Annotated in this window: 48 protein-coding genes, 1 pseudogene and 1 riboswitch (1 of these 50 running past the window's edge); of the genes and pseudogenes, 6 read left to right on the top strand and 43 right to left on the bottom strand. The window is 43.3% G+C overall.

Annotated elements, in window-relative coordinates; all coding sequences use genetic code 11:
• Together rpoD and dnaG are read right to left on the bottom strand one after the other, a co-directional pair.
• On the bottom strand, nucleotides 1-416 hold the 5' end (the start) of the coding sequence (rpoD, locus tag ACWI_RS04180) for an RNA polymerase sigma factor RpoD (protein WP_479714946.1). It extends 736 nt beyond the left edge of the window; 416 of the gene's 1,152 nt are visible here — the first part of the coding sequence; the start codon lies at nucleotides 414-416; the stop codon falls past the left edge of the window.
• Between the two features lies 1 nt (nucleotide 417).
• Nucleotides 418-2,196, bottom strand: coding sequence for a DNA primase (gene dnaG / locus ACWI_RS04175; protein ID WP_070370175.1), 1,779 nt, complete (start codon nucleotides 2,194-2,196; stop codon nucleotides 418-420).
• 220 nt (nucleotides 2,197-2,416) lie between these two features.
• Here dnaG and ACWI_RS04170 point away from each other — a divergent pair, with 220 nt between their 5' ends.
• A complete protein-coding gene (locus tag ACWI_RS04170) occupies nucleotides 2,417-2,674 on the top strand; it encodes a hypothetical protein (protein WP_070370174.1) in 258 nt (85 codons plus the stop codon).
• Nucleotides 2,675-2,797: 123 nt separating this feature from the next.
• On the opposite strand, the gene nifJ is transcribed toward ACWI_RS04170, so the two are convergent.
• The 7 genes from nifJ to ACWI_RS04135 form a co-directional block, all read right to left on the bottom strand.
• A complete protein-coding gene (nifJ, locus tag ACWI_RS04165; RefSeq protein ID WP_070370173.1) occupies nucleotides 2,798-6,322 on the bottom strand; it encodes a pyruvate:ferredoxin (flavodoxin) oxidoreductase in 3,525 nt (1,174 codons plus the stop codon).
• Nucleotides 6,323-6,683: 361 nt separating this feature from the next.
• Entirely contained in the window at nucleotides 6,684-8,105 is a 1,422-nt protein-coding gene (locus ACWI_RS04160; protein WP_175440893.1) for an alanine/glycine:cation symporter family protein, read from the bottom strand.
• Between the two features lie 202 nt (nucleotides 8,106-8,307).
• Complete coding sequence (gene ald, locus ACWI_RS04155) at nucleotides 8,308-9,423, bottom strand: alanine dehydrogenase (RefSeq protein WP_070370172.1); 1,116 nt, start codon at nucleotides 9,421-9,423, stop codon at nucleotides 8,308-8,310.
• A 52-nt stretch (nucleotides 9,424-9,475) separates the two neighbouring features.
• Nucleotides 9,476-9,937 (bottom strand): Lrp/AsnC family transcriptional regulator, encoded by a 462-nt coding sequence (locus ACWI_RS04150; protein WP_070370171.1) that lies wholly within the window; start codon nucleotides 9,935-9,937, stop codon nucleotides 9,476-9,478.
• Nucleotides 9,938-10,347: 410 nt separating this feature from the next.
• Nucleotides 10,348-11,829: a polyphosphate:AMP phosphotransferase gene (gene pap / locus ACWI_RS04145; protein WP_070370170.1), complete on the bottom strand. Its 1,482-nt coding sequence runs from the start codon at nucleotides 11,827-11,829 to the stop codon at nucleotides 10,348-10,350.
• A 191-nt stretch (nucleotides 11,830-12,020) separates the two neighbouring features.
• Nucleotides 12,021-13,214, bottom strand: coding sequence for an isocitrate/isopropylmalate family dehydrogenase (locus ACWI_RS04140; RefSeq protein ID WP_070370169.1), 1,194 nt, complete (start codon nucleotides 13,212-13,214; stop codon nucleotides 12,021-12,023).
• A 65-nt stretch (nucleotides 13,215-13,279) separates the two neighbouring features.
• Nucleotides 13,280-13,786, bottom strand: coding sequence for an HD domain-containing protein (locus ACWI_RS04135; protein ID WP_070370168.1), 507 nt, complete (start codon nucleotides 13,784-13,786; stop codon nucleotides 13,280-13,282).
• Between the two features lie 179 nt (nucleotides 13,787-13,965).
• Between ACWI_RS04135 and ACWI_RS04130 the strand changes: the two genes are divergently transcribed.
• The gene (locus ACWI_RS04130; protein WP_070370167.1) at nucleotides 13,966-14,424 is read left to right on the top strand and encodes a LiaF domain-containing protein; all 459 of its coding nucleotides are present in this window, start codon (nucleotides 13,966-13,968) and stop codon (nucleotides 14,422-14,424) included.
• Nucleotides 14,425-14,465: 41 nt separating this feature from the next.
• Here the strand turns inward: ACWI_RS04130 and ACWI_RS04125 are convergent, their stop codons facing one another.
• Nucleotides 14,466-15,974 (bottom strand): putative bifunctional diguanylate cyclase/phosphodiesterase, encoded by a 1,509-nt coding sequence (locus ACWI_RS04125; RefSeq protein ID WP_070370166.1) that lies wholly within the window; start codon nucleotides 15,972-15,974, stop codon nucleotides 14,466-14,468.
• A gap of 24 nt (nucleotides 15,975-15,998) precedes the next feature.
• A riboswitch (cyclic di-GMP riboswitch) is annotated at nucleotides 15,999-16,074 on the bottom strand.
• A gap of 189 nt (nucleotides 16,075-16,263) precedes the next feature.
• Entirely contained in the window at nucleotides 16,264-17,601 is a 1,338-nt protein-coding gene (locus tag ACWI_RS04120; protein WP_070370165.1) for a glucose-6-phosphate isomerase, read from the bottom strand.
• A 197-nt stretch (nucleotides 17,602-17,798) separates the two neighbouring features.
• Between ACWI_RS04120 and ACWI_RS04115 the strand changes: the two genes are divergently transcribed.
• Nucleotides 17,799-18,818, top strand: a complete 1,020-nt coding sequence (locus ACWI_RS04115) for an aldo/keto reductase (protein WP_070370164.1) — start codon at nucleotides 17,799-17,801, stop codon at nucleotides 18,816-18,818.
• 88 nt (nucleotides 18,819-18,906) lie between these two features.
• On the opposite strand, the gene ACWI_RS04110 is transcribed toward ACWI_RS04115, so the two are convergent.
• The 25 genes from ACWI_RS04110 to ACWI_RS03990 all read right to left on the bottom strand — a co-directional run bounded on the left by ACWI_RS04110 (nucleotide 18,907) and on the right by ACWI_RS03990 (nucleotide 47,542).
• A complete protein-coding gene (locus tag ACWI_RS04110) occupies nucleotides 18,907-20,004 on the bottom strand; it encodes a glycerol dehydrogenase (RefSeq protein WP_070370163.1) in 1,098 nt (365 codons plus the stop codon).
• Between the two features lie 238 nt (nucleotides 20,005-20,242).
• Nucleotides 20,243-22,846 carry an ATP-dependent chaperone ClpB gene (gene clpB / locus ACWI_RS04105; RefSeq protein ID WP_070370162.1) on the bottom strand — a complete coding sequence of 868 codons (2,604 nt, stop codon included), beginning with the start codon at nucleotides 22,844-22,846 and terminating at the stop codon, nucleotides 20,243-20,245.
• Between the two features lie 15 nt (nucleotides 22,847-22,861).
• A complete protein-coding gene (locus ACWI_RS04100; RefSeq protein WP_070370161.1) occupies nucleotides 22,862-23,512 on the bottom strand; it encodes a hypothetical protein in 651 nt (216 codons plus the stop codon).
• A gap of 219 nt (nucleotides 23,513-23,731) precedes the next feature.
• Complete coding sequence (locus ACWI_RS04095; protein WP_070370160.1) at nucleotides 23,732-25,711, bottom strand: sodium-translocating pyrophosphatase; 1,980 nt, start codon at nucleotides 25,709-25,711, stop codon at nucleotides 23,732-23,734.
• Nucleotides 25,712-25,760: 49 nt separating this feature from the next.
• Entirely contained in the window at nucleotides 25,761-25,991 is a 231-nt protein-coding gene (gene secG / locus ACWI_RS04090; protein WP_070370159.1) for a preprotein translocase subunit SecG, read from the bottom strand.
• Between the two features lie 125 nt (nucleotides 25,992-26,116).
• Nucleotides 26,117-27,652, bottom strand: coding sequence for a 2,3-bisphosphoglycerate-independent phosphoglycerate mutase (gpmI, locus tag ACWI_RS04085; protein WP_070370158.1), 1,536 nt, complete (start codon nucleotides 27,650-27,652; stop codon nucleotides 26,117-26,119).
• Nucleotides 27,653-27,875: 223 nt separating this feature from the next.
• The gene (gene tpiA, locus ACWI_RS04080) at nucleotides 27,876-28,613 is read right to left on the bottom strand and encodes a triose-phosphate isomerase (RefSeq protein ID WP_070370157.1); all 738 of its coding nucleotides are present in this window, start codon (nucleotides 28,611-28,613) and stop codon (nucleotides 27,876-27,878) included.
• 10 nt (nucleotides 28,614-28,623) lie between these two features.
• Nucleotides 28,624-29,814 carry a phosphoglycerate kinase gene (locus ACWI_RS04075; protein WP_070370156.1) on the bottom strand — a complete coding sequence of 397 codons (1,191 nt, stop codon included), beginning with the start codon at nucleotides 29,812-29,814 and terminating at the stop codon, nucleotides 28,624-28,626.
• Nucleotides 29,815-29,933: 119 nt separating this feature from the next.
• Nucleotides 29,934-30,938, bottom strand: a complete 1,005-nt coding sequence (gene gap / locus ACWI_RS04070) for a type I glyceraldehyde-3-phosphate dehydrogenase (protein ID WP_070370155.1) — start codon at nucleotides 30,936-30,938, stop codon at nucleotides 29,934-29,936.
• Between the two features lie 55 nt (nucleotides 30,939-30,993).
• Nucleotides 30,994-32,055: a sugar-binding transcriptional regulator gene (locus ACWI_RS04065; RefSeq protein WP_084633486.1), complete on the bottom strand. Its 1,062-nt coding sequence runs from the start codon at nucleotides 32,053-32,055 to the stop codon at nucleotides 30,994-30,996.
• A gap of 186 nt (nucleotides 32,056-32,241) precedes the next feature.
• A complete protein-coding gene (gene rpoN / locus ACWI_RS04060) occupies nucleotides 32,242-33,693 on the bottom strand; it encodes an RNA polymerase factor sigma-54 (protein WP_070370154.1) in 1,452 nt (483 codons plus the stop codon).
• Between the two features lie 265 nt (nucleotides 33,694-33,958).
• Nucleotides 33,959-34,876, bottom strand: coding sequence for a thioredoxin-disulfide reductase (gene trxB, locus ACWI_RS04055; RefSeq protein WP_070370153.1), 918 nt, complete (start codon nucleotides 34,874-34,876; stop codon nucleotides 33,959-33,961).
• 35 nt (nucleotides 34,877-34,911) lie between these two features.
• Nucleotides 34,912-35,361, bottom strand: coding sequence for a flagellar FliJ family protein (locus tag ACWI_RS04050; protein WP_070370152.1), 450 nt, complete (start codon nucleotides 35,359-35,361; stop codon nucleotides 34,912-34,914).
• Nucleotides 35,358-36,662 (bottom strand): flagellar protein export ATPase FliI, encoded by a 1,305-nt coding sequence (gene fliI / locus ACWI_RS04045; protein ID WP_070370151.1) that lies wholly within the window; start codon nucleotides 36,660-36,662, stop codon nucleotides 35,358-35,360. The genes ACWI_RS04050 and fliI overlap by 4 nt, the downstream gene beginning before the upstream one ends.
• 12 nt (nucleotides 36,663-36,674) lie before the next feature.
• Nucleotides 36,675-37,457, bottom strand: a complete 783-nt coding sequence (locus tag ACWI_RS04040) for a FliH/SctL family protein (protein ID WP_139142312.1) — start codon at nucleotides 37,455-37,457, stop codon at nucleotides 36,675-36,677.
• Nucleotides 37,450-38,454 carry a flagellar motor switch protein FliG gene (gene fliG, locus ACWI_RS04035; RefSeq protein ID WP_070370149.1) on the bottom strand — a complete coding sequence of 335 codons (1,005 nt, stop codon included), beginning with the start codon at nucleotides 38,452-38,454 and terminating at the stop codon, nucleotides 37,450-37,452. Before fliG ends, ACWI_RS04040 begins: the two co-directional genes overlap by 8 nt.
• A 29-nt stretch (nucleotides 38,455-38,483) precedes the next feature.
• A complete protein-coding gene (gene fliF, locus ACWI_RS04030) occupies nucleotides 38,484-40,079 on the bottom strand; it encodes a flagellar basal-body MS-ring/collar protein FliF (protein WP_070370148.1) in 1,596 nt (531 codons plus the stop codon).
• A gap of 144 nt (nucleotides 40,080-40,223) precedes the next feature.
• On the bottom strand, nucleotides 40,224-40,547 hold the full coding sequence (gene fliE / locus ACWI_RS04025; RefSeq protein WP_084633485.1) for a flagellar hook-basal body complex protein FliE: 324 nt from the start codon (nucleotides 40,545-40,547) through the stop codon (nucleotides 40,224-40,226).
• 12 nt (nucleotides 40,548-40,559) lie between these two features.
• A complete protein-coding gene (flgC, locus tag ACWI_RS04020; RefSeq protein WP_070370147.1) occupies nucleotides 40,560-40,997 on the bottom strand; it encodes a flagellar basal body rod protein FlgC in 438 nt (145 codons plus the stop codon).
• A 2-nt stretch (nucleotides 40,998-40,999) separates the two neighbouring features.
• Entirely contained in the window at nucleotides 41,000-41,404 is a 405-nt protein-coding gene (gene flgB / locus ACWI_RS04015) for a flagellar basal body rod protein FlgB (RefSeq protein WP_084633484.1), read from the bottom strand.
• Nucleotides 41,405-41,758: 354 nt separating this feature from the next.
• The gene (locus ACWI_RS04010; RefSeq protein ID WP_070370145.1) at nucleotides 41,759-42,154 is read right to left on the bottom strand and encodes a flagellar protein FliT; all 396 of its coding nucleotides are present in this window, start codon (nucleotides 42,152-42,154) and stop codon (nucleotides 41,759-41,761) included.
• A 1-nt stretch (nucleotide 42,155) separates the two neighbouring features.
• The gene (locus ACWI_RS04005) at nucleotides 42,156-42,548 is read right to left on the bottom strand and encodes a flagellar export chaperone FliS (protein ID WP_070370144.1); all 393 of its coding nucleotides are present in this window, start codon (nucleotides 42,546-42,548) and stop codon (nucleotides 42,156-42,158) included.
• Nucleotides 42,549-42,570: 22 nt separating this feature from the next.
• Nucleotides 42,571-44,472, bottom strand: coding sequence for a flagellar filament capping protein FliD (fliD, locus tag ACWI_RS04000; protein ID WP_070370143.1), 1,902 nt, complete (start codon nucleotides 44,470-44,472; stop codon nucleotides 42,571-42,573).
• A gap of 93 nt (nucleotides 44,473-44,565) precedes the next feature.
• Nucleotides 44,566-45,378, bottom strand: a complete 813-nt coding sequence (locus ACWI_RS03995; protein WP_070370142.1) for a CheR family methyltransferase — start codon at nucleotides 45,376-45,378, stop codon at nucleotides 44,566-44,568.
• A 31-nt stretch (nucleotides 45,379-45,409) separates the two neighbouring features.
• Nucleotides 45,410-47,542: a chemotaxis protein CheA gene (locus ACWI_RS03990; protein WP_070370141.1), complete on the bottom strand. Its 2,133-nt coding sequence runs from the start codon at nucleotides 47,540-47,542 to the stop codon at nucleotides 45,410-45,412.
• A 376-nt stretch (nucleotides 47,543-47,918) separates the two neighbouring features.
• Between ACWI_RS03990 and ACWI_RS03985 the strand changes: the two genes are divergently transcribed.
• The gene (locus tag ACWI_RS03985; RefSeq protein WP_070370140.1) at nucleotides 47,919-49,481 is read left to right on the top strand and encodes a hypothetical protein; all 1,563 of its coding nucleotides are present in this window, start codon (nucleotides 47,919-47,921) and stop codon (nucleotides 49,479-49,481) included.
• Nucleotides 49,468-49,836 carry an EscU/YscU/HrcU family type III secretion system export apparatus switch protein gene (locus tag ACWI_RS03980; protein ID WP_084633483.1) on the top strand — a complete coding sequence of 123 codons (369 nt, stop codon included), beginning with the start codon at nucleotides 49,468-49,470 and terminating at the stop codon, nucleotides 49,834-49,836. Before ACWI_RS03985 ends, ACWI_RS03980 begins: the two co-directional genes overlap by 14 nt.
• 118 nt (nucleotides 49,837-49,954) lie before the next feature.
• Here ACWI_RS03980 and ACWI_RS03975 read toward each other — a convergent pair whose 3' ends face one another.
• The 7 genes from ACWI_RS03975 to ACWI_RS03945 all read right to left on the bottom strand — a co-directional run bounded on the left by ACWI_RS03975 (nucleotide 49,955) and on the right by ACWI_RS03945 (nucleotide 57,258).
• A complete protein-coding gene (locus ACWI_RS03975; RefSeq protein WP_070370139.1) occupies nucleotides 49,955-51,199 on the bottom strand; it encodes a J domain-containing protein in 1,245 nt (414 codons plus the stop codon).
• An 11-nt stretch (nucleotides 51,200-51,210) separates the two neighbouring features.
• Nucleotides 51,211-53,046: an Hsp70 family protein gene (locus ACWI_RS03970; RefSeq protein WP_070370138.1), complete on the bottom strand. Its 1,836-nt coding sequence runs from the start codon at nucleotides 53,044-53,046 to the stop codon at nucleotides 51,211-51,213.
• Nucleotides 53,047-53,067: 21 nt separating this feature from the next.
• Complete coding sequence (grpE, locus tag ACWI_RS03965) at nucleotides 53,068-53,715, bottom strand: nucleotide exchange factor GrpE (RefSeq protein WP_070370137.1); 648 nt, start codon at nucleotides 53,713-53,715, stop codon at nucleotides 53,068-53,070.
• A 230-nt stretch (nucleotides 53,716-53,945) separates the two neighbouring features.
• Nucleotides 53,946-54,797: a transposase gene (locus ACWI_RS03960; RefSeq protein ID WP_070370136.1), complete on the bottom strand. Its 852-nt coding sequence runs from the start codon at nucleotides 54,795-54,797 to the stop codon at nucleotides 53,946-53,948.
• Nucleotides 54,798-54,818: 21 nt separating this feature from the next.
• Nucleotides 54,819-55,049, bottom strand: coding sequence for a type II toxin-antitoxin system MqsA family antitoxin (locus ACWI_RS03955; protein ID WP_070370135.1), 231 nt, complete (start codon nucleotides 55,047-55,049; stop codon nucleotides 54,819-54,821).
• A 127-nt stretch (nucleotides 55,050-55,176) separates the two neighbouring features.
• Complete coding sequence (locus ACWI_RS03950; protein WP_070370134.1) at nucleotides 55,177-56,343, bottom strand: LegC family aminotransferase; 1,167 nt, start codon at nucleotides 56,341-56,343, stop codon at nucleotides 55,177-55,179.
• A 279-nt stretch (nucleotides 56,344-56,622) separates the two neighbouring features.
• Nucleotides 56,623-57,258: a Fic family protein gene (locus tag ACWI_RS03945; RefSeq protein WP_084633480.1), complete on the bottom strand. Its 636-nt coding sequence runs from the start codon at nucleotides 57,256-57,258 to the stop codon at nucleotides 56,623-56,625.
• A 135-nt stretch (nucleotides 57,259-57,393) separates the two neighbouring features.
• Between ACWI_RS03945 and ACWI_RS18385 the strand changes: the two are divergent.
• A pseudogene (locus tag ACWI_RS18385) lies at nucleotides 57,394-57,671 on the top strand (transposase); the annotation flags it as partial.

Here is a 57,671-nt window from a genome sequence, read left to right as displayed (position 1 = left end):
ATGCGGCGAGCCAGTTCCATTTCTTCATCGCCGGTCAGTAAGGGTACCTTCCCGATTTCTTTTAAGTATAAACGAACCGGATCATTGACACTGACTGAATCTGCCAGTTCAAGTTCTTTCTGGTTCTCTTCCTCAAGTTCCGCCGCTTCCAGAGCTTCCAGTTCGAGATCGGTAAAAGCGATTTCGATCCCTTCTTTTTGCAGATACAAATAGATTGAATCAATTTCTTCGGGGTCAAGATCCGCCTTATCCAAAATTTCTTCAAAATCGTGGTTATTTAAATTTCCTTTTGATTTCCCCCGCTTTAACAGCTGCTGCACCTCCGGCATCAGCTCAATGGCGACTTTTTCGATTTCAATGATGTCGTCGTCAATATCGATGATCACATCGTCGGTTTTTACTTTCTCGAGTTTCATTTTAGTGCCTCCCGTTTTCTTTCATCATTTTCTTAATCTCTATGAGTTGATTGGTGAGCCGTGCCACCTCATCGTCATTACCAGTCGTTGACTCCCGCTTAATTTGTTCGGAAAGTCGGTCGAGTTGAGCTTCATTATAAAATCGATTCATTATTTCCAAAGCATCGTGATAATCTGACCGGGAGACTTCATCCTCGTTCATCATAAACTCAACTAATTTTTTAACTTCTTTGGAATCTTCAAAATGTGACATAATCTGATTAACTTCAATCCGGCTGCCGGTTTTCCGCTTTTCTAAAAGAACGCTGATCAGTTCCTGATAGAACGAGTCGGTCAGAAAGTCAATCGGAACGTCATCGATAATTTCCGGGTTTTTTAAACAGTAGCGAATCACCACTTCCTGAGCATTTTGGTAGGCCCTGGGAATTTTTTGTGGCGTTACCACATTATGGGTCGATTCAACCAGTTGAACTGGATTATCCGGCCGTTTTTTTGAGCGCATGACCTCGCGTCTTATCACTTCCTGATTAATTCCTGTTTCACCAGCCACCATTTTGCTGTAGTAATCAACTTCCAGTGATGTCTCCAGCTGCTTTAGTACATTAATTGCTTCATTGCCATAACGGAGCCGTCCATCGGTTTGAGAAAGATCATTGTGTTTTTTTAGTAATCCCAATTCATATTCAACAATGGTTAAGGCCTTGGTGACCGCATCCAAAAATCCCTGTTGACCAAATTTTTGGACAAAGGAATCTGGATCCTCATTGCTCGGCAAGTTTAATATTTTAACATTTAAGTTGGTCTTTTTCAAGATATTCATGGCTTTTTCTGTTGCCGATTTCCCTGCACTATCGCCATCAAAGGCAATGATTACCTCATTGGCATAACGCTCCAGAATTTTTCCATGAAAGGGGGTAAAGGCCGTTCCCAATGCTGCTACGGTATTTTTGATCCCTTTTTCATATAAAGAGATCACATCCATGTAACCTTCCACAATCACTATCTGCCCATCTTCCAAAAAGTTCTTGCAATGATTGAGATTATAAAGCTCATAACTTTTGGAAAAAATTGGGGTTTCCGGGGAGTTTAGGTATTTGGGCCCATTTTGTCCGGTTGTCATCAGACGACCGCCAAACCCGACAATCTGCCCCCGGGGATTAACAATGGGAAACATAATCCGACTGCGAAAACGATCGTAATGGCGATTTTTTTCTGAAGATAATACCAATCCTGAAGCCAGCATTTCTTCCTGAGAAAATCCGCTGGCCGCCAGAAAATCGGTCAATCGGCCCCAGTCCTCACTGGCATAACCTAGCCCAAATTCTCGGATGGTTTCCTGACTGATGCTACGCTGACTGAGATACTCCCGGGCAGATGGCGCCCTTTTTAAGATTTTATAATAGTAGTTGGCAGCCTGCCGATGCAATTCATAGAGCCGCTTCTTTTTTTCATAGGCCTGATGGTCTTCCTGCTGATTTTGTTTTTCCGGCAAAACCATATTTGCCCGAGTGGCCAGAAATTTGAGGGCATCCATGAACGGCAATTTTTCCATTTCCATAATAAAGGTAATCACATTGCCTCCGGCTCCACAGCCAAAACAATGATACAGCTGTTTTTCCCGGGATACCGTGAAAGACGCTGTTTTTTCATTATGAAACGGACATTTTCCTTTGAATGAATTGCCCACCCTCTTTAAGGTCATGTAACCCGAAGTCACATCCACAATATCATTGGCGTCGATGACAGATTGGATCACTTCTTCGGAATAGTAAGTCGTCATTTGTTTTTTCCTTTTGTAAAATTAAAGTCTTGACTTTTTAAGGGTCTATTATCTCTATTCTAAGTAAAATGCAATTCTCCTTGTTTTAATATCCTTTATTTTTATATTTAAACAAAAATAAAGTTTCATTAATTTTTTAAAAAATTGTTATCGATGGATAATAGTTAAATATTTGGGTAATAAAAAAATAATCACAATAATATTAGAAAGAGGTGTTCTTATGGAAAAGAAACGTATTATCGAAGCCATTCATGAACAAGTAAAAGCTGCCGATTTTGATGATCATGGCAAAGCCGTTCTCAGTATGAAAGATGTCGCAGATGGTCAATTAATCATGGATGTCCTGGAAGAATTAAAATCAGACACAACCTTCGATTTTGATTTTGATCTGGACAAAATGGAACTCACTGTCCATAACCCGGAAGATGATCTGGACGGATTTATCAGACGGCACCCCTCCCCACAAAAGTGCAAATAGTGTTCCTTTTCCGATCGACAATTTGTGGTAAGTCCAATAAAAAAGCTCCCCTGGGATTGCCCACGGGAGCTTTTTTATGATCGACACGAAAAACCCTGCGGGTCTCTCGTGTCAAAAATTTAATTACATTTCTGCTTTTTGTTTGTAACCCAGGTAACGTTCCATTGCTTCTTCTTTTGCTTTATCATAAAGAGTTGCTGAAACTTCCGGGAAGGTCAGTTTTAATGAGGTGTATCGAACTTCTGAATCCAGGAATTCGGTGAATTTATCCATATCCGGTTCTTTGGAATCAAGGATAAATGGATTTTTACCCTCTTCTTTCAGGGTTGGATTGAATCGGTACAGATGCCAGTATCCGGATTCCACAGCAAATGCTTCGTGGGTTTGGGTCCGGCTCATACCACCTTTGATACCATGGTTGATACAAGGCGCATACGCAATGATCAGTGATGGACCATCATAGGCTTCAGCTTCCTGAAGGGCTTTCATAAATTGATTTTTGTCTGCGCCCATGGCTACCTGAGCAACATAAACATAACCGTAGGTTGCCGCCATCATACCAAGGTCTTTTTTCTTGATTCGTTCACCAGCGGAGGCGAATTGTGCCACTGCTGCGGTTGGTGTTGACTTAGAAGCCTGACCACCGGTGTTGGAGTAGATTTCGGTATCCAGTACGAATACGTTGATGTTTTTGCGTGACGCTAAAACATGATCCAATCCGCCGTATCCGATATCGTAAGCCCAGCCATCGCCACCAAAAATCCATTGGGATTTTTTGATCAGGTATGACTGATTGTCCAGAATAAACTTGGCATAGGTTGCCAGTGCTTCGCTTGGTGTATAAGCAGTTAAGACTTCAACCAGTTTAGCTGAGGCAATTTTGGAAGCTTCCGCATCTTTTCTACTGTCAATCCAGGCTTGCGCTGCTGTTTTAACAGCTTCTGGAGCATCGCCAGCAATGATTTCTTTGAGATAGTTTTCAATGGTATCAGCCATTTTTTCAGTTGCCAGCATCATCCCGAAACCATACTCGGCATTGTCTTCAAATAAAGAGTTGGCCCAGGCTGGTCCTTTTCCTGCGGCATTTTTGCAGTAAGGTGTAGAAGGTGACGATGCTCCCCAGATTGATGAACAACCGGTAGCATTGGCAACCAGCATGCGATCCCCAAACAATTGGGTAATGGTTTTAATGTATGGTGTTTCACCACAACCGGCACAGGCTCCGGAGAACTCAAGCAATGGCTGACAGAACTGGCTGCCTTTAACTGTCGCCTTATTCATCAGGTTATCTTTAATCGTAACCGTGGTCGCATAGTTCCACATTGGGATTTGATCTGCCTGTGTATCGATTGGTTCCATTTCCAGGGCTTTGGTTTTAGCCGGACAAGCATCCTGACAGTTACCGCAACCAGTACAATCAAGGGTGCTGACCTGGATTCGGTACTCTAAGCCATCAAATTGTTTTCCGGTCGCTTTAACAGTGGTAAAGCCTTCTGGCGCTGCCGCTTTTTCACCAGCATCCACTAACACCGGACGGATGGCAGCATGTGGGCAGACAAATGAACACTGATTACACTGGATACAGTTTTCAGGAATCCATTTTGGCACATTAACAGCGATACCCCGTTTTTCGTAGGCTGAAGAACCAGACATAAAGGTTCCGTCTTCCACGCCAGTAAAGGTTGATACCGGAATATCATCGCCTTCCAATCGGTTGATCGGACGTAAAATCTTTGTGATGAATTCTGGTACATTTTCTTCAGTTGCTTCGTCAGCTTTAAGCTCTTTCCAGGCAGCCGGAACATCGACTTTAACCAGCGCATCAATCCCCTGATCAACAGCAGCATTGTTCATATCAACAATTTTTTGACCTTTTTTACCGTAAGATTTTTGAATCCCCGCTTTAGAGAAGGCAACCGCATCTTCAATTGGAATAATGTCGGCCAGTTTAAAGAACGCTGATTGCATAATCATGTTGGTACGACGGCCCAGCCCAATTTCTTCCGCAATTTTAGTCGCATTGATGATATAGAAATTAATGTCATTATCAGCGATGTATTTTTTTAATGACGCTGGTAATTTTTCATCCAATTCGGCAACATCCCAGACTGTATTAAGCAGGAAGGTTCCGCCTTTTTTCAATCCTTTTAACAGGTCATATTGGTGAACATAGGCTTGGGTCGAGCAGGAAACAAAGTCAGAATTTACAATTAAGTAAGTTGACTTAATCGGTTTTTTTCCAAACCGCAGGTGAGAAACGGTAACCCCACCGGATTTTTTACTATCATAGGAGAAGTAACCTTGAGCATATAAATCGGTATGATCCCCAATAATTTTAATGGCTGATTTATTGGCCCCAACGGTTCCGTCAGATCCCAGACCCCAGAATTTACATCCTTTGGTGCCTTCGGGAACAGTATGCAGGTTTTCACCCAGTTCCAGATTGGTGTGGGTGACATCATCAACAATCCCGATGGTAAATTTATCTTTGGGCTGTGCCAGTTTTAAATTATCATAAACGGCTTTAATTTGCGCAGGAGTGGTATCTTTTGAGCTGAGTCCATAGCGACCACCAACAATCAGTGGTTGGAATTCTTTGCCATAGAAGACGGTGCAGATATCTTGGTATAAAGGCTCGCCTAATGAACCTGGTTCTTTGGTACGATCCAGTACGGCAATTTTCTTAACGGTTTTTGGCAATACTTTTAGTAAATATTCCGGCGCAAACGGTCTGAATAAACGAACCTTGATCAAGCCGATTTTCTCGCCCTGTTTCAATAAATAATCGATCGTTTCTTCAATCGTATCGGTTACTGAACCCATGGCAACGATGATATTTTCGGCATCGTCAGCACCATAATAATCAAATAAGTGGTATTCCCGACCGGTTTCTGCCGAGATTTTTTCCATATAATCAGCAACAATTTCTGGAACCTTATCATAGAACGGATTACAAGCCTCTCTCGCCTGGAAGAAAATATCCGGATTCTGAGCGGTTCCTCGAGTTACTGGGTGTTCGGGATTTAAGGCCCGGTTTCTGAATTCTTGAATCGCTTCAAAATCGGCCAACTTTTTAAAGACATCATAATCGATCACTTCAATCTTTTGAATCTCATGTGACGTTCTGAAACCATCAAAGAAGTGCATAAATGGCACCCGGCTTTTAATGGCAGCCAGATGAGCAATCGCAGCCAGATCCATTACTTCCTGGACACCACCGGATGCCAACAAGGCAAAACCAGTTTGACGACAAGCCATAACATCGCCATGATCACCAAAAATAGACAAAGCTTGGGCTGCCAACGTACGGGCGGTAACATGAAAAACGCCAGGCAACAATTCGCCAGCAATTTTATACATATTCGGGATCATCAGTAAAAGTCCCTGGGATGCAGTAAAGGTGGTGGTTAAGGCACCAGCTGCCAGCGAACCGTGAACCGCACCAGCGGCACCACCTTCTGATTGCATTTCTGAAACTTTGACAGTTTCACCAAAAATATTTTTTCGTCCCTGAGAAGCCCAAACGTCCGCATATTCGGCCATTGGGGATGAAGGGGTAATTGGAAAAATAGCTGCAACCTCAGTAAACGCATAGGCAACATGAGCAGCTGCTGTATTTCCATCCATTGTCATCATTTTTTTAGGCATGATTTTCCTCCTTGAAATTAAAACAAAGTGTTTTTATTGATGGTTTAAATAGCAAAATTTTATCTATGAAATTATATCATATTAGTTTTTGAGTGTATACACTTTAATACAGGTAATTTTTTGCCGGAATTTTGCAGCGTTTTTTTGTTTATTAGCCCGAAAACGATTAATGTTAACCTTTTTATCGTTTGTATCTCTTTTAAGTGGATAGTATTGTGTATTCGAAAACTTTTATCCTCACAAATTAATTCTTCGCAATAATTGGCTGCGGATGAACTGTTAAAATCTTTATTAACAGTTCATCAACAGTAATTTTTGTGAATTGATAACTTTTTTTAAATTTTTAATTGCTCTTGACTCACTATTTCTTTTTAGCTTCTTTAAAGGCCAATTTCTCTGGTATTAAAAAATCAGTCTGAAACTCAAAACATTCCTTGGCAACCACACTGCTTAAGACGAGCAGACTGATTAAATTGGGAATGGCCATCATGCCGTTCATCGCATCCGATAAATTCCAGACGATTTCCAAGGCCGTCGTGGCTCCAACAAAAACGACCAGGCAATAGAGAACCCGATAAATCGTTACCGCAATTGGTGCTTTGATTAAATACTCCAGCGACTTTTCGCCATAATATTCCCAACCCAATATGGTTGAAAAGGCAAACAGGGTAATGCCAACGGTAACAATATAGCCGCCAATTGGTCCCAATGCCGATTGGAAGGCAGCAATGGTCAGATTGGCACCCATTAGAATTTCACCACTGGCATCCAATGTCCCAAGCACCCCGGATGAAGCAATTACCAGACCGGTAATGGTACAAACCACGATGGTATCAAAAAAAGTTCCGGTCATATTGATATAACCTTGTCGTGAGGGATGATCGGTTTTGGCGGCAGCCGCAGCGATTGGTGCCGACCCTAAACCAGCTTCATTGGAGAAGACACCCCGGGCAACTCCCCAACGCATGGCTGTCAGCATCGTTGCAATAATGGTACCGCCAACACCACCAGCCATTGCTGTCGGTGAAAAGGCCATGGTAAAGATTTCAGTAATTCCGGCTGGCAAATTCTCAAAATTGATGATAATAACTACAATTGACGCCATCACATAAAAGACGGCCATAAATGGGACAATGACCCCGGATACCCGACCGATGCTCTTAATCCCGCCGAGAATAACCATAAATGCCAATGCCATCAAAATCAGGCCGGTGATCCAGGTTGGTACCCCAAAGGTTCCATTGACGGCTCCGGCAATGGAATTGGCCTGAGTCATATTACCGATTCCAAAGGATGCCACCGTGGCAAACAAGGAAAACAAAAAGGCCAGGGTTAAACCAATTTTTTTGTTCTTAAAACCATTTTTCATGGCGTACATCGGACCGCCAGCCATTTCACCTTTGGCATTGGTTTCCCGGTACTTAACCGCCAGAACACTTTCAGCATATTTAGTCGATAATCCAAACAAGGCTGAAATCCACATCCACACCAGAGCGCCTGGCCCCCCCAGTACCATTGCCGTAGCCACCCCAACAATATTCCCGGTACCGATAGTGGCTGCCAGCGCCGTCATCAGCGATTGAAACGGTGAAATATCGCCCGAGTCATCACTATGGGTCTTGTCTTGTTTGGCAAAAACCGATTTTAGTGCATAACCCAGGTTGAGCCATGGCTTAAACTTTAAACGCACCGTTAAAAAAATACCGGTTCCCATTAGCAGTGCCAGCATAACGGGTCCCCACACAAAATTATTTACAGCTGAAATGATATCCGAAAAACTCATATTGCCCCCTTAAAATTTATAAGCTTGTTATCGATTACATCGTATCTGGAATTTTCTTAAATAAGGGCTTCACCATTACCAGTAACAGTGTCACCCTTATTGTCTGTTCCAATGAGCTAAATTTTATGTCATGTTTTTTCGTTTTATTTCTGATGCCAAAATTGATATTGCCGTTATTTAAGTCTAAAGCGGCTATCCCGTTCTACAGTAAATCTTCGGCTGGTACGTATTCTTTATTTAAACCTTCGGCGACACCCTTACAGGTAACGTGTCCCTTGTAGGTGTTTAAGCCTAACAACAAGGCCTGGTCTTCTTTCATGGCCGCTTCTGGTCCTTTGTTGACAATATCCAGTAAATAAGGTAGCGTCGAACCGGTCAGAGCATAAGTCGATGTTCGGGGAACAGCGCCAGGCATGTTAGCAACGGAGTAATGGATCACGCCATGTTTTTCAAAACAAGGATTATCATGGGTGGTGCTGTGGTCAATGGTTTCGACTGATCCGCCCTGATCAATGGCGACATCAACAATTACCGAGCCCTTTTTCATGTTTTTTACCATCTCTTCAGTAACCAGTTTAGGTGCTTTTTCTCCAGCAACCAGAACCCCACTGATGAGCAAATCTGATTTTTTGGTCAGTTCCGCCATGTTGTAAGGATTGCTGATTAATGTGGAAACACGACCATTAAAAACATCATCCACATAGGTTAATCTGGGTTTGCTGATATCAATAACGGTCACATGAGCGCCCAGACCAACGGCCATTTTGGCTGCATTCATCCCGACAGTACCGGCTCCAATAATCATGACTTCGGCGGGTAATACGCCAGTAACACCACCTAACAACATCCCCACGCCACCGTGATAGCGCTGCAGCATGGTAGCGCCAACTTGAACTGACATTCTGCCAGCCACTTCACTCATGGGAATCAGTAAAGGCAGGGAGCGATCCGGTAATTGAACGGTTTCATAGGCAATCCCGGTAATTTTTTTCTTCATTAGTATATCGGTTAAAGGCAGGTTTGGAGCAAGATGTAGATAGGTAAATAGGGTCTGTCCTTCTTTCATCAGTTCATATTCAGACTCGATCGGTTCTTTTACTTTTACAATGATATCGGATTGATCAAATACTTCTTTGGCCTGTTGCAGAATGACGGCCCCTTCAGCTGCATATTCGCTATCAGTGATGCCGCTTTCATAGCCAGCATTGGTTTCAACAAGCACCTTATGGCCACTTTTAACCAAAGCATGAACACCTGCCGGTGTGACGGATACACGAGACTCATTGTTCTTAATTTCCTTTGGAATACCTACAATCATGATAAAAACCTCCTGTTTTTTATAAAAATTTGTGATCTGTTTTTTTTAATCGTTACACATCCATATCTTCAGTCGGAAGAATGGAGTATGTATTCTTAACAGTTGATAGGGTTACAATCGTTTTTGTCTTTTGTACCCCGGGAACTGTTTTAATGCGATTGAGCACCGCTTCCAGACTTTGGGTATCTTTGGTAATAATTTTAATTAAATAATCGTAATCTCCGGCCAGATAATCACATTCGATAATTTCATGTTCCTTTTTCACCAATTCGATAAATCCCTCAATATAGTTGGGATGCTTAAGCGATATGAACATATAGGCAACCAGGTTTTTGTTCATTCGCTGGGTTGAAATAATAATGGTGTACTGTTGAATGATGCCGGAAGAATCTAATTTTTTGATGCGTTCGCTGACTGCCGGAACGGACAGGCTGACTTCATTCGCTATATCTGAAGCCGTTACTCTGGCATTTTTTTGCAGTAGCTTGAGGATTTCAATATCAATTGAATCCATCTAAAACTCCTTTCCACTAAAATTATTGAGGTCATTATATCCGAATTTTCAAGTAAATTAAACGTTTTCAATGAATAGCAATAGATCCTTTTGTCATAAGAATAAATTACTTTAAATGATTAATAAAAGCTGGTTGCAAAACGTTCCCGCACTTAAATTTTTTAATTATTTCTAGCATCCCATTGAAAAACTGAGGTAAAATTTAAAAAAACTTAAAAAACTATTTCCAAGGCCCGGATAATTTTAGTATGAATATCCAAATAGTCGTATAAATAATTGTTTTGTTCATTATTTTTTTATTTCATGTCACAATTTTGTCACGCCTGTCCAGCGATCACCATGGAGAGGCGTGACGGGGTTGAGGTTTTATCATTTATTGTGGTTATGCTCTTGCTATTTTAGGTACTCTTCTAATCATTCAAGCGTTTTTCGATGGCGGCAATGGTTTCATTGAGCACCTTAATCCGGGCGTAATACTTATTCTGGGCTTCAACGATAATCCAGGGTGCATTGACCGTTGATGTTTTTAACAGCATTTCATCCACCGCTATTTTATACACCTCCCATTTATCACGGTTGCGCCAATCCTCATCTGTTATTTTCCACTCTTTATCAGGGTTTTCTTCACGGCCGGTGAAACGCCTTAATTGCTCATCCTGATCAATCTGCAACCAGAATTTAATGACAATCGCTCCCCAATCGGAGAGCTGTTTTTCAAATTCATTGATTTCCCGATAACTCCGGTCAAATTCCTCCTGGGTACAAAATCCTTCAATTGGCTCCACCATCACCCGGCCATACCAGGTTCGATCCCATACCCCCAAATGACCGTTTTTGGGGATATCCCGCCAGAAACGCCAGAGATAATGATGCTTTCGTTCCAGATCACTGGGGCTGGCAGTGGGATACACCGTATACCCCCGGGGATCAAGGTTCCTGGTCAGTCGTTTAATGCAACCGCCTTTGCCACCGGCATCCCAGCCTTCAAACCCGACAATCAGCGGAATCCGCCGCCGATAGAGCTCGAATTGAAGCAAGCGGATTTTTTTCTGAGCTTCTTTAATCTGGCGCTGATATTCTTCTTCGCTGATGACCTGATCAAGAACAATGCCATCGAGAATCTTTGACTGAAACGGCATATCACCTTCATGAATCAACGGTTTAAGTTCAATTGCCGGGGCCTTATTGACCGTTTCGATGGCTTTTTCCAGCCGTTTTTCCATGACACTGAAAACCTTGATCAGAGCATAGTCTTTTTGTTCGCCTTCGATAATCACCCAGGGAGCACAGTCGTTGTCGGTCAGCTCCAGTCCCCGGTTGACCTTTTCATAGAGCTTATCATAATGCTTGTTTTCTTTTTTATCCCGAGGGGTTACCCGCCAGGCTGTGGCATCATTTCCCAGCAACTTGTTAAAGCGTCTTTTTTGTTCCTTTTTGCTGATGTGAACAAAGAACTTAAAAATAATCATCCCATCATCCGAAAGCGCCTGCTCGAATTCATTGGCCTGTTTCATCAGCCCCTGCATATTTAAGGCATCAATTGATTTGCGGTAGACCAGGTCGCTGTAATAACTGCGGTTAAAAATAGCGATCTGACCTTTCTCCGGCGTTTTGGTCCAGTAACGCCATAAAAACGGACGAAAAATCTCGTCCTCACTCTCCTGCTTTTTGAAATTATGGACCCGAAAAGACCGTGGATCCATGGGCATCAGCAATTCGTTGATCAGGGTTCCCTTGCCAGCTGCATCCCAGCCTTCAAACAGAATTAAGACAGGAATACCCATATCGTGCAGGGTTCGCTGCAGTTCACCTAACCGTACCGTCAGTCGTTCTTTTTCCTGGCGGTAGGTTTCTTTGTCGATTGTTACACCTAAATCAATTTTTTCCAGCATGATAGCCTCCTAAATAAATATGATTTTGTATGAGATAACATTTCAAACACAAGCGCCCCGTGACAGGCGCTTATGGAAGTAGCAGACAATGGTATCAGTTTTTCTGGAGTGTTTTTTAAGTGCTCGCAGCGCTGTTGATCCAACTGATCGTTGCCGCAAAAAAAGGGCGTCTCAAAAGACGCCCTCATCAGTTATATAAATTTTTCATAAATTGCGTCCAGGTTGGGATTGGACAAAGTTTCCATGACATAGTCGGCATACTCTGAACCCGTGGCGCCTGTTTCCCGTCCGGTGAGCACCAGTTTTTTCTCGTACAGTCCGCAAATGTCCAAAGCTTTTTGAAGCTGCTCAGCTTTTTCATTGTAACCAATATGCACCAGCAACATCCCGGCGGCCCGAATAATGCTACAGGGATCGGCATATTGCCCCCGACCCTCTTCCACCATTCGTGGCGCTGATCCATGAATCGCTTCGAACATGGCATATTGTTTGCCGATATTGGCTGATCCAGCCGTACCGACACCACCCTGAAACTCAGCCGCTTCATCAGTTAAGATATCACCATAGAGGTTTGGTAAAACCATCACCTTAAACTGACTACGTCGTTTTTCATCCACCAGTTTGGCGGTCATGATATCGATGTACCAGTCATCCATTTCAACAGTGGGATAGTTTTTGGCAATCGCTTTAGCCGTATCTAAAAATTTACCATCGGTGGTTTTGATAACGTTGGCTTTCGTCACTACGGTCACTTTATTTTTACCGGATTTTTCCGCAAAATCAAAGGCGGCCTTGATGATTCGCTCTGAACCTTCCTGGGTCGTGACGGTGAAATCAATGGCAAGATCATCATTGACATGGATGCCCTTGCTGCCAACAGCATAAGCTCCTTCAGTGTTTTCCCGATAGAAGGTCCAGTCAATATTCTTTTCCGGTACCGATACGGGTCGAACGTTGGCAAATAAATCCAATTCTCGACGCATCGCCACGTTGGCACTTTCGATATTTGGCCAGGGGTCACCCTCCCGGGGGGTAGTTGTTGGTCCTTTTAAGATTACATCACAGGTTTTGAGTTCTGCTAAAACCTCATCCGGAATCGCTTTGCCGCAGACGGCCCGATTTTCAATGGTCAAACCGTCGATGATTTTAAAGACAATTCTGCCCGTTTTAACGTCATCGGCCAATAAAAATTCCAATACCCGTTGGGCTTCAGCTGTAATAAATGGCCCAATGCCATCACCACCGACAACACCGATGATAATCTGTTCTTTTGTTGTAAAATCAGTAAAATCCTTTTGAATCGCCATTTTTTCGATGCGGGTCAGTTGTTCTTTAATCAGCTCTCCAAAATGGGCTTTTGCTCGTTCAATTTGTTCTTCGATCAAGTTCTATCCTCCGTCAAATCAATTTATTAGGGTCATATATCATTCTTAAGGCACTATCTATTGCCTTAAGCTTTGGACATCATACTTTTAAGCCGTTTGATGGGCTGGGTGTTTTTAAAAACCAGTTCATGAGTAGCCACAAATTTATCCACTGCCGTCACAACCCAGCTGCCTAAATTTGCTGGTGGAACAGGCGTCAGTGGAAACATGTGCTTGACGATCATGTCGGCCTGACGTTCATCAATATCAAAATATTTTTCGGCATTTTCCAGGGCTGTTTTAGGATGCGAAAAGCCATGCATCTCTTTGATTCGATCCAAGCCCTTTCCGGTTTTCACCTTTCCCTGCCAGGACTCCAGAAAAAAATCATGGAGGGTTGCGCCCCGGGCAATGGAGGCATAATCCATACCTAAAAATCTGGCTACGCGATAGGAGTAATATCCAACTGCGACTGAATGTTCATACAAACCATTGCCATGGTGATCAATTTCTCTTAATTTTTGGAATTCACTGTGTGTTATAATATCGCCAACAATGGTTTCAAACTCATCATAATACTTTTTTGTTTCCATTGAGACCTTTCATTTGCTCTTATTTATTCAGCAATGCTGAACAGATGCTTCGAATATTATAGCATAATACCTTTATTTTTAGTTAAAATTATCGGAGATGTTCTTTAAAAAAACAAAAAAAGATACGGTTCTTCTTAAAATCATGGTAAACTGATTAAAAAGAACAGGAAGGATCAATCATGAAGATAAAAAACATACTCATCGGAACCAGTGTTATTTTGGCCACCAGCGTGGCGCTTTATCACGCCGGTGTGATAAAAAAGGCCAAAACATTTGAAGACAGTCTGGATAAGAGTCCCAAATCGCTGGATGAAGCCGTTCTCTATGGCGGAAAAATGAAAGATTACCAAAAGCAAATGATGCAGGACATAAAAATCGGCGCCTTCTTTGGGGGCATGCAGCTTGATTTTTCAGAGGTGATCACCGAAAAAGATGCGTATCGCATGGATATCAACATCGTTAATGGTGGCCTAAACATCATTGTTCCTGACAACTTCCGGCTAAAAATTGTTGATACCTGTAAATTTGGCGGAATTGCCGATCACACGGTTTGTATCGATCCCGATCATTCAGTGGCCCTCTCGGTTTTTGCCGACATTACCTGTGGTGGTCTGAATTTTGAAAATCCTTCAGAATAATCATCGCCTGCGATAAACACTTAAAAAAACTGAAATCCAGCCTAAGCTGATTTCAGTTTTTCTTTAACAAGATCTTCAAATTCAAACACATTCATGGGCTTGGCATAGAAAAATCCCTGAGCAATGTCGCACCCCTTCTCTTTAAGAAACTCCACCTGTTCCCGGGTTTCCACCCCTTCAGCCACGGTAATCAGATCCAGATCCTTGGCCATGTTCAACATACTGGTAATGATCTTCTCTCCCCGGGCATTATCCGTCGATTCGCTGAAAAAAGCCTTGTCCAATTTTAAAATATCCGCTGGTAGGTTTTTTAAGGTGTTGAGAGATGAATAGGCCCGACCAAAATCATCAATGGAAATATGAAATCCAAAATCTTTTAAATGATTCATAATCTCAACCATCTGGACATCATTATTAAAAATCGTACCTTCGGTCAGCTCAATTTCGATCATTTTAGGATCGATCTGATAACGATTGGTAATAGCCAGCAATTCTTCCGGTAACAGCATATTTTCCAGATGAAGCCGGGAAAAATTAACCGAAATAATCATATTGGTCAGTTGATCCATTTCTTTTTGCCATTTGGCCAGTAGCTTGCACACCGCTTCAAACATATAGGTATCAATTTTTTTGACAAACCCATTTTTTTCAAACAAGGGAATAAATTCATTGGGTGGCAGCATCCCCCGCTCGGGATCATTCCAGCGCACCAGCGCCTCGGCACCAATAATCTGTTCGTCCGAAAACAGATATTTGGGCTGAAGATAAACTTCAAATTCGCCACTTGCCAATGCTTTTTCCATTCTGTTTTCAATTTCATTTTCAAGAATCAGTGCAACCCGCATGGACTCTTCATAAAATGCATAGCTAATCTGGGAATTATCTTTGATCGACCGTTTCGCCATATTGGCACGATCACTAAGCGCATTGATATCCAACTCCGTTTCGCCAATCAGATAGATACCCATAGAGATGCTGACGATAAATTTCTGAGAGTAACTATTGATTTTGCGAATTAAATTTTCCAGCCTCTGAGAAAACTCTCCATAGCCCTCATAGTTCATTAAAATACAAAAATTATCGGTGGCCATTCGGGCAAAAAGCTCTTCTTCATTGAGATACTTTTCTAATATTTTTGCGATAGCAGTGAGGATTTCATTACCGGTCTGGTGCCCGTATAAGTCATTGATGGCCTTAAACTTATCGATATCAAAGATAACCATCGCATAATCATGGCTATTATCTGTGTCCAGGATTCGTTCACATTCTTTTTTAAACGTGATCCAGTTGGGGCAACCCGTTAAAAAATCAAAATCCTGGAGCTGTTTAAGCCGCTGGATTTCTTTTTTAAAGGTACCGATGGCAAGATTACTGCTTAAACTGATCACAAAGAGACCCATAAACGCCAGACCATAGAGAAGCGTCCCCAGAATTATCTCGTAAGACTCCTGTGTTAAAGCCACAAAATTAATGAAGCCCATCATCATGACCAAAAAAAACAACGCAAAGCTGAGGATTAAAAACTTTTTTTCGTCATATTTCTTCACCATTACCTCCTAAATCGTTAAATCTATTTGAGTAACTGGCTGACTTAAGAAAGTCCCTTTAGCTTTGCGTCACTATTTCACAACAGTTTTGCCCTGTAATTCAGTATTTTTTATGCCGAAGAACCATATTTTTTGGCGTTTTTTCAGGAACGTTAATCGACAATTTGTATTATTTTTTTTAATATTGTATCACAATTGTAACGATCTGTCGTGTGCTAAATATTCAATTTTTCATTCTTTCGTTGCCACTATCGCAAAGAATAGCCGATTCTTTTGTGGACGCTGTGATTGTCTATAGCCGTTCTTCCAATTCGGCAGTCAGATCTTCATAACCAGGCTTATGCAGCAAGGCAAACATATTCTTTTTATAGGCTTCCACTCCGGGCTGATCAAAAGGATTAACCCCCAGTAAATAACCATTTAAGCCACAGGCTTTTTCGAAAAAATAAATCAGTTTGCCAATATGGAAGGCATCCAGTTTTTTAAGTCGGATGATCCCATTGGGGACTCCGCCATCAACATGAGCCAGCAGGGTGCCCATAAAGGCTTTTTCATTGACGGCATCGATTTCCCAGCCGGTGAGGTAGTTAAGTCCTTCCAGATTCTTTTCGTCCCGGAAAACTTTGAGATCCGATTGATCTTCTTCGATGACAATTACGGTTTCAAAATGGTTTTTGGGACCATCCTGAATCATCTGCCCCAGCGAATGGAGATCGGTGGAAAAATGCGCCGAAGCCGGAAAAAGACCCTTGCCATCTTTGCCGTCACTTTCGCCAAATAATTGTTTCCACCACTCCGCCAGATACTCCAGCGAGGGATCATAATCCACTAAAATCTCAATATTCTTGCTGCGGCTGTAAAGGACATTCCGATATAATGCATATTGGAAACAGGGGTTTTTTTCAAACTCCGGTTTGTTATACTCCTCATAGCCAGATTTTCCGCCGTCCATCAGCGCATCAATATCAATCCCCGCTGCTGCAATGGGCAGCAAACCGACGGCGGTATAAACGGAGTAACGACCGCCAATATCATCGGGAATCACGAAGGTTTCGTAGCCTTCTTCATCAGCCATAAACTTTAAGGCTCCCCGGGCGGCATCCGTTGTCACAAAGATCCGCTCCTGTGCCCCCGCTTTGCCATACTTATCTTCCAAAAACTGTTTGAAAAACCGAAAGGCGATGGCCGGTTCCGTGGTTGTCCCGGATTTCGAAATAACATTGACACAGACATCCTGATCCGCAAGCAGTGCCAGCAACTTTTCCAGATATTTTCCACTGATATTCTGACCGGCAAAATATATTTTAGGGGCTTTTCGTACTGCTCGGGGTTCTTCATTGTAAAAAGGGCTGGTCAGGGCTGTAATGACTGCTTTTGCGCCTAAATAGGAACCACCGATACCAATCACCACCAACGCATCGCAACGCTCTTTAATTTTTTCGGCAGCCTCTTTAATCCGGACAAATTCATCCTGATCATATTTGATCGGATAGTCCACCCAGCCCAGAAAATCATTGCCCACCCCAGTTTTATTGTTCAAGTCATCATTGGCTTGAGCCAACTGTTGATAGCGGCTTTCAAACTCACTGGAATCTATATTTGCATAAGAGAGATCGAAACGAATACTCATAATTCTTACCTTCTTTCTTAACTATTAACATATTTTCATTTTACACCATCAGCGATTGGAGTGTCAATTAATGTTCATCTACCAACCTGAAAGAAAGTTGAAATGCAACGGATCTTTGAGCCAATTCCCGCATAACAGATGACTTTTGTGATTTGATATGATAAAATGGGCAAAACCAAGAAAAGAAGAGGTGTAAAATGGAAACGCGAGTACTGGGACAAACCGGATTAGAAGTATCCCTTATTGGCTTTGGTGGCATTCCAATCCAACGCTGTAACCAATGGGAAGTTGACGAAATTGTTGAAAACCTTATTGAAGAAGGCGTTAATTTTATTGACACTGCCAGAGCTTACACCAACAGTGAAGAAATGATCGGGGAAGCATTGAAACAATGGGGTCGGGAACATTTTTACCTGGCTACAAAAACCCCAAAACTCAGCTATGATGAGGTAATGGCTGATGTTAAAACCAGTCTGGCCGAGTTACAAACCGATACCATCGATTTGTATCAGTTCCATAATGCCAAAACGATGACCGATTATGAAACTATTATGAGCCCCGGGGGTGGATATGATGCGCTGGTCGACTGTAAAAAACAGGGGCTGATTAAACATATCGGCATTACCTCCCACTCTTATGAAGTTCTCGATCGTGCTCTGGATGAGGATAAATTTGAGACCATTCAGTTTCCTTATAATATTGTCGAAAACCGTGGAGCACCGCTCTTTGAAAAAGCCAAATCAAAAAATGTCGGGGTCATTATTATGAAACCACTGGCTGGCGGCGCTTTTATCCACGCTAATTACGCCCTGCGCTGGGTAGCTGAAAATCCCAATATTTCAGTATTGATACCCGGTATGGATTCAGTCAAACAGGTTCTAAAAAATACCCGAGTCGGCAACGATTTTGTGCCGCTGACCGATGACGAACGAGAAACCCTTGAAGCCGATGCCAAGGCACTGGGAAAAACCTTCTGTCGCCGTTGCGGTTATTGCGCCCCCTGTCCCCAGGGCATTGACATCCCAATGCAGTTTATTGTTGAAGGTTATTACCGCCGCTACGATCTTGAGGAATGGGCCCTGGATCGTTATCGCAGCTTTGTTGCCAATGCGTCAGACTGTATCCAGTGCGGCGAATGCGAACCCCGGTGTCCCTATGATCTGCCCATCCGGGATATGCTCAAAAAAACCCGAGACCTGTTTGACCCGCTGCTCTAGTGTCTCCATCCCGCAACGCTGTTAAAAAGGCCACAATCCCCCAACTGGTGAGATTGTGACCTTTTTTATTTTCATATATTTTGCTTTCTTAGTCACACAGGTATAAGCGACCCAAGGCATCGGCTGCCATAATCGCAGCGTATACGGTGTCGGCATCGACATCAAAAGGCATATTATGAATCGTTTCGGCAGGATCTGCCGCTGCAACTGCCACTGCCATGATTTTTTCCGGGGTTGGTTCGGTGCACCCGAGTTCACCCAGCGTAATTGGCAAGCCAACAGATAAACAGAAATCAATCACTTCTTCAATATCTTCCATGGAGCGGTTTTCCATCACCAATTGAACCAGGGTTCCGAAGGCAACTTTTTCACCATGATACATATGGTGGCACTCCGGTAATACGGTTAAACCGTTATGTATGGCATGACAAGCAGCCAGGCCGCCACTTTCAAACCCAACCCCGCTGAGGTAGGTATTGGCTTCAATAACATTTTCCACCGCCGGAGTACAGCTTGCTGCTTCAACCGCCAGCTTTGCTTTTAAGCCGTCTTCAATTAAAATATCATAGCATAATTTTGCCAAAGCCAGTGCCGATTTGGTCGGATGTGCGCCTGACATGGTGGTTCCGTTGGAATCCACGGTGGCCTGGGCTTCAAAATAGGTAGCCAATGCGTCTCCCATCCCAGCGACAAAAAGTCGGGCTGGAGCCGCTTTGATGATGTCAGTATCCATCACGACAATCTCAGGGTTTTTAGGTAGAACCAGATATTCATCAAACACGCCGTCTTCAGTATAAATAACGGATAAAGCTGAACAGGGCGCATCAGTGGAAGCAATGGATGGTGCAATCACGACTGGCAGTTTTTCATAATGGGCTGTCGCTTTGGCTGTATCCAGGGTTTTTCCGCCACCAATACCAACAACCACATCACAACCTTGGGCTTTGACGATTTCCTGGAGACGGGCAATTTCAACGTTTGAACACTCACCGTTAAACTTTTCGGGTGTGAATTTAATTCCCGCTGCTTCGAAACTGGCTTTCAATTCCTCCGCTTTGGTTCGCATCATGGTTCCGCTCATTAAAACAAGCGCAGATGTTCCAAATTTTCCAACATGTTCCGGCAATTTACCAACTTCTCCGGCACCTTGAACATAACGGCTGGGAGACATAATAATCTTTTGCATTTTCTACCTCCGAAAATTTTTTTCGTTATTATTATATCAAATAATTCCAGCTATGAATTCGTTATCATCTAAAAAAAACAGGCCAGCGCTGATACTATTTCTGGTCTGATTTTATTTTTTTAACCGGTTCTTAATGCAATTGGTAATTTTTTGTTTCCAGCTATAACTATTTCAATCAAGCATCCTGCACCAAAAAAAGACCAACCAACCCGAAGCGGGTCAGTTGATCTCTTTTACTTTAGGCCATATAGAATTCCCCGTTGGGATCGACATCGATGGTAATAGCCTGACCTTCGTGGACATTGCCCTTGATAATTTCTTTACCAACCATGGTTTCGATGTGTTTTTGCAGGTAGCGTTTCAGCGGTCGGGCCCCATAGGCCGGGTCAAAACCCATGTCGATAACGGCATCGATCGCTTCCTTAGTCAGCGTAACCGTGATGCGGCGTTCTTCCAGTCGTTTTTGCAAATCGTTTAAAAGCAGGGTGACAATCTGGCTGATCGCTTTCTTGTTGAGTGGTTTGTAAAGCACAATTTCATCAATTCGATTTAAAAACTCCGGTCGGAAATAGCTCTTTAATAATTCCATCACAGCCGCCTCTGTTTCTTCGGTAATTTCACCAGACGTATTGATCCCTTCCAGTAAATATTCCGAACCGATGTTGGAGGTCATGATGATGATGGTGTTTTTAAAATCGACGGTGCGCCCCTGGGAATCAGTAATCCGGCCATCATCGAGGATCTGTAGCAGGATATTAAAAACATCTTTATGGGCTTTTTCAATCTCATCCAGCAAAATTACACTATAGGGTTTGCGACGAACTGCTTCGGTGAGCTGTCCACCTTCTTCATAACCAACATATCCCGGAGGTGCCCCGATTAGGCGGGATACCGAAAATTTTTCCATGTACTCACTCATGTCAATCCGGATCATATTTTCTTCGCTGTCAAAGAGGGTGGCGGCAACCGCCTTGGCCAGCTCGGTTTTCCCGACCCCGGTGGGGCCCAGAAACAGAAAGCTGCCAATCGGGCTGTTGGGGTTTTTAATCCCGGCCCGGGAACGGATAATGGCATCAACCACTTTCAGGATTGGTTCTTCCTGACCAATAACCCGTTGTTTTAAGGTATCTTCCAAAGCCAGTAGTTTTTCCCGCTCGCCTGAGACCAGCTTACTAAGGGGGATATTGGTCCAATCGGAGATGATTTCAGCGATTTCTTCCTCGGTAACTTTTTCACGCTTGAGACTGTCTTCATCGCCTTTTTCATCAGCTTTTCGTTTGATCTCCTCAATTTTAGCGGCTTTTTCGGGAATTAAGCCATATTCCAATTCGGAGGCTTTGCGGTAGTCCCCTTCGCGAATGGCTTTTTCCCGCTCGTAGGTGAGCTGATTGAGTTCTTCCTGGAGGGCTTTTAGCGTATCGGCTGACTGCTTTTCGTTTTCCCATTGCATACTCATGGTGTTAAAGCGCTCTTTATATTCCACCAGTTCTTTTTGGAGTCGTTCCAGCCGTTCTTTGCTGAGTGTATCTTTTTCTTTTTTGAGGGCCACTTCTTCAATTTCCAACTGCATCATTTTGCGGCGCACCTCGTCCATTTCCTCCGGCATGGAGTCCATTTCGGTGCGGATCTTGGCGCAGGCTTCATCAATCAGATCGATGGCTTTATCCGGTAAAAATCGATCCGAGATATAGCGGTTGGACAGGGTGGCGGCGGCCACCAAAGCGGTGTCGAGAATCTGAACGCCATGGTAACGTTCGTAGGTATCTTTTAAACCTCTAAGAATTGAAATAGTGTCTTCGACGGTTGGTTCATCCACCAGAACTGGTTGGAAGCGGCGTTCCAGCGCCGGATCTTTCTCAATATACTGACGGTATTCGTCCAGGGTGGTGGCCCCAATACAATGGAGTTCCCCCCGGGCCAGCATTGGCTTTAGCATATTGCCAGCATCCATGGCGCCTTCAGTTTTACCGGCACCAACAATATTATGAAGCTCGTCAATAAACAGGACGATTTCGCCGTTGCTGTCGACCACCTCTTTTAAAACCGCTTTAAGCCGTTCTTCAAATTCACCGCGGTATTTGGCTCCGGCCACTAGAGCCCCCAGATCCAGGGCAATAATTCGTTTGTCTTTGAGACCTTCCGGTACATCGCCAGCAACGATTCGCATCGCCAGACCTTCGACGATAGCGGTTTTACCAACCCCCGGTTCCCCAATCAATACCGGATTGTTCTTGGTTTTACGGCTTAAGATCCGAATCGCATGGCGAATTTCAGCATCCCGGCCAATAACCGGATCAAGTTTGTTATCAATGGCATCCTGTACCAGATCGTGCCCATATTGGCTGAGGGCTTCATAGGTAACCTCAGGATGATCGTTAACCACCCGCTGGCCGCCTCGTACTTCTTTTAGAATATTTTCGACTTCTTTCTTGGTAATGCCATAACGTTCCAGTATTTCCACAGCCTTGGATTTTTTACCGATACTGTATAGCGCCAGTAGGATACACTCCACAGAAATATACTGGTCATCGAGTTTTTTGGCTTCTTTGTACGATTCGTTTAAGACCTTATCGGTGTCACTGCTGATGTAGACCTTTCCCTGTTCCCGACCGGGGCCGGAAACACTGGGCATTTTGCCGATTTCCCGACGCAGTTCTTCGGCAATGGTGTGGGAATTCTTACCCAGCCGGTCAAAGATCCGTCCGACCACTCCGTTTTCCTGAGTGATCAACCCCATCAGCAGATGTTCCGGCTCGATTTCCATGTGGTTGTATTCTCCGGCGATCAGTTCTGCCGTTTTGATTGCTTCTAATGATTTTTGGGTGAATAAATTCATATCCATAATTGTACCTCTTTTTTATTGGTTATTTTTTTTATAATCTTCACGATATATGTTCTCCAGAAGATTGGTGAGATCCTTAACCCCGGCTTCATCAACCTTCGAAAAATAGACGTTCATCGCCCGGTCGATCATTTTTAGATAACGGGTCAGGTTATCAGTGACTGTTTCAATATCCTGGGTCAACTCCGCCTCATCCTCAAACGCCCGAATAAACTTATGATTTGTCAAATTTTCTACTAAATCCCGATGATCTCCCTGCTGCGCTTTTTCAATGTCAGCAATCAGCTTGAAAAACTCGTCAAAATGATCATTTAAATTTTCAGATTTGGTTCGGGAGCTGATTTTCAGTACTGCATACTTGCCCCGCTTACTGCTGATAAATTCATAACTGTAACGAACCTTGGGGCGATACTTATATTTCAGACTTTTGCCGAATTGGATACTGGAGTTTTTATTAATTTGGCTCACTGACAGGGTATCACTGAAGTTTTCATCCAGCTGTTCCAGGATTTTCTGGATTTTTTGTTCCGGGGTCACCAGTCCGATTTTTTCGGCCAGGATATCATTGATCAGTTGGGAGCGGTTGGTATTATTTTCATAGGCGATTTGATCTATCTTCTCAACTATTTCATCGAATAGCATTAAACTGTATACACTTTTTATCATATCATCACTCATTTTAAATAAATTATAGTATTATAAATTTAATTCGTCAATCTATTTATGTATTTCAGATTACATTTTTTTGTTTTGCTCAGCTTTATTTAAGTTTATTTCTATTACTGCATACCCAATTATTTTACCCTTAACCTCAGCCCCAACCCAAAAAGAACCTGAATGCCGTCTGGCATTCAGGTTCTTTTTTTACGGAAAGATTATTTTTTATTAGATTAGGAATAATGGAGCAAATACTAATGATACGATGGTCATCAATTTGATTAAGATATTGATCGATGGTCCTGAAGTATCTTTAAACGGATCACCTACGGTATCGCCAACAACAGCGGCTTTATGAGCATCACTGCCTTTTCCACCATGAGCGCCGCCTTCGATGAATTTCTTGGCATTATCCCAAGCGCCACCGGCATTCGCCATAAAGATAGCCATTAATACCCCGGTAACCAATGCACCGGCTAATAAACCGCCTAAAGCGTCCGCACCCAGGATCAGACCCATTGCCAAAGGAGCAGCCACTGCCATTAAACCTGGTACGATCATTTGTTTTAAGGCTGCAGCAGTTGAAATATCAACGCATCTGGCATAATCCGGTTTTTCAGTACCAGCCATAATGCCCGGGAATTCCCGGAACTGACGACGCACTTCTTCGATCATTTCGTTGGCAGCAGAACCAACCGCTTCCATGGTTAAGGCTGAGAACAAAAATGGCAGCATCCCACCGATAAACATCCCGATGATAACATTGGGGTTTAAGATATCAATGCTCTCTAAACCAACGGTTTGAGCATAGGATGCAAACAGCGCCAAGGCTGTCAGAGCAGCTGAACCAATGGCAAAACCTTTACCGATGGCGGCAGTCGTGTTACCAACGGCATCAAGTTTGTCGGTGATCTGTCGCACTTCTTTAGGCATTTCGGCCATTTCGGCAATCCCACCGGCATTATCGGCAATGGGGCCATACGCATCAACAGCAATGGTCATGCCGCAAGTAGAAAGCATTCCGACTGCTGCTAACGCAATCCCAAACAGACCTGCAGCAGTATAAGCAACGAAAATACCAACGGCCATCGCTAAGATCGGGAACATGGTGGATTTCATCCCCACTGACAGACCACTGATAATGGTAGTAGCTGGACCGGTTTCTGATTGCTGGGCAATGTGTTGTACCGGTTTATAATGATCCGAAGTATAATACTCAGTTAATTTACCTATAACAATCCCGACCACTAAGCCAGCAACGATCGCAATAAATGATTTGTCATACTCAGTTCCTTGTGTAAAATAATTCGACAGGAAGTAAGACGCAATCACCACCAGAATCCCACTGACATAGGTTCCCATGTCCAGGGCACGCTGCGGGTTCGAACCTTCTTTACCGCGAACAAAGAAAGAACCAATAATTGAAGCAAAAATACCAACGGCGGCTAACAGCATTGGGAATAAGATCCCATCATAACCATCAAGTGCTAACGCACCTAAAGTGATGGCCGAGATAATTGAACCGACATATGATTCAAATAAATCTGATCCCATCCCAGCGACGTCACCAACGTTGTCACCGACGTTATCAGCGATAACTGCCGGGTTACGCGGGTCATCTTCCGGAATACCAGCTTCAACCTTACCAACTAGATCCGCACCAACGTCAGCTGCTTTGGTATAGATACCACCGCCAACACGACCGAATAATGCAATTGAAGAAGCACCCAGACCAAAACCGGTTACAATAGTAACATCGCCAAATAGTAAGTAGAGTGCACTAACACCCAGAAGGCCCAGACCAACTACACACATACCCATAACCGCACCACCGGAAAAAGCCACTGAAAGGGCTTTATTCATCCCGCTGGTTTTAGCAGCATTGGCAGTTCTGACATTGGCTTTAGTGGCTACCTGCATTCCGAAGAATCCGGCCAGGATTGAAAAAATAGCCCCAACCAGGAAACAGACTGCAGTCATAATCCCCAAACCAGGTGTAACGGTTAAAATAATAAATAAGACAGCGATAAAAATTGCGATCATTTTATATTCACGTTTTAAAAATGCCATCGCACCTTCGTGGATATAACCAGCGATCTCTTTCATTCTGTCTGTACCGGCGTCAACTGCAGTTACGCGTTTTGCAAAAATAAGCGCAACAAGCAACGCCACGACTCCAATGGCTGGAGCCAGAAACAATAATTCCATTCTCAATTTCCCCCTGTAAGTTTTTGCATCCCTCTAATTCAGATGCCTGTTATGATACGATTGAATAAACGAATGCCGACAACATGAATAAAACACCTGAGATTTTGGTTGCTTTTTCTAAAACACCCTCAAATCCCTTGGCTTTTTTCTTTCCAAATAAGGTCTCAGCACCACCTGCGATGGCTCCTGACATCCCGGCTGTTTTTCCTGGCGACAACAGTATTGCTGCAATCAGAACCAAGCTGGAAATCAGTAAAACGACCAGTAAAGCTTCTTTCATTAGTATCACCTCCGTAAATAATCGTGCACGTTATAATATCATAACCAAAAAACATTTTCAATCATAAAAAAAGTCCCAATCGAGACTTTTCCTATGTAAACGGTCACAGTTTTTGCATTTTTGCTTTATTTTTCCTTAATCAGGGTTTCTCCGGTCATTTGGGCCGGTTTAGCCAGCCCCATCAGATCCAGTAGCGTCGGGGCCACATCTGCCAGACGACCGTCGTCTCGCAAGGCAACATCGCCATCACCCAGTAGAATACACTTAACCTGGTTGGAGGTATGGGCCGTAAACGGCATGTGGGTTTCGTAGTCGATCATTTTTTCGGCATTGCCGTGATCGGCAGTGACGATCACCTTCCCCCCTTTTGCCAGAATCGCATCGATGACTTTTTTGGCACAGGCATCCACCACTTCCACTGCCTTTTCGGCCGCTTCAAAAATGCCAGTATGTCCGACCATGTCGGCATTGGCAAAGTTAAGAATCATCAACTGATACTTCTCGCTTTCAACGGCCGCTACAGCTTTATCGGCTACCTCATAGGCACTCATCTCCGGCTGCAGATCATAGGTGGCTACGTGCGGGGACGGTACCAGAATCCGGTCTTCCAGCGGATATTGTTTTTCCAGACCGCCATTGAAGAAATAGGTGACATGGGCGTATTTTTCGGTTTCGGCAATACGCAGTTGGGAAATACCCAGATTACTGAGATATTCGCCGAGGGTATTGTCAATCGTCACCGGTTTATAAGCAATTGCGACATTTTCAAAAGACTTATCGTATTGGGTCATAGTCACATAATAAAGCCCCAGATAGCCGGTTTTACGCTCAAATTCCTTAAACTCCGGATCGATGAAAGCCCGGGTCAATTCTCTGGCCCGGTCAGGGCGGAAATTAAAGAAGATGATGTTATCATTGGCCTTAATGGTTTTATCTTCGGCCGTGTCAATAATCGTCGGCAGCACAAACTCGTCAGTTATCTTGGCAGCATAGGTTTCTTCCATGACTTGGACAGCTGAGGCGGCATGGTTGCCAGTACCCACGGTCATGGCATCATAGGCTTTTTCGACCCGATCCCAGCGATTGTCCCGATCCATGGCATAGTAACGACCCATGATGGTGGCAATTTTGCCGACTCCCAATTCAGCCATCTTGGCTTCCAATGACTTGACATGGCCCAGGCCACTGTCAGGAGCCGTATCCCGGCCATCCATCAGACAGTGAACATAAACCCGATCTAATCCCTGTTTTTTGGCCAGATTCAATAAGGCGTAGAGATGACATTCATGACTGTGCACCCCACCATCAGACAACAGGCCCATCAGGTGTAGGGCTCCACCCTTTTGTTTGGCCGATTTAATCCCGGCCAGAAACGCTTCATTGGTAAAAAAATCGCCATCTTCGATGGACTTGGTAATCCGAGTCAATTCCTGATACACGATCCGGCCAGCACCCAGGTTTAAATGACCGACTTCAGAATTACCCATCTGACCTTCGGGCAGACCAACGCCAAGGCCACTGGCAGTGATGAGGGTATGCGGGCAGTCCCGGGAGATAGTGTCAAGAAACGGAGTTTGGGCCTGTTCAACAGCATTGCCCTCGGTACATCTGGTAAAACCGTAGCCATCCAGAATAATCAGGGCCGTTAAATTTTTATTCATATGATCACACCTTTCGGTTGAAATATTTTATCTCCATAAAAAACTGACATCAAAGCGATCATTGTTCACTTCCGTTCGTTTGAAATTTCATCGACGTTTCGGGCGATCAATGATCGCCCCTACGAAATAATGCATGACGTTTGAGTATCAGTTAAGCATCGCAATAAATTTTTAGTTAGTCGAGGCGATTAGTAATCGCCCGCACCACGCAATTGATTTAAAACTAAAACTTCACAATCTCCGAGAAAGTCGGTTTAAGGGAGGCACCGCCAACCAGAGCGCCGTCGATGTTGTCCATGGCCATCAAGTCTTTGATGTTTTCGGGATTAACGGAACCGCCGTACTGAATCCGGACTTTTTGGGCAGCGTCTTCGCCAAACATTTTGGCAATCGTCTTTCGAACCCATCCGCAGGCTTCGTTAGCTTCTTCCTTGCTGGCTGTTTTACCGGTGCCGATGGCCCAGATTGGTTCATAGGCAACTACCACCTTGGTGATGTCGTCAATGCCTTTGAGTCCGGCTTCCATCTGACCGACCACCTTGGCTTCCGCTTTGCCGCTCTCCCGTTCTTCCAGGGTTTCACCACAGCAGACAATTGGGGTAATCCCCAGGCTCAGAGCTTTAATGGCTTTTTTATTAACGGTTTCGTCCGTTTCGTTAAAATATTCCCGCCGTTCTGAGTGGCCAATCAAAACATATTTAACGCCGATGGCCTTTAGCATCTCACCAGAAACTTCCCCCGTATAAGCACCACTTTTTTCAAAGTGCATGTTTTGAGCGCCAATGCCAACGTTGGAATCCTTAGCCAGTTCCACCGCTTTTTGCAGACCCAGATAGGTGGGACAAAAAACCACCTCCGCTTCGGCCCCGGCCACCAATGGCAACAGGGTATTCATCAATTTTTCGGTTTCGAAACTATCATTATTCATTTTCCAGTTTCCGGCAATAATTGGTTTTCGCATTTTAGTCTCCTTATTTATCCTGTAAGATTTCAATTCCGGGCAGTTTTTTACCTTCCAGGAATTCCAGTGAAGCACCACCCCCGGTAGAAATATGGCTCATGCCCTCTTCATAGCCAAGGATTTTTACTGCTGCTGCGGAATCACCACCGCCGATAATGGTAATCGCATCAGAATCAGACATCGCTTTGGCAACAGCTTCGGTTCCTTTGGCAAAGGCCGCCATTTCAAATACCCCCATGGGGCCGTTCCAGATCACAGTTTTAGCGCCCAGAATTGCTTTTGTAAAGCTAGCCGCCGTTACCGGGCCAATATCCAGTCCCATCGAACCGGCCGGGATGGCATTGATATCCACTACCACAAAAGGCGCATCAGCCGCAAAGGCTTCAGCTGCGACCACATCCACCGGCAGTAACAGGTTGACGCCTTTGGCTTTGGCTTTTGCCACCAACTCGTTTGCCAGCTCCAACTTATCTTCTTCCAGCAGCGACTTGCCAATTTCATAGCCTTGAGCTTTCAGGAAGGTAAAGGCCATGCCGCCACCAATAATCAGGGTATCAACCTTTTCCAGCAGATTGTTAATGACTCCGATTTTGTCAGAAACCTTTGACCCACCAAGAATCGCCACAAAGGGCCGTTCCGGGTTTTCCAGAGCTTTTCCCATAAAATCCAGTTCTTTCTGAATCAGAAAACCCGAAACGCCCGGTAAAAACTCTGCGATCCCAACTGTTGAAGCATGCGCCCGGTGAGCCGTTCCGAAGGCATCATTGACAAAGACATCCCCCAGGTCGGCCAGTTCTTTAGAGAAGCCCTGATCGTTCTTCTCTTCTTCTGCTCGGAAACGGGTATTTTGCAGCAATAACACCTCACCGGGTTTCAGTCCCGCTGCGGCGGCAACCGTTACCGAACCGGTTACTGCGCCGTCATCATTGAAGATAACCGGTTTTTTTAGTAATTCCGACAGTTTCTTAGCAACCGGTTCCAACGAATATTTGGGATTTGGCTGATTTTTGGGGCGACCCATGTGAGACATTAAAATCAATGAAGCACCCTGTTCCAAAATATAATTAATCGTAGGTAAGGCGGCAGTGATCCGGGTTTCATCAGTGATGATGCCGTTTTCATCCAATGGCACATTGAAGTCCGCCCGCATTAGTACTTTTTTTCCTTTTAAATCGATATCAGATACGGTTTTTTTACTCATCTTTTTATCCTCTCGGTTTTTCATTTGCTTTATAAACAATTTCAGAAGCAGTTGCAATGGTTTTGCAAAAGCTTCTGAAAAGTTTTTCGAATGATATTTTTTATACTCAGTTCAGCTGATTAGAATTTTGTGGCAACATATTCTGCCAAACGGATTAACTGGGCAGTATAAGACATTTCATTATCGTACCAGGCAATGATCTTAACCTGTTGTTTTCCACCTTCGACATTCATTACCCGGGTTAAGGTTGCATCAAAAAGAGAACCATATGACATTCCGATAATGTCAGTAGAAACCACTTGTTCTTCGTTATAACCCATGGTTTCATTGGCGGCTGCCTTGACTGCCGCGTTAATTTCATCGGCGGTCACGTCTTTTTCCAGCACACAGGTCAGGTCAACCAGCGAGCCAGTGATGACTGGTACCCGTAATGCAAATCCATCCAGTTTGCCGTTTAAGGCTGGTAATACCTTGCCAACTGCGGCTGCAGCTCCAGTGGAAGTTGGAACGATATTTTGCGCAGCGGTACGGCCACGTCGTAAATCTTTATGTGGTGCATCCAGGGTTGCCTGGTCATTGGTATAGGCATGAACAGTGGTCATTAAACCGCTAACTAAACCAAAACTGTCATTTAATACCTTGGCTACCGGTGCTAAACAGTTGGTGGTACAGGAAGCCCCACTGATTACTGTTTCGGTACCATCGAGAATATTTTCATTAACATTGAAAACAATGGTTTTAACATCGCCTTTGGCTGGTGCAGAAATAATGACTTTTTTAGCGCCAGCTTTGATGTGTTTGCCAGCTCCATCTTTATCGGTGAAGAAGCCAGTTGATTCGATGACAACATCGACACCAATGGTGCCCCATGGTAAGTTTTCAGGATCTCTTTCAGCAAAGATTTTGATGACTTTTCCATCAACCACCATGGTATCATCTTTTACTTCGATGGCATCCTGCTTGAATTTTCCCTGGGCGCTATCATATTTTAATAGGTACGCTAAGGTTTTTGCGTCGGTTAAATCATTGATAGCCACAACATCAAACGCCGGGTTATCTGCCATTAATCGGAATGCTAAACGACCAATTCTTCCAAAACCATTAATTGCTACTTTTACAGACATTTTATCTGCCTCCTTAAAATAATGTTTACTGAATATATACTCAGTCAGACACCCGCTATTTTGTATCTGACATGGTTTGCAGTTTTCTTAAAATCTCTCTGGCTGCGCTTTCATCCGTGATCAGAACCATGTTTTCCCGAATCCGACTGACTGCAATAATCGCCTCGGCCTTGGTGACCCCACCGGCTACCGCAATGGCATGGGGTATTTTTTTAAAATTATCGGTGCCAATGCCAATGGTGCTGGATGGCGAAATAACCTGACCGTTAATGTCAAAGTAGTGACCAAAAGCTTCAGCTACAGCGCCCTGTTCCAGAATTTTTCGTTTTTCTGCTGTTGACAAATTTCGCCAGTCAGCCAGAACATCTGCACGTCCCAAACCAAAGATGAAAATATCAATGTTATCCATCTTATTAAATACCCTTTTTATTTCCGGATAATCTTTTAATGCTTCCAGTAATCGCTGGTCGATGTTATCCGGCAAATGAAGCAGCTCGTAATTGGAATGTAATTTGAGGCCCATTTCAGCCACCACATTATTTGCCTGGGTGGAGTGGCTTTTTCCGATCCCACCCCGAGCTGGGATGACATATACATCAGGATAAAAGGCTTCCCGCATTTCATCAGCTACCGCCGCTGTACAGCTGCCGCCAGTTAATGCCAGGGTGTCTTTGTACTTCATCACCGATAACACATATTTTGCCCCGGACCGTCCCATAAATCGCAACACTTCATAGTTCATATCCATATCGCCGGGACAAATAATCACCCGTTTGAGATGGAGTCGATCCATTAGTTCCTTTTCCAGCTGTTCCAGACCATTATAGGTATAAAGCAGGCACTTCAGCTGGATCAAGGCTTCGTTGCCAGCATCAGTGATGACAACACCCTGTCGTTCCACCGAAACCAGCTTCTGGGTTTGGAAAAAATCGATCTCATTACGAACCTGACGCTCACTCATATCCAGAACAAATGCAAGATTTCTCCGTCCGATGGGCTGCTCACTGCTAATGGTTGACAAAATATTGTAACGCATTTCAATGAGACGATTCACTTCCGGAGCGACCAACTGTTGAAGTTCAATGACTTCCTTACTGATTTTTAATTGATTTGACACAGAATCACCCTTCTTTCGGATACATGCTCACTTTTGTCCCACTGGGACAAAATCATTATACCCCATTTTAAATTTAAAAACAAGTTAAAAAAAACCAAAAACTAAAAAGATAATCCCAAACCCAATTTTACGAAAACTGCAGGCATTTGTTAGTGATTTATCGGTAATTAGTTTTTGGTTATCAATCTACCGGTATTCTTTTCGTTTGGAGGATGGTTGGATCAAAAGCGCTTCCCGATATTTGGCAACGGTTCGCCTGGCCACATCCAGGTTTTTAGCCTGTAGTAATTCTGATATTCGCTGATCACTCAGGGGTTTTTTCTTATCTTCCTGATCAATCAGCTCTTGAATCAATCGTTTGATTGCATCGGAGGATCGGTCTTCCTCACCCTGTGAGTATCCCCGTTTAAAGAAAAACTTAAGCGCATAGGTGCCTTTCGGTGTTTGAATATACTTTCCGCGAATTGCCCGACTGACTGTCGACTCATGAACTTCAATGGTTTCAGCGATTGTCTTAAGGGTCAGTGGCCTTAAATCACCCACACCTTCAAAGAAAAATCCCCGCTGGGATTCGGCGATGGCGGTAATCACTTTTTTTATCGTATCCCGCCGCTGTTCAATGCTTTTAATTAAAAAAGCCGCACTATCGAGCTTTTTTTCCAGATAAAGCTTGGTTTCATCATTTTTATCCGAATTTTTCAGGAGTCCTTTATAATAATTATTGATCCGCAGTCGGGGTGCTGACACATCATTGACCTTCACCACCAACTCATCATTGACAATTTCGATGCTCCCATCGGGAATGACGTACGAGACCCGCTCCGAACAGGAGAACTCCCGGCCGGGCTTTGGTTCCAGGGTTTTGATCACTTCTTTGAATTCATAGACATCCTCAATTGTTAAGCCAGTCTCCTGAGCAATCCGCTTAAATTGGTTATCAGCCAGATCAATTAAATGGTTTTTGACAATGTCCATGAACACTTCATCATCATCATACCCCATTTGACGCAATTGAATCAGCAAACACTCTTTTATGTCCCGACATCCCACCCCACTGGGATCAAATCCTTGAATAACGGCAATCATTTTTGAGATTGGCTCTTCAGCAACTTCCAGAATGTTTTTTACATAGTCCAGGTCGATGAGCAGGTAACCGTTATCATCGATGCAGTCAATCAAATATTCACCAATCTGTTTTTCTTCTTCACTAAAGTCCTTTTCCTGCATGGTAAATTGAAAATGTAGATATTCGTTAAGGGTTTTTTCCTGGGACGTAAATTTTTCAAACCCATACTCATCATCATTGTCAGCAATCGGCTGAAGCTGACCCCGGTAATCAGCATTTTCCATACTATGAAAATACTCATCCCACTGGATTTCCTCCTTGGGCGGCGGCTCTGGATTTGGTTCTTCTTTAACCAAATCGCCTTTTAGTGGTCCGCCATCCTCGTTAATTGGTACCACTTCTTTAATGGACACTTCATTAAATTCCAATACCGGGTTCTCCATGATTTCGGTTTCGATCAAACCATTGAGTTCCATAGCTGTCAGCTGCAAAATCTCAATGGACTGACGCATCTCCTGGGTCATAATCAGTTTTTGGGTTTGGGTAATATTTAAATCAAATTTGATATTCATTTTTCACCTGTTAACTAATATTTCTTATTAAATTAAACAATCGTCTTCCGGGCGATTACGAATCGCCCCTACGAAATAATGCAATACGTGTGCCTGGTTTGATATACCAGTACTTCGATTTGTAGGGGCGATCATTGATCGCCCGGAATCTATGACTATAGCCGACTTTTTTTTGGTGGGCAGACCCGTTCGTTCACTTGAAATGGCATCAAAGCGCCTGCATCAAAAAAAGACTAACTTTCGTTAGTCCTAATCATATCACAATTTACTTGCGTTCTTCAATGTATTTGATCACATTTACAGCGGCAATGGCCCCATCAGCCGTAGCGGTAACCACTTGTCGCAGCGATTTTCGGCGAATGTCACCGGCGGCAAAGATGCCCGGAATGTTGGTATGCATTTCATCATCAGCAATCAGGTAGTCCCGGGCATCCCGTTCCAGCTGGCCCACAAACGCCTCTGAATTTGGCTTTTGACCAACAAAAACGAAAACGCCGTCAATGGGTACGTCAGTGCACTCACCGGAGACCACATTTTTAACGATAATGCTTTCAACCTGTCCGTTGCCTTTGATTTCCTCCACGACGCAGCTGAGCATCATCGATATTTTTTCATTCTCTCTAATCCGCTGCTGCAAAATTTTAGCACCCCGTAGCTCATCCCGGCGATGAATAATAATAATTTCACTGGCAAATTTTGTCAGGTATAAGGCTTCTTCCAGAGCTGTATCACCGCCACCGATGACTGCGACCTTTAATCCTTTGAAAAAGTTAGCATCACAGGTGGCACAATAGGAGACCCCCATCCCGCGGAGTTCCCGTTCTCCTTTGCAGCCAATCAGCTTGGGTTCTGCTCCGGTTGCCATGATGATGGTCTGGGTTTCCAGATTACCGGCATCGGTTTTTACAATAAACCCCGAGACTGTTTGCTCAAAGCGGAGATAGGTTCGGGTGGCAAACTCCACCCCGAATTCTTCACACTGCTGGCGCATCCGCTCAGTCAGACCGGGGCCGGTACTGTCCGGGGGAGAGCCCGGATAATTTTCAATTTCCCAGCTGGTGGCAATCTGTCCGCCAATGCCACCCTTTTCAATAATCAGAACCTTTAGTGCCCCCCGGGCAGCGTAGATCCCAGCTGCTAAACCGGCTGGTCCGGCGCCCACGATGATTGTATCATATTGCATCTTTACACCTCTTCATCTTTATGTTGCCCCGATAATCAGGGTTCTTCATTCATAATTTTACTGGTGGTGATAAATTCTTCCATCTGTTTTTCGTTCTCTTTGACGATTTCTTTTTTATACTCATCATATCGATTTTCTTTAACGATCTCAAGTGATCGGGTTTCCAATTTCAAGTTCTTTACCACTTCAATCTGAACATCAATTTTTTCGGTAATTTCATCAATTCTTTTCTCAACAATTTGAATCTGTTCTTTGAGGAAGGACATGTAGTGAAGATAAACCTGACAAGCTGTGGCGGTAATCGATGCGGCCATATCCCGTTCATAATTTTTTCTGCTTTTCTCCAACTGATCTTCCAGATCCAGTTGTTTATCCATCTCTTCACTTAATTGTCTGGTCAACCCACCCAATATCATCATTTCGTTTTCTAGATTTTGATCTTTGTAGGAAAGCAGCTTTCCTAAATGGAATTGAAATTTTTTCATAAGACGGCCTTCTTCATGGCTTCAATGCTGTCATCATAGAAACACTTTTCATCAACTTTTTGTTGTAGAAACTTATTAATGCCACCAATTTTCTTAATGGCAATGTCAAGCGACGGATTGGTTCCACTTTTATAGGCACCAATGCTGACCAGATCGTAGTTGGTATCATACACCGACATCATATTCCGCATGGAAGACGCTGCTTCCATCTGATCTTTACTAACGATGTTGGACATCAACCGGCTGACGCTGTTGAGCACGTCGATGGCCGGATAGTGATTTCTGGCGGCAATCTTACGGGAGAGGACGATGTGCCCATCTATAATCCCCCGGACAGTATCAGCTACCGGTTCGTTCATATCATCACCTTCAACCAATACGGTATAAATACCGGTGATCGAGCCGGTTTCAAAATTCCCGCTGCGCTCCAGAAGTTTTGGCATCATCGCATAGATGGACGGCGTATAACCCCGGGCTACCGGCGGTTCTCCGGTGGCCAGACCGATTTCCCGCTGCGCCATCGCAAAACGGGTCAGCGAATCCATCATCAGCAAAACATCATTACCCTGATCCTTAAAGTACTCGGCAATGGTCGTGGCTGTCAGGGCACATTTCATTCGCTGCATCGGTGGCTGATCCGACGTCGCCACCACGATCACTGACCGTTCCAGACCGGCCTGACCCAGATCATTTTCCAGAAACTGCCGAACCTCCCGGCCTCGCTCACCTACCAGGGCGATGACATTGACCTGGGCTTTAACGTTACGGGCAATCATTCCCATCAGGGTACTTTTACCGACGCCGCTACCGGCAAAAATTCCCATTCTCTGTCCCTTACCAATCGTTAATAGACCATCGATCGCCTTCACCCCAAATTCCAGGATATCGTCGATACATGGTCGTGAAAAGGGATTTGCACCAGTGCTGTTAATATCATAGGGCATCGTATCGTCAATGGGGCCACCCCCATCGATGGGTTCCCCCATGGCATTGACAACCCGACCAATCATACTATCTGACACACCAATCTTCAGGGACGATCCGGTCGGTTCCACAATATTTCCAAAACTGATTCCTTCTGGTTCTTCATAGGGCATCAGCAATACTTTATTGCCGCGAAACCCGACCACCTCCGCTAAAATATAGCGGTCGGCATTCTGATCGAAGATTTTACATAAATCACCAATGCTGCACTCCGGGCCCACCGATTCAATCATCATTCCCACAACTTTTTCAATTTTGCCAAAATAATGATAGGTTTCTGCCCGTTGAATGGCTTTGCAAATCTCAGATTTATTCATTTTTGCCTCCAGTTACGAACTCTGTTCGATGGCTTTCTCCAATTGCTCTAATTGTACCGGCAGACTCATATCAATGACCGAATCATTGGTTTCCACCATGATCTTATCCTCATCCTTTAGGATGATCACTTTAGACTTTTTAGCCAGCTTCTTTAATTTTTCTGACATTTCTTTGTTTATATGGAGATCAAGGGTTTTCTGGTTTTCCGATAAATAGATTTTTAAATCCTCTTCATCGCCATGAATCACCTCATCAAAGAATTTTAAAAACAGATCCCGGTCTTCCTGAACCTGATGTTTCATAATTTTTTTGGCGATTTCAAAAGCGATATCCAGCAACTCCTGTTCCTGATTGGCTAACGCCTGCTGTCTTTCATTGCTGATCACTTCCAGCAACTGATTGATCTCCTGGAGCTTGTTGTCAATTTCGGTGGCGGCCTGGGTCATGCCTTCGTGAAGCCCTTCTTTTAAGCCAGCCTGAAAGCCCTCCTGGCTACCATCCCGAAATCCTTCTTCATGCCCTGTTGCATAGCCCTGGGAAAACCCTTCCTGATAACCGGTTTCCTGCGATTTTTCCTTAATCTCCTGGCTAGCCCGAATGGCTTCTTTCATCAGTTCATTGGCGGCGTGCATGGCTTCGACACTGTCATCATGGTCAATTTTACTTTCAGCGGTTTCGGGGTTTAAAACCGGTTGACCTTCGCTACTCTTTTCTGCTTCCGGTTGAACTGTCATTGGTATCACCACTGGGGCAGTTGTTTGAGATACCCATTTCGCTTTTACAATACTAGACAATGATCTCGTCCTTTCCACCCTTCGATGTTACGATTTCGCCTTCTTCTTCCAGTCGTCTGATCACCGAAACGATCTTCTGTTGGGCTTCTTCCACGTCACGAACCCGTACATTATGGAGGAATTCCATTTCACTCTTGACGGTTTCACCCATTCGCTGGGACATGTTGGCAAAAATTACATCTGCAACTCCCTTATTCGCCCCCTTAAGAGCAACGGACATTTCTTTGGTGTCGACTTCCTGCAGGAAGCGTTGAATCGACATTGAATCGAGAATGACAATATCTTCGAATACAAACATCCGCTTTCTGATTTCTTCAGACAGTTTGGCATCATTTTTACTGAGTTCATCAAAGATGTATTTTTCTGTACCACGATCAATATTGTTCATAATTTCAGCAATATAGTTGATACCGCCAACTTCCAGTAAATCGAAAGATACCACTGATTCAAATTTACGCTCAAGAATGGTTTCAACTTGTCTGATAATCTCCGGTGAGGTTCGATCCATCCGGGCAATCCGCTCCACCACTTCAACCCGAATACTCTTGGGCAGCTCAGAGATAATCGCCGAGGCCTGATCCGCCCGGGCATAGGATAACACTAACGCAATGGTTTGCGGATGCTCATTCATGATCATATTCATCAGGTTTTTATAGTCAGCCTTGCGGATAAACTCAAAGGCCTTGGTACGCAGGGTTTTGGTCACCCGCTCTAACAGAGCACTCCCCTGTTGAACACCAAAAGCCTTTTCCAGTACACTCCGGGCATACGTTATCCCGCCTTCAATATAGACCTTCTGGGCGACACAAAGACCATAAAACTCGTCAATAACCTGATCTGCCACCTCTGGCGGAACACTTTCCTGCCGGGTAATCTCATAGGTTAAGATTTCTATTTCATCTTCCTGTAAGTGTTTATAAATGCTGGAAGCAATATCGGCTCCCAGGGAAATAACCACCTGGGCTGCTTTTTGTCTTGGTGTTAGGGTAACGTCCATATTTGTCAACATCCTTCATTTATATGAATCTATTCGCTTTCATTCTTCAGCCACGATTTAAACAACTGCGCCGCAATTTCTGGATTTGTGGTGGCAAACTCTTTGATCTTTTCCTTTTTATCATCTTTAAGTGGATGGATTGGCTCAATTGGTTCCGTTTTGTCTGCTGCCAGCGCACCAAATAAATCATCTGTTTCGGTATCTTCACCGGTCGCAAAGGCATCTTCGATGTCTTTGCCTCGTTTGCCCCGTTTCTTTTTCTTTTCTTTGCCATCGCCCTTTTTCTTTTTGCCTCTGGTCAGCACAAACAACAGCACCAGTAACAGCAGCAATACCCCAGCGCCAATTCCACCAAACACCAGCAATCGCTCTGTGGTAAGAACCGGTTCTGCTACGGGTTCTTCCTCGGCCTGGGCAAATTCAAAGTTCCGCACGGTAACGCTTTGCGGGGTTACTCCAGCAGCAAAGGCTACCAGTTGCACCAGATTCTCCCGGGCTACCGGAGTCATTGCCGGATCGTTGATGGCAATCCCAATCGACACGGTTTCGATGGCCGGATCCAATTTTTCGGTTTGAGTAATTTCCTGACTCACCGAATAAGTGGTATTTTCATTGATTCCGGTAACGACCCCACCGTTGGTCAGAGCATTCTGGGCATAGGTGGTGACATCGGTATTCCCGGTGGTTCCGGCAACACCGCCAACCGTGCCATCTTCGTTGGCAATCGCCATGCTGGACGATTCCTGATTGATCACCCCAGAATTATCACCATCCGGCGACGGGGTGTAAACAGTCGCCTCCTGCTTAACGGCGTCGGTATTAAGGGTCGCCGTTACGGATACCTTAAACTGGGAAGGATCATAGGGGCCATCCAAAACGTTATTGACTTTTTGGGTCAGATCATTTTCAATCGCTTTGGTCAGCTTCATCTTGGACTCGCCACCATTGGAAGCTGTCAAACTATTAGTCAAATCATTGCCTTCACCATCGGTAAGGGCAATATTATCCTTTGTCAACCCAGCTACTGATTTAGCCACCAGGTTCTGGATTCCTGCGATCTGCTCTTTTGTCAGGGTTGCTCCGGTTTCTAAATGAATAATAACTGATGCGGTGGTTGCTTCGGTTTCCTGTAAATAAAAAACATTTTCCACTGGTACCGAAATCGTGACAATGGCATCTTTAACTCCGTCCAGGGTTTTAATACTGGCACCAATCCGCTCCTGAAGCTGCATGTTTTCGTATTGCTTACGCTCATAGTCGGTGGACAGCATACTGCTGTTGTCTTGAATGACGTAGTAACTCAATCCGTCTTTGGGATAGCCCGCCGTGGCCAGCTCCATACGAACCTGAGCCTCGTCTTCTTTTGGCACCATGATATTGCCACTGGCATCCAGCTTGACGTCCGCCTCCATCTCTGTCAGGGCGGCCATAATTTCAGTTGTTTCGGCCTGAGTCAGGTCTTCAAAAAGCGGCACGTACTCCTTGTAATTGAGCAGCGCAGTCAGTCCGATGGACGCCAATAAGACCAGCACAACCCCGCCAATCAACAAAATCTTGACTTTCTTGGATGTTCCGGTCCATAGGTTTTTAATTTTCTCTAAGTAGCCCTTAATCTTCTCATTCATCGTCTTTATTTATCCATCCAAAATAGTTTATGTCAATCCCGATTATTAAATCCGTGCATACAAAGAGGGGATACTGAACATCAAATAAAATTCTCCGATCGGCATCCTCCACCAGGTTTAAAAGGTATTTCTTCAAGTTCAAGTTTACAAGCCGGTATTCATAACTGTCTGGTATGCTTCCAACACTTTATTGCGGAGTTGAACCATGGTTTGCAGGGCTACATCCGCCTTTGCGGTGTTAATCATCATGGTGTGCATATCATCCATGTTACCAATGGAAAGATTGTAAGCATCAACCTTGGTGACGGCTTCAGTTTCTTCCACATTGTTAATTACATCATTTAAAATATTCTGAAAATCGCCAGCTACTCCGGTTTCTGAGGCTGTAGTTGTACTTGCAGCAGGGTTACCAGTAACCGAACCAATACCAGTTGTGCCCATAATTGAGGTCATTGGAACTATAAACATATTTTCCTCCTTTTATCGGCCAATTTCCAGGGCCTTTAAAACAATTGACTTGGTCGCATTAAAGGCCGTCACATTGGCTTCATAAGCCCGACTGGCGCCCATGGCATCCGTCATTTCCTGGGCGGTATTCACATTGGGATACATAACGTAGCCCTGGGCATTGGCATCGGGATGGGTGGGATCATAAACCGGTACCAAGGCTGATTCGTCTTCGATAACAGCCTCAACCTGAACGCCATCTTTTTGAACCACGCCAGTTGCTGTTTTTAAGGCATCCTGAAAGGTTCCGGTACTGACACTACTCAGCACGGTCATTTTTCGGCGATAGGGGCCACCAGCTTCGGTTCTGGTTACCTGGGCATTAGCAATATTCTGAGAAATAATATCCAGCCGATATTTTTGCGCCGTCATTCCTGAGCCGGAAATATTAAAAGTACTTAAGAAACTCATTATTATTTTCCTCCGTTAACCGCATATTTTAATCGGGAATAGGAGTCTGAGACTCCCCGAACCAGATAATAATACTGCAACACCGACTTGGACATATCAATATTTTCTGATTCCAGATCGACGTTATTTTCATCCAGACGACTGGAAGTCGCACCTTCATAGACGCTGATTTTTGAATTTTCGATGGACTCAATGCTTTCCATCTTGTCAAGAAAAGCGGTGGAACTTCCAGTGGTCTTCAGCTTATTGATTTCAGCCTTTAATGAATCCTCAAAGTTGACTTTTACCGCTTTATAGCCCGGTGTTTCAGAGTTGGCAATGTTATTGCTGGTAGCCTTTTGTCGTTGCCAGGTGCCATCCAAAGCTTTTTGATATAAGGCTGAGGTTATTGAATCACCAATCATCATGGCCTCCTTGTGTGCCGGTTTGATCACCAGCTGTATTTTCAAAATTATCTTGACTGATTGTTTTATTTAAAACTATTTTCGCATATGCTGCTACTAAATCGCAAATTACAATACTATCGTACTGTAACATGATACCATAATTTACCGGAAACGACAAATAAAAATATCCCCTTGCTTAGTTGTAATTAAGTTTGGTACACTTATTCTTATCGATCACGCTAATTATTGTAAAGTTTATCGAAAATACTAGAAATCAATATCATAATATTATCATTCTGATCCCGCATCTCTATTATATTCTGTGATACAAAAAAAGCAACCGCAGTTGCTTTTTAAAAAGGCTTTCTATTCAATTTATTTTTTGGCATCCAGAAAGGTACCATAGCTTGGGGTCAAACTGATTTCGTAGTCGGCCACTTTTTGATTTTGCTGGTTTTTCTTCAAATCCTGCAAGGTTTTTTGCTGTTCTGCTTTGATCAACTGGATGCAGTTTTGATCCATATCTGTAATCAGTTTGATCAAACTGTCGATCTGCCCTTTTTCTTCAACTGTACAGATCTGATTTCCCTTAAGCTCTGCGAACTGATCTTCCATATTTTTTAATCGGAGCAGCAATTGATCCCGTTCTTCCAGGATTGTTGCCAGATTTTCCCAGTCTTCAATACTACTGAGAATTTCCTCACCTTTGGCTACGTATTCTTTCAGAATAAGAACTTTTTCCTGGCATAATTCATGTGAATTAGCATTCATTTTAAAGTCCCCGGGATTTTGCAGGGTTGCTGATTTTTTCTGCTTCCTTAAATGAGTCTTTCAGATCGATAATTAAGCCTAATAGACTTTGCATTAACTGAATATCCCGACTGGCATTAGCTTCCCCCAGTTTATTAAAAATAAAACTGTACATTTGATTGAGCTCAATTGAAATGGGGTATTGCATATCCAACGAAAGATTCAGTGAATTGATAACCTTTTGCGCTTTTGCAATACAATTGTATGCTTTTGCGAAACTATCCTTCTGAATTAGGATGATGCCCATTTTTACCTGTTTTTCTGCTTCTTCGAAAAGTTTGATGACCACTTCTCCTTTTGATAAGGATTCTATGGCATAGCGCTTTGATTCCTGATAAGCATTGGCATATTGCATTACGTTCTCCCCCTTTCCGAGCTTATGAACTTGATCCAAATGAGGTGATCATTGAGCTTTGGGTGTTTAATTGCTGAAGTGCTGTTTCTAAGGCTGAAAACTTATTCCAATAATAGGTTTCTTCGGTTTTCAACTTCGTTTTCAAGCTGGTGATACTCTTATTCGTTTTTGTGATTGATTCTGTAATACTATTTTCAGTATTTGATAGGGTTGATTCATAACCAGCCATTTCAATAAGTGACCCTCTTGACCCTTTACTACCGGAAGTCTTGGCGGCAGTGTTGATAATTTCGTTGAGTTGCTGGGCAATCCCCGTTTTTTCGGTGGTAAACAGTTCTTGAATAGCTGATCCCTTTGTTTCAAGCGCCGTTGTCAATTTGGCTTCGTCGATTTTTAGTTTACCATTTTCTGAATAACCTGCCGATGTAATCCCCAAATCATTAAGACTGATCCCACCACTAACTGCTGAACCGTAAATCATCGACTGCATTTTTGATGCAATTCCTTTTAAAATGCTGTCGTTTTGTAGCAAACCTACCTTGGCTTTCTTTTCCCAATTTTCAATTTCTTTTTCACTCATATCGGCTTTCTGGTCTTCAGTTAATGGCGGAAAGTTGGAATCTGCATTTTCCTTAACCAGCTTATTCATCATTTCGATCATATTATTATAATCTGTGACAAAATTCTTGATGGTATCTTTTAAATTGTTTGCGTCAGCTTTAGAGTTAATTGTTATTGCTTCCTCACTCTTTTCCAGTAATTCAATCTTGACACCGTCCACCTCGATCGAGTTGGATGTGCGTACGATGGATTGGTTGTTAACAATTAATTCCGCATTTAAACCGTCTGTTTTTTTTGCTCCGGCACCCGCTAATCCCAGTGATTCCATTAACCCACCGGGTGTCTCGGTTACTTTTATATTATCACCGGCACCGCTGACTTTGGAGGTTAAGGTAAATTTATCAGTAATTGAAGAATAAGCCATCGTAACACCAGCATCGCTGGTGTTCACCTTACTGATTACAGCTGAAAGTGAATCCGTACTTTTGAAGTTAAACTGTTTTCCGTTTATTGAAAAATTAAATTCATCACCGGTCAGCGGAATCTCTAAAGACGAAGCAATATCTGCCAAAGTCTTTGTTGTACTGATCCGATCTGTTTGCCCGTCTGACAACTTTAGCTTCCCTAACGTAACGTTATCGTTATTTAAAGCATTTACTGTTAGCTGCGAACCGGATGCCTTTAAGTCTAAGACCCCCCCCGCAGACATTGAAACCTTGATTAGCGGGTCGCCATTACTTTTTTTACCAAAAGCATCATCAATTTTTGTCTGCAGTGCTGCTTCAAAACTTTGGATTGAAACACCCGGTTGCTCAACTGCCGTTTTAAATGCTGCATCTAAAGTAATTGTTCGTACCTGTCCATCCATCTTCAATAAAAAAGATTTGCTTTCGGTTTCTAAACCAGCTAAAAGATTCCCAATTTCTACCGCTCCAGAGCCACTTAACGGTTTTGTAGCAGGATCTGTTCCTGTTACTGTCTGATTAGTCGCCAGTTGGGTAATTTTATTGATTGTGATATTCCCAGCGGATGCTGCACTTGTGCTCGAAACGGATATTTTAGTCGAAGCACTTGATGATTTGATCGTGTTGTAAAACGATGCACTTCGAAAATTAGTTGTTGATAAAACATCCAGATACTTGCTTTGGAATTCTTTGAGTGTTTTTGAAACATTACGATAAGCCGCCTGTTTCCACTCCATTGTCTGGACTTTCTGTTGACTTTTTGCAATTTTTGACCGACTGGCACTTGTCAGGCTTTCGACCAACGAATCGGTATCCAGGCCCGAAACCAGGCCAGCCATTCCGGTTTTTGCTGACAACGATGATAATGCACTTGTTGAAGAATTAACTGAAGTTGCCATTTGTATCCCTCCAAACTTAAATTTAAATCTATTTTTCCAAGATTGCTTTTTTATTATTCACTATCTACTATATCGGCCCACCTCAAAAAAACTTTAGCCTTCTTTTTGATAAATAGACGGTTTGACATATTTAAAGTTATGCTCTACCGAGGCCAGCGATTCGCTTTGTCCGATAAAAAAGTAACCTCCCGGGAGTAGGGCATCATAGAATTTTTGCACCACACTGTTCTTGGTCGGTTTGTCAAAATAAATCATCACATTCCGGCAGAAAATGGCATGAAAGGGTTTTTTAAACTGGAATCGGGACAACAAATTGAAGTTCCGATAGGCCACGCCTTTGCGGATCGGCTCGGTCACGGACAGATATTCTTCATCATAATCTTTAAAATACTTCCGTTTCCATTCCATGGGAATCTTGGACAGCTCTTCTTTAGAATATACACCGGATTTAGCCGTCATTAATACCCGATCGGAAATGTCAGATGCTAGAATGGTACTGTCCCAGGTGTTAAGCTTACTCCCCAGATAATCATGGGTAATCATGGCCAGGGTATACGGCTCCTGGCCCGAGGAACAACCAGCGCTCCAGACCCGCAGATCCCTGGTTTTGGTTGTTTCATCCACCCAAGGAAGCACCTGTTGTTTGTAAAAATCAAAATGTTCACTTTCCCGTAAAAAATAGGTATGATTGGTAGTCAGCTTATTTATGAGCACACTGATTTCATCATTTTTTTTATCGGTTTTTACATACTCAAAATAATCCATATAGTTGTCATAACCCAATTGGGAAACATAATGACTCAAACGGCCTTCAATCAGGTGTCGCTTTTTCCGTAAATCGACTCCATAATTGGAATGCACATAGGTTGTGATGGCCTGAAATTCGTCTTCCTTAAGTTTTATCATTTTCTTTACCTCGTGTTTTTTTGAACGCTTCTCAATAATGATCTAAAATCGCCGGGATATCAACAATCAGGCTGATGCTCCCATTTCCCAGAATCGTACAGCCGGCAATCCCCGAGTTTTTAATTGAATAATGGTTTAAGTATTTGGGGATCGGTTTAACCACGATCTGATGTTTCTTAATCAGATCATCCATAAACAAACAGGCAAAGGTGTCGCCTGAATCCACTAACATCAGGATCCCATCTTCAATGTGGGTTTCACATTTTTTATCTTCGAAAATATCGTGGAGACGAATCAGCGGGTAGCATACCCCTCGGATCATGACCATTTCATTGTTATCCGGGTCTTTAATCAGTTGGTTAGCAGTAATCTTAAAGGTTTCCCGAATATTGCTGATGGGGATTTCATAAATATCTTCCCCTACCAGAACCTCCATCCCGGAAATAATTGATAAGGTCAAGGGAATTTTCAGGAAGATATTGGTGCCGGAGCCTTTTTCACTTTCGATGGAAATAGAGCCCCCAACCTTTTCAATATTCTTCTTTACCACATCCATCCCAACCCCACGACCTGAGAACTCTGTCACGGTTTCTTTGGTGGAAAAACCGGGAGCCATGATCAGATTGAGAATTTCTTTTTCAGAATACTCTTCTTCGGGTTTAACCAGCAGCTTTTTTTCTTTGGCTTTTTCCAGAATCCCGGCCGGATCCAGCCCCTTGCCGTCATCACTAACCGAAATAATGATGTCGCCCCCAACATTCTGGGCCGAGAGAATGACCTTGCCCACCGGGTTCTTACCAACGGCAATTCGCTCTGCCGCACTTTCAAGGCCATGATCCATGGCATTTCGAACCAGATGCATCAGTGGGTCGGCAATTCCATCGATGATGGTTTTGTCAACCTCGGTGCTTTCACCCATGGTAATAAATTCAACTTCTTTTTTTAACTTCTTGCCCACATCCCGGACAATCCGCTGCATTTTTTTAAAGGTGCCCGAGATGGGAATCATCCGAATGGACATAACGATATCCTGAAGCTCATCAGTGAGTTTCTGTAATTGGGTGGAAGCCTTTTCAAAACTTTCATCCCGCTTGCCTTCCATACCGACACTGCCAAAAACCATCGATTCAGTAATAACAATTTCCCCGATCAGATTCATCAGGGTATCGAGCTTATTCAGATCAACACTGATCAGATTCTGGACATTATTTTTTTGTTTATTGGCATCAACCACCTTTTCAGGTGTCTTTTTCCCAGTCTCAACCACTTCCGGTTTTGCTTCAATTTCTGGTTCGATAATTTCTTCCTGGGCACAATCCAAAAATTCGATACTTTTAACCGATAAAATACTCAGGGCAATATTTTCAATGGTTTCCTTATCGGCCGTGGTTTCAACATGACAAAAGAAGCCGTTCTTGAGAATAATGCCAGCAGCCTCAGGATTATTATTGAGTTGCTCTGGAACTGTTTTTGAGACCTTGCCAATGGATTCCAGTTTGTTAACCAGCATAAAGGCCCGGATATTTTCCATCTGTGAGTCTTCATTAAAGCGGGTATGAATACAGTAAAGATTGGGCTTTTCGTCGTTTGAAACGAGATCTTCATGATCCGTATCTGCATCGTTTCGGGTCTCATCAAAATTCATATCGCCAAACAAATCATCTTCCATAGCCGCTGCCAATGTGATTGATTCATCATCTGATTGGTTTTCCATCGCTTGCGCCTGGGCTTGTTCAGGGGTTTCCGTCACCAAGCCTTTAATTCGATTTAAAAAGGCATCTGTTTCACCGGTTAATTCTTCGTTTTCATCCAGCAGGGTCTCGTTGTTCTTGATCTTTTCAACTTCTCCCTTTAAGAAGGTGGAGAAATTAAGTACCAGATCCATCAAATCCCCAAAGTCCTCCGGTTTGATGCCGTTTTCCCGAATAACGAAAAACAGATCCTCCAACTTATGGGCAGAATGCGCCAGCATGTCAAATTCCATCATCGCTGAAGACCCTTTGATGGTATGCATAATCCGGAAGATTTCATTAATGTCATCCGGTGTCAGTTCCGCATTGTCCTCAGATTGAAGTAATATTTCCTCTAATTGATCAAGCAGGGTTTCCGATTCAAAAATATACATCTCTAAAATGGAATCATTTCCAGAATCATAATTACTCATTTTGTCCATCCTTTATATACACGAAATTTTTGGCTTATTTTATTATATCGGGTTTTTGTGCTAAATGCACTTTATTTTTTTGATCGCTATTAATATACCCCTGTTTAGCAGACTTTATCACCATTTACAACCCGTTTTCTGTAAATGTCCCTTATTAATTATTTGTCACATATTATATCGACTAAATCCCATGAATCCTTAGTATAATAAAAGACGTTTTATAATCAGTCAAAACTTTATCATTTCTGATCTTACCAGCAAATAGCTACTGAAATGATTGATTATCTTTTGCTAATACAGTATAATCTTAACTAACATGAGACTTTAGACACTTCGTCATAACTAACCGTAATTTTAAACAGGAAGGAGCTCTCTGTTGGATAGTATCAAAATCACCTCTACCGTTTCCACCCCCAAAGTCACCGATATACCCAGTAAACATACCCCCAGTGATTCTATTTTTGACATCAATAACCTTGATAACGCTGTAAAAATAGAACCGGTGTCAGAAAACTACCAAAAGGAGAGTTTCCGGGAAACCCTATTTCAAAATTTACAAAAAGAAATATTAAAGCCGCTGATGAACAGCACCACCGCCGAAGCCGATGCCCTACGCAAACTGGTGCTGATCTCCGAGCTTTTTGAATCCTCTGCCGGTGCCATTCCCAAGGAAATTCTGGATGGTATTTTTATCAATTCTCAGGATCTTCTCAGCGAGCTGCTGCTCCGGGATAAAACCGACTCGATCTTTAAGGGGGCTTTTTTTGACAGCCTTCGATCACTGGCTAAACTGGAAGGTTACCCCCAGTTAAAGGATGCCATCGTATCAATTCTTCGTCATTATGACGCCTATGTCAATCGCAACCAGACCCTCAATGGGATTTTTTTGGAAAGCAGCCGTTTACTGATGACCCTCCCCTCCAAGGAGCGGGCTCTACTTGAGCAGCAACTGATCAAACTGGAAGCTGTATTAAGTAAATCAAACGGCCTTGAACAACCCAATCAGGAGTTGCAAAACCTGATCAATTTAAAAGCTGCCCAAAATGGTAAACTGGGTGACCAGCTTGAACAACGTCTGGCCCGGATTGAAGAGCTGTTGCAATTAAAAAACCTCAACTATCAGGAAATCCAGCAACTACTTAAAAACGAAACCATCCCGGCCCTGCGGCAGATTTTGCAGTCACAAGCCTATAGCGATAAAACCTATCAGTCGATAGCCACCATCATTGATCATATTGTCCGTTATGACAAAGGCAATCCTGAGCAGCTGGAAGCGGCCGTGCTGCGGTTTTCCCAGGCTTTAAAACCACTTTCCAATTTAACCGACAGTGATATTGTGGAAATGAAAAATCAGCTTTTTCGTCATGCTAAAGAAGCCGAGATTTTAGCTGAACGGCTGGAATCTTCTTCCCGAAATCCTGGTGAAGGTGAAAAGGTGGCCCTGGCGCAACTACTGGAACAGGCCCTGGATGAAAACAACTCCAGTAAAATCATCAATTCAGCCCACAGCCTGTTAGAAACCATGGTTCGGAATGAAAGCCCGATTCTGACGATTATGCACTTTTTAATTCCCCTGCGCTTTCTGGACGAAAACTCCTATGGCGAGTTTTTTGTGGATAAAGACCCCACTGCCAAAAAAGGTGAAAAAGGAAAGGCCGAGAACGCCACCGATATCTTTTTCACCATCCAATCAGACCGCTATGGCAATTTTGAGGTGGAGTTGCTGGCCCGGGATAAGAATATTACCCTCAATATCAAATCACCCGCCCCCCTGGTGGAAACCTTAAAATCCACCCGTGAACAATTAAAAACCATCGTTGAGGAACAGGGTTATTCCCTGGCTGGATATGGGGTTGGTGAATACACCCAAAGCCAAACCATCCTGCAGCGATTTCCCAAACTGGCTTTTCGAAAGGTAGGACTCGATGTCACCATCTAAAAATAAAAAAACAAAGGCCGTCCATATTCAGGACGGCCAGATAAAAAAAAATACCAGCGACGATCAAAATGATCCGAACAAACCACTTAAGGTAACCGCTCTGCGCTATGATCCGGAAAAAAATAATTCTCCGGTGATTGTTGCCGCCGGGACGGGTTTTGTCGCCCAGAATATATTAAATGTCGCTGAAGAAAATGGCATCCCCATTTACCACGATGACTCTGCTGCGACCCTGCTGTCAAAGCTCCAAATGGGCCAGGAAATTCCCCCTGAGCTGTTTCAGATTGTGGTGAATATTTATGTCTCGCTGCTTAATTTAGCAGAGGGGAATGATGTCGGGGATCGGTTGTTTTGAAGCGTAGTTATTGGTTATCAGCCTCAAAACAACTGAATCGCCTAGAAAATATAAGGCATTTTCTGATTTATACTTGGCGGCCCATATTTTGATCGCTCAGATTGTCACACATAGATGCCTATCTCAGTCGCCGCTTGGCTTCACGATTCAAACCGGCGGTATGCTCTGCAAATAAGGCTTCCCAGTCGCTTTGAAACGCTTTATAAACAGCAGGATATCTTTTTTTGATCTGCATAATTCCCCAGGCAATCTCTTCATTACAATCCTTATATTCTGCAATTGTTTGATAATAATCCGCACTAAAGCCTTCTTCCGGTTCGATGTCAAAGCTTTCATAAAAATGTTTGAGCGCCACGACTTTTAGATAGGGAATCAGATAGCAATCACAATCCAGACGTCGAATTGTGGCATCCAGGGCTACCAGTGGCACCAGTTCTTTTTTTAAGGCTTGCAGTTCCTTGTCATTTTTATCAATAAACAAGGCCAGCTCAATAAACGCCATTGCGTCTTCAAAACGTCCGACATCATGATAACCACAGTATTCGTCGACAAAAACGCTGGTCAAATAGTCTCGTTCTTCCTGATCCTCGATCAAACGGAGCAGTTTTTTCATACGACTGATAATGTGGCTGATTTTCTTCTTTTTTTCCAGTTCCAGTCCGGCAATTAACCAGTCAATCATCAGATAGATGTGATCCGGTTGACTTTCCTTGATCGGCGGCACTAACTTAGAAGTAATCTGCCATAGATTTTCATAGTCCCGCAAGCCCCGATAGACTCTGATAGAAATCTGATCAAACTGCGTCGCAGAAGCCGGATAGCGTTCTTTTGAACAGACTATTTCCTTTTGTGCCGCTTCCATGTAACCATGTTCCGCCAACAATGCTATTTTTAAAAAAGCAAGGTCTGCACCCTCTTCTGTCTTTAATTTATCGATTGCTTTTTGAAAGTAAATTTCGAAATCTGCCAGATTATTCTGTTCCAGATACAGTTCGGCCTTAATTAAATATCCCTGAACATTATCCGGATCCATTTCAATTATTTTAGACAAGGTCTTATGGGCCGCCTTTTCATTTCCGGTCATGACTTGGAGCATGGCATTGTTCATTTCTTTTTCTATTTTGGGCCCGAATTTTCTCAGAATATCATATTTTCGCCGTTCATCGGGATTTTTCAGTGTCTCATAAGCTTTTCTGATCTGTTGAAATTCTTCCGGATGGGTTTCCGGCGGAAACGCTCTTAGTTTTTCAAAATAGCGCTCTTTTATTTTTTCCGGACCGGCCTTGGCAGTTGTTCCCAGAATCTTGTAATAATCTTCCAATTGGTTGTTTTTCCGTTGATCAAAAATACCTTTTTTAAACATGCTGCCACTCCCTAATCCAAATCCAGTTTTATCAGCAAATCTGTTGCTTCTTCAATGGCTTCAATCATGGCACTTCTTTCCTGCGTGGTTATCGCTGCCTCAATTAGCTCTAGGATCTGATTCTCATCTACGTTTATCCTGCCTGACAAATCGGTCCGAAGTTGCTCAAGCTCCTGTTTCAGGACTTCCAGATCCTGATTTTCCAGATCTGGATAGCCAAAATCCTTTTCATCCTCAAAATCAAATGCATCGATAAAACTCATTTGAGTGTGACTGCTCAGATGCTCTGCTGTTTTTGTTTCCAGCAGCGCTTCAATCTTCTTGACACTTGCCCGAAAGACCTCCATCGAGTCCCGTTGCAGTTCATCTTGCATGTTGACAATGACTTTCTTTCCGGTCGACTCTAATTCGGCGGTTACTTCCAGAATGCCATTGATGTTATAAAAAAAGCTGACATTTATGCCTTCCATCCCGGCTGGTGCCGGCGGAATGCCATCGACCAGAAACTCGCCCAGAAAATGGTTGTGCTCAACCCATTCGTCTTCCCCCTGATAGACTTCAATCGAAACCGTGGTCTGGCCATCAAAGCAGGTGGTAAATGGTTCGCTCTTACGCACTGGAATGGTGGTGTTTCGGTCAATAATCTTCTGAAATCCGCCGGGTTTCAGGCGGTCAGTGGCATCAACCTTTAACACCGCAATGCCCATGGCAAAGGGGGCAACGTCAGTGGCAATTAACTGCTGCTTGAGCAACTGGCCTGACTTAATACCGGCCTGAACCGCCGCCCCCAAGGCCACCGCTTCCTCGGGATGAATTTCTTTTTTGGGTTTTTTGTTAAAGTATTCCTGCAGTAACTGCTCAACTTTAGGAATCGCCGTGGAGCCGCCGACAAGCAGCACATCACGAATTTCAGAAACGTCCAGCTGAGCATCATCGAGCGCTTTTTTTACCAGCACCATCGTTTCATCAAGAAACTCCGCAATCATCGCCTCGAATTGTTCCCGGGTGATTTGGGTATAGATTCCCAATGGCTTATGATCCTTGACCACGACAATGGGAATGGCAATCTCAACCACCGCTTTTTTAGAAAGCAGTATTTTTATTTTTTCAGCCTCTGTTTTTAAGATATACCTGGCCTGGATGCTGGCTCGGGGATCAACGTCATAGGTCTTTATCATATATTCCGCCAGAAAATCAACCAACTTCCAGTCAAAATCCTCGCCACCCAGAAAATTATTGCCCGCCGAAGACTTTACCTCCAGAATGCCCTTCATCATTTCAACAACAGAAACATCAAAAGTGCCGCCACCCAAATCATAAACCAGGATATTGGCCTTTTTCTTAAGATTGTTGAGACCATATGCCAAAGCGGCGGCGGTCGGTTCATTGATGATCCGCTCCACCACAAATCCGGCAATTTCACCGGCCTGTTTGGTGGCCCGACGCTGTTCATCGGTAAAGTAAGCCGGAACGGTAATAACCGCTTCCTTTTCGCCTTCGCCCATGGCAGCATCGGCATATTTTTTCAGTTCTTTTAAAATAATGGCCGAAGCTTCCTCCGGCAGCAACCGGCGATCGGCAATCGGTAGTTCATCCTTTTGACCCATCTTCCGTTTGACTGCTGTCAGGGTTCGCTCCGGCATGGCAATCACCGCATCCTTAGCCTCCTGTCCGACGACAACCTGATTGTTTAAGTCAATCATAATGACTGATGGTATTAATTTCTCACCTTTAAATGAAGTGATAATTTCCGGTTCACCGCTGGCGTTGATATAGGCCACTGATGAATTGGTTGTACCCAAATCGATTCCCACAATGGGCCGTTTTCCGACTAACTCATTATTCATACTTACTGTCTCTTTCTTAATTTATAATTGGTTGCTGCTAGTGAGCGTAATGACCTGAGCTTTCCGGACCACTTTTCCTTCACCATCGATAAAGCCCCGCCGCAGCACTTCGATCACCTCATAGGGACGCATCGCTTTATTCTGCCCGGTCAGTTGATCGATTGCTCTGACCTCAACCGCTTCGGCAAAGATCGGGTTAAAGCTTGAACCCAGGAGCTCCAGCTCGCGAATGCCCACCCTTGCCAGTCCATCCAGCTCCGAAATCTGGATGGTCTTTAAAAAAGTCCGCCATTCATCGGGAATATTTCCGCAGGTATTCTGCATCACCCCATCGATTGTATCGATCGAATCGATCAGGGTCGACACTAACATCTGGTTACTGTTTTCCCGGATCGCCAGCTCAGTAGCCGCCTGTCCTTTTTGGCAAAGTAGTGTCACATCGCCAAGATTATCATAGATCGGCGTCACCTTATTGATTAACTCCTGACCCATTTTATATTGTAATCGGGATAATCGATTGATCATCTCCGCATTTTCTTTAATCTGCATCTCCAACTGCTCAAACTGCTGCCCGTTTGTTGCTGCCAAAAGCTGCTTCAGCCCATCTGAAATACTGCCAAGCCGGTCATCCTCAAGTGGCTTCTGCTGCTCCCAAAATTTCCAGTTCACTATTCGCTCCTCTCCTTTGCACATTTCACTTATAAGTATTCTTTATATTATATAAGTTGGATCAGGCCCATTGTCTTTCTTTTCGCCTTCTACTTAAACAGCTTCGAATATTCTATTGGCCCAGATGCATCGTCACCAAGTGTTCAGATATATAACCAACGATAACTATATCTTGTTACACGATACACCAATGCTTGCTAAATGACCATAATTAAGTTGATACATGGTTGTCAGGCATCTAGATGTTTTAAAAACATTTTATTGGCAGCTACAGCCGATATCGCAATATTCTTACCAATTTCTTTAAAGGTGTAGCCCTGTTCCACCGCCGCTTTGACATAAGAAATCTTATCGGCACTTAAGCATCTTTGTCTTGATCCTGACTTAATCAATTGAAACGCTTCTTCATTGGTAACCACACGTCTTAAAATTTCATCCAAGCTTTCATTGTACTGGCCGCTTCCCAAATGATTATTACTTTTCTCTTCCTCTTCACCAATAACCGCACCTGCTTCATAAAAATCTTTCGGCTTAATCTTGTCTTCTTGCTGTTCCATAAAATTTTTATATTCGACCAAGGCCACTATCCGGTTTTCAGAAAACATCTTTAAAATCTTATCAATATGCACCTGCTTTTTTATATTATTGCGATAGAACTGATCACTGCTCCAGCCATAGTCAGCCATATTGTGAAGAATCTTAGCCCTGACCGGATTCGCATGAATGTATCGGAGCAGGGACAAAAGGTATTTGTCATCGTTTACCAGAATACTTTTATATCTGCCGCCAAAAACGTGATCCCTGCGATTGTGTCTCTTGTTGTAGTTTTTGCTGTAGGTATTATTAATTTTCTGCATGATTTTATTCAGCGGCACTTCTTTTGTCTCGATAATCAAATGGTAGTGATTATCCATAATCACATAGCCTAACAGGTTAAAGACATCTTCCTCATTGGCCGTTTCCAGGCATTCTAAAAAATCTTCTTTATCTTGTCTAGTCTGAAAGATATAATCGCGATTGTTTCCCCGCTTGATCACATGGTAAGTGGCTCCCTGAAATTCAACCCTTGGTTTTCTCCCCATCTCATCCTCCATTAGAAAAATTCAGGCAGCACGATTGTCATAATTAACGACAGCAATTTCTGTTAATGTACTGCGTAATTGATCAACAATGCGTTCTAATTGTGCAACAACCGTACCACTAAATGATTCTTCGCCGCATTGGATGCACTTATGGCAAGGTACATTTTTAACAATCACAATGATGTTTCCTAAGTCAGCCACATAGGTGGTTGTTGACTCTGTCAGCTTCCCTTTACACAAAAAACAATCCATTTTCATATCCTTTTCAGTCATTCGCCGTAAAAACACTATCTTGGTCTCAGTATACACCACTGTTTGCTAAATGTCCAACATTAAGTTTTTAGATAGGTGTCAGGCACCCATCATCCTTAGGAAGGTGTCAGAAGCTACTATTCAAGCATCCTACCACACGCAATAATTCTTCTTCCGTCAGATTCGTACTGCAAGGAAGATTGATGATATGTTTAACATACATTCTGGATTTTTCAATCCGATAGGCTTGATTGTTAAGATACGGTTTCTGATCACAGATTAACGCCCAAATGGGCCTCGCCTGAATTGAACTTGATGCCAGAAGACCAATAATTTCATCCCGATTGAGGGGATAATCCGCATTGCAGTAGAGTGAATAAAACCAGTAATTTGGCCGAGTATTTTCTTTAAACGCAAGCATCGCCAAGCCGGGTATCTTTTCAATATTCTTTTTATAAAGCTCAAAATTCCGTTTCTTGATTGCTATAAATTCTTCAAGTCTCTCCAACTGCGCCAGCCCGAGTGCGGCCTGGAGATTCGTCATTCTGTAATTATATCCAACTTCGTCATGTTCAAAATACAATTCATTTTTCTTGGCCTGGGTTGTCAGGTGTTTTGATTTTTTCAAGAGTTGATCATTGTGCGAGACGATCATACCGCCTCCGCCAGTTGTGATTATTTTATTTCCATTAAACGAATAAACACCAAGGTCCCCAATCGTACCTGCGTATTGACCGCCGTATTTGCCTTCAAGATAATAGGTGCCGATGGCTTCTGCCGCATCTTCAATCACATAAAGATGGAATATTTTGGCAATCTCCATTATTTTTTCCATATCAGCCATGTTCCCAAAGACATGAACGACAATGATGGCCTTGATGTGTTTTTGGGTTTTTTTATTGATTAATTGATCATTAATCAATCTGCACTCCTCTTCACAAAATTTCAGGAGTTTTTCAGCATCCAAGTTAAGTGAGTCATCGCAGTCCATAAAGATTGGTTCAGCACCGACATATCTGACAGGGTTAACGGATGCAATAAATGTCAGCGCCGGTACAATCACTTCGTCCTGCTGTGTCACACCGCAACAAAGTAATGCAATATGCAAACCGGCTGTCCCGCTTTGACAGGCCACCGCTCCTTTTGCACCAACATAAGCTGCTAATTGCTTTTCAAACGCGTCAATATACGCACCGCCAGATGAAACCCATTCCGTTTCAATGGCATGCGATACATATTCAAGTTCCCGTCCTTTTAAATTAGGCACTGATAGTGGAATATACTTTTGATTCATTGATCTTTTCCTTGTCATTTTTATTGCCGAGATAACTCGAAGTTTTTCCTATTTCATCTCGATTACTGAGAATGATTAGGACTCTTGAACCTCACCTGCCTGTTCCTAAAAGCACTGTGAATGAGCTTGAAGTCCCTGAAAATGGGACTTGAAATTCGATATGTTCATAGTTTTAGTATCAGATATAGATACTTTTTAGCGCCATTTTGTTAGCCGCAGTGGCTGATATAAGTTGGGGTCAGGCACTGTGTTCCACTCAGGACCATTACTCTGTCTCTTCTAAGAATAATATTTCTGATTTGGACTTTTGGGCGCTTCAGGCTTTGTCATTTTTAATAAACCACCATTTATTAATGGATTTAATATTTTCTTCCTGAAATATTCTCTATCTTTTATTTCAAGAAAATCTTGAATTTCTTTCCTGCTTTTGGGCGTTTTACAAAAATCTAACAATTCGGCAATTCTATCATCTTGCGGGGTATCTTGCGGGGTAGCTTGCGGGGTAGCTTGCGGGGTAGCTTGCGGGGTCAATGGGATAACCGTCTTAAAGACATCACCTTCTATAAAGACCGGTTCTGCACCTGAATAAATTCTATTGTACTTGAAAATGTTTCTAACACCAGATCCCAACTCATCAACAAACCCGATTTCTTTAAAAACCTTAGCTATTGTCGGATTCTTTGGGAAGGGCGAATAGTTATTTGGATCAATAATGCCGTGTCCATGGGCTTTATTGCTGTTTTCAGCATAAATCCTTTCGTTCTCGATGATAAACTTTGCCGGAAATGGATTAGCAAACTCCCGATGTATCAAGATATTGGAAGCCACTTCTCTGAAAATCTTATCCCTTATATTTATTCTCTGATCTTTCTCCAGATAAAATTTATCATTCAAATGTTTCGCAACAAATTGCATCAATCTTTCATAGTGTTAATTAGCAAATTATAAGTGTCAAAACAGTCCTGATTTAATCAAATTATTCCAGCTAAACCCGGCTTTTTAACTATGGTATAATGATTAATCATTATGCACTTTAAGGAAGCATCAACCATGGTTCACCTGGAACACTTTTCTGAACACCCACTGGATTACATCAACGAATTCCACACCACGGAAAGAGTCCGCATTGACAGCTGCCCTCATTGTTTCACCCGCAGGCGGCTCCATCTTCATGGTATCTATCACCGACATGTAATCTGGCATGAGGATGTCTTCTCCATTCCGGTACAACGCCATTACTGTATTCATTGCGGTAAGACCGTGAGTATCCTGCCTTCTTTCTGCCACGCCGGGTTTCAGCTGGCCCTTCCATTTCTACTGGAACTGCT

Origin of the sequence: Acetobacterium wieringae (genome assembly GCF_001766835.1) — a bacterium.
GTDB lineage: Bacteria > Bacillota > Clostridia > Eubacteriales > Eubacteriaceae > Acetobacterium > Acetobacterium wieringae.
This window is presented reverse-complemented; position numbering and strand designations above follow the sequence as displayed.

Coding starts and splice junctions, on each gene's coding strand:
- dnaG (WP_070370175.1), bottom strand. CDS start 2,196: ATGACGACTTACTATTCCGAAGAAGTGATCCAATCTGTCATCGACGCC.
- ACWI_RS04170 (WP_070370174.1), top strand. CDS start 2,417: ATGGAAAAGAAACGTATTATCGAAGCCATTCATGAACAAGTAAAAGCT.
- nifJ (WP_070370173.1), bottom strand. CDS start 6,322: ATGCCTAAAAAAATGATGACAATGGATGGAAATACAGCAGCTGCTCAT.
- ACWI_RS04160 (WP_175440893.1), bottom strand. CDS start 8,105: ATGAGTTTTTCGGATATCATTTCAGCTGTAAATAATTTTGTGTGGGGA.
- ald (WP_070370172.1), bottom strand. CDS start 9,423: ATGATTGTAGGTATTCCAAAGGAAATTAAGAACAATGAGTCTCGTGTA.
- ACWI_RS04150 (WP_070370171.1), bottom strand. CDS start 9,937: ATGGATTCAATTGATATTGAAATCCTCAAGCTACTGCAAAAAAATGCC.
- pap (WP_070370170.1), bottom strand. CDS start 11,829: ATGCTGGAAAAAATTGATTTAGGTGTAACAATCGACAAAGAAACCTAC.
- ACWI_RS04135 (WP_070370168.1), bottom strand. CDS start 13,786: ATGGAAACAAAAAAGTATTATGATGAGTTTGAAACCATTGTTGGCGAT.
- ACWI_RS04130 (WP_070370167.1), top strand. CDS start 13,966: ATGAAGATAAAAAACATACTCATCGGAACCAGTGTTATTTTGGCCACC.
- ACWI_RS04125 (WP_070370166.1), bottom strand. CDS start 15,974: ATGGTGAAGAAATATGACGAAAAAAAGTTTTTAATCCTCAGCTTTGCG.
- ACWI_RS04120 (WP_070370165.1), bottom strand. CDS start 17,601: ATGAGTATTCGTTTCGATCTCTCTTATGCAAATATAGATTCCAGTGAG.
- ACWI_RS04115 (WP_070370164.1), top strand. CDS start 17,799: ATGGAAACGCGAGTACTGGGACAAACCGGATTAGAAGTATCCCTTATT.
- ACWI_RS04110 (WP_070370163.1), bottom strand. CDS start 20,004: ATGCAAAAGATTATTATGTCTCCCAGCCGTTATGTTCAAGGTGCCGGA.
- clpB (WP_070370162.1), bottom strand. CDS start 22,846: ATGGATATGAATTTATTCACCCAAAAATCATTAGAAGCAATCAAAACG.
- ACWI_RS04100 (WP_070370161.1), bottom strand. CDS start 23,512: ATGATAAAAAGTGTATACAGTTTAATGCTATTCGATGAAATAGTTGAG.
- ACWI_RS04095 (WP_070370160.1), bottom strand. CDS start 25,711: ATGGAATTATTGTTTCTGGCTCCAGCCATTGGAGTCGTGGCGTTGCTT.
- secG (WP_070370159.1), bottom strand. CDS start 25,991: ATGAAAGAAGCTTTACTGGTCGTTTTACTGATTTCCAGCTTGGTTCTG.
- gpmI (WP_070370158.1), bottom strand. CDS start 27,652: ATGAATAAAAATTTAACGGCCCTGATTATTCTGGATGGCTACGGTTTT.
- tpiA (WP_070370157.1), bottom strand. CDS start 28,613: ATGCGAAAACCAATTATTGCCGGAAACTGGAAAATGAATAATGATAGT.
- ACWI_RS04075 (WP_070370156.1), bottom strand. CDS start 29,814: ATGAGTAAAAAAACCGTATCTGATATCGATTTAAAAGGAAAAAAAGTA.
- gap (WP_070370155.1), bottom strand. CDS start 30,938: ATGTCTGTAAAAGTAGCAATTAATGGTTTTGGAAGAATTGGTCGTTTA.
- rpoN (WP_070370154.1), bottom strand. CDS start 33,693: ATGAATATCAAATTTGATTTAAATATTACCCAAACCCAAAAACTGATT.
- trxB (WP_070370153.1), bottom strand. CDS start 34,876: ATGCAATATGATACAATCATCGTGGGCGCCGGACCAGCCGGTTTAGCA.
- ACWI_RS04050 (WP_070370152.1), bottom strand. CDS start 35,361: ATGAAAAAATTTCAATTCCATTTAGGAAAGCTGCTTTCCTACAAAGAT.
- fliI (WP_070370151.1), bottom strand. CDS start 36,662: ATGAATAAATCTGAGATTTGCAAAGCCATTCAACGGGCAGAAACCTAT.
- fliG (WP_070370149.1), bottom strand. CDS start 38,454: ATGGACGTTACCCTAACACCAAGACAAAAAGCAGCCCAGGTGGTTATT.
- fliF (WP_070370148.1), bottom strand. CDS start 40,079: ATGAATGAGAAGATTAAGGGCTACTTAGAGAAAATTAAAAACCTATGG.
- fliE (WP_084633485.1), bottom strand. CDS start 40,547: ATGTTTATAGTTCCAATGACCTCAATTATGGGCACAACTGGTATTGGT.
- flgC (WP_070370147.1), bottom strand. CDS start 40,997: ATGAGTTTCTTAAGTACTTTTAATATTTCCGGCTCAGGAATGACGGCG.
- flgB (WP_084633484.1), bottom strand. CDS start 41,404: ATGATGATTGGTGATTCAATAACCTCAGCCTTATATCAAAAAGCTTTG.
- ACWI_RS04010 (WP_070370145.1), bottom strand. CDS start 42,154: ATGAATGCTAATTCACATGAATTATGCCAGGAAAAAGTTCTTATTCTG.
- ACWI_RS04005 (WP_070370144.1), bottom strand. CDS start 42,548: ATGCAATATGCCAATGCTTATCAGGAATCAAAGCGCTATGCCATAGAA.
- fliD (WP_070370143.1), bottom strand. CDS start 44,472: ATGGCAACTTCAGTTAATTCTTCAACAAGTGCATTATCATCGTTGTCA.
- ACWI_RS03995 (WP_070370142.1), bottom strand. CDS start 45,378: ATGATAAAACTTAAGGAAGACGAATTTCAGGCCATCACAACCTATGTG.
- ACWI_RS03990 (WP_070370141.1), bottom strand. CDS start 47,542: ATGAGTAATTATGATTCTGGAAATGATTCCATTTTAGAGATGTATATT.
- ACWI_RS03980 (WP_084633483.1), top strand. CDS start 49,468: ATGTCACCATCTAAAAATAAAAAAACAAAGGCCGTCCATATTCAGGAC.
- ACWI_RS03975 (WP_070370139.1), bottom strand. CDS start 51,199: ATGTTTAAAAAAGGTATTTTTGATCAACGGAAAAACAACCAATTGGAA.
- ACWI_RS03970 (WP_070370138.1), bottom strand. CDS start 53,046: ATGAATAATGAGTTAGTCGGAAAACGGCCCATTGTGGGAATCGATTTG.
- ACWI_RS03960 (WP_070370136.1), bottom strand. CDS start 54,797: ATGGGGAGAAAACCAAGGGTTGAATTTCAGGGAGCCACTTACCATGTG.
- ACWI_RS03955 (WP_070370135.1), bottom strand. CDS start 55,049: ATGGATTGTTTTTTGTGTAAAGGGAAGCTGACAGAGTCAACAACCACC.
- ACWI_RS03950 (WP_070370134.1), bottom strand. CDS start 56,343: ATGAATCAAAAGTATATTCCACTATCAGTGCCTAATTTAAAAGGACGG.
- ACWI_RS03945 (WP_084633480.1), bottom strand. CDS start 57,258: ATGCAATTTGTTGCGAAACATTTGAATGATAAATTTTATCTGGAGAAA.